Genomic DNA, 56,899 nt, shown 5'->3' with positions numbered 1-56,899 from the left:
ATCGTGATCGGCTTCCTGGTCAGCCAGGCGCTGCCGCTTCAGCAGAATTTCCTGGCGATCGCGGTGCCGGGCCTGATCGCGATGGTCGCCGTCGGCCTGATGCGTCCGCTCAAGCCGGTGCACGCGCAACGAAGCGTCGAAGCGGTGGAGGCCGATCCCGCGTAAGGCGGTTGTCGGGCGGGGCCGCGCGTCGATGCCGTTGCGGCGGGCGGCCCGCCTGCGAAGCGTTTCCGCCGTACCCGGGGGAAAAGGGACATATGCCCGCGAGCCGGTCCGCCACGCGCGGATCCCGGCGCGCGGACGGGGCGCCGGGTCGATCCGGCGGGGCCCGCCATCGGCGCGCCGCCCTGCCGGTTCGCCTTTTTTCCCGTCCGCTGTTGTAATATCGGGCGTTTTGTCCAATACAACCCGTCACGCATGCTCGATTTCTTCCGTAATCACCAGCGCCTGATGATGGCGCTCCTGCTCCTGATCGTATTGCCGGGGCTGGGCTTCGTCGGGATCCAAGGTTTCCGCGGCTTTTTCGACGATAGCGCGAACGTCGCGGCGGTCAACGGGCACAAGATCACGCGGGTCGAATTCGACGGCGCGTTCCGCCAGCAGATCGACCAGGCGCGCCAGGCGCTTGGCGGGCAGTTCGACATCAAGGCGTTCGATACGCCCGACCACCGCAAGCAAGTGCTCGACGGCCTGATCCAGCAACGCGTGCTGGCCGACGAAACGCAGCGGCTGCACCTGACCGCGTCCGACAACGCGGTGCGCGAAGCGCTGCTGAGCGACCCGATGATCGCGTCGCTGAAGAAGCCGGACGGCACGATCGACGTCGAGCGCTATGCACAGCTGCTGTCGTTCCAAGGCATGACGCCCGAGCAGTACCAGGAGCGCGTACGCTACAGCCTCGCGCTGCAGCAGATCCCGGCCAGCATCGTGTCGAGCGCGTTTACGCCGAAGAGCCTCGCGCAGCATCTGTCGGAACTGGCCGCGCAGCAGCGCGAAGTGCAGGCGCTCGTGCTGAAGACCAGCGACTACGCGGCGAAGGTGCAACCGACCGACGCGCAGCTCGCCGCGTACTACGACGCGCACAAGCAGAGCTTCGCGACGCCCGAGACGGCGACGATCCAGTACCTCGTCTATTCGCCGGCCGCGGCTGCTGCCAGCGCACAGCCGACCGACGCGGACATCAAGAAGTTCTACGACGACAACCCGACGCACTTCCGCACCGAAGCGCAGGTGCGCGTGAGCCACATCTTCATCGCGGCCGCGAGCGACGCGAGCGCGGCGGACAAGGCGGCCGCGAAGGCGAAGGCCGAGCAGCTGCTGGCCGACGTGAAGGCGCATCCCGACCAGTTCGCGCAGATCGCGCAGAAGAACTCGCAGGACGCGCCGTCGGCAGCGAAGGGCGGCGACCTGGGCTTCATCACGCGCGGCTCGACGGCGGGCGGCAAGGCGTTCGACGATGCGGCGTTCGCGCTGAAGCAGGGCGACGTGAGCGGCGTCGTGCAGTCGGACCTCGGCTTCCACATCCTGAAGGCGACCGAGGTGAAGCCGTCGGTGGTCAAGCCGTTCGCGGAAGTGAAGGACGAGATCGCCGCGAGCCTGAAGCAGCAGTACGCATCGAAGGCGTTCTCGGACAACGCGGAAGGCTTCACGTCGACCGTGTATGAAAAGGCGAAGAGCCTGCAGCCGGCCGCCGACAAGTACAAGCTGACGATCCAGACCGCGACCGTCACGCCGACGCCGAACCCGCAGCTGCCGCCGACGAGCCCGCTGAACAACCCGAAGTTCCTGGCCGCGGTGTTCTCGAACGACTCGGTGAAGAACCAGAACAACACGCAGGCGATCGACGTCGGCAACAACACGCTGATCTCGGCGCGCGTGACCGACTACAAGCCGGCCACCGTGCCCGCGCTCGACGCGATCAAGGATGCGGTGCGCCAGAAGGTCGTCGCCGAGCAGGCGGCCGAACTCGCGAAGAAGGACGGCACGGCGAAGCTCGCGGAGCTGCGGAAGTCGAAGTCGACCGAAGGCTTCGCGGCCGCGCAGAAGGTCTCGCGCACGCAATCGCAGGGCCTGACGCCGGCCGCGCTGAGCGCCGTCTACAAGGTCGATGCGAAGACGCTGCCGGCCTACGTCGGCGTCGATCTCGGCGCGGACGGCTACGCGATCTACCGCGTGAACGCGGTGGTTCCCGGTTCGGCCGTCGATCCGCAGCAGCTCGCGGGCGCGCAGCAGCAGATGGCGCAGGTCGAAGCGCAGAGCGAAGGCGAAGCGTATCTCGCCGCGCTGCGCGACCGGTCGAAGGTCAAGCTGTACGGTTCGACCGCCAGCCAGTCGAAGGACGGCGAGGACTGAACGCGCCGAGCACCGTTTCCCGCGCAACCATCGAAAAACCCCGCTCGAAGCGGGGTTTTTTCTTTCCCGCGCGTGGCGATCAGCCGCGCGGCCTGGTCAACAGCGGTTTCAGCGTCGGCCACACGTTGTCGAGCAGCACGCCCTGCGCCTGTTGCGCCGGATGGATCTGGTCGGACTGGAACATGTCCGGCTTGTTCTCGATGCCGGCCAGCAGGAACGGCACGAGCGGCACGCCGAGATCCTTCGACAACCGCGTATAGACGGCATGGAACTTCTGCGTGTAGTCGGGCCCGTAGTTGGGCGGCACGTACATGCCGACCAGCACGACCTTTGCCTGCGCGCGCCGCGCATCGGCGACGATGTCGCGCAGGTTGCGCTCGGTCGTCGCGAGCGGCACGCCGCGCAGCGCATCGTTCGCGCCGAGCTCGACGACGACGATCGACGGCTTGAGCCGCTGCAGCACCGCGGGCAGCCGCGCGCGGCCGCCGCTTGTGGTGTCGCCACTGACGCTCGCGTTCGCGACGCTATAATCGATCCGCTCGGCCGCGAGCCGCTGCCGCAGCAGCGCGACCCAGCCGGTGTCGCGCGGCAACCCGTATTCGGCCGACAGGCTGTCGCCGAGCACGACGATCACGGGCTGCGCCGAGGGCGCGGCCGGCGCCGGTGCGGCGCGTGCGAATCCGGTCGCGGCCAGCATGCCGCCCAGCAGCGCGGCGAGTGTCGCGCGCCTTTTCCAGCGAAGTGTCCTGTCCATGTTCAAGATTACCGATCCGATCATCGAAGTCCATGACGTGTGCAAGCGGGTCGCCGACGCGACGGGCGAGCTGACGATCCTCGACGGCATCACGCTCGCCGTGCGGCCCGGCAGCAGCCTGGCGATCGTCGGCGCGTCGGGGTCGGGCAAATCGACGCTGCTCGGCCTGCTTGCGGGGTTGGACAGCGCGACGAGCGGCACGGTTCGCCTGCTCGGCCGCGCGCTCGACCAGCTCGACGAGGATGCGCGCGCCGCGCTGCGCAATGGCGCGGTCGGCTTCGTGTTCCAGTCGTTCCAGCTGATGCCGCACTTGACCGCGCTCGAGAACGTGATGCTGCCGCTCGAACTGCAGGGCGGCGTCAGTGCGCGCGAAGCCGCCGACCGTGCGCGCGCGCTGCTGGTGCAGGTGGGCCTCGCCGAGCGCACCGCGCATTACCCGAAGCTGCTGTCCGGCGGCGAGCAGCAGCGCGTCGCGCTGGCGCGCGCGTTCGTCACGCGTCCGGCGATCCTGTTTGCCGACGAGCCGACCGGCAGCCTCGATGCGGCGACGGGTCACGCGGTCATCGACCTGATGTTCGAGCTGAACCGGACGCACGGCGCGACGCTGGTGCTCGTCACGCACGATCCCGAACTCGCGCGCCGCTGCGCGACCACGGTCACGCTCGACGCGGGACGCATCGTCGCGCCGCACGCGGCATAACGCCGCGCTTTCCTGCTTTTCTGCCTGCCGGCTTGCGCGCACATTGCCCCGTGCGCAAGCCGGCGCGGACCGTCGCGTCAGCGCTTGAGCGCCGCGCGGGCGCGCGCGATCAGCGCGGTCGTCGACGAGTCGTGCTTCGCGGCATCGAGCGTTTCGGCCGACAGGTCAGCCTCGACGACCTTGCCGAGGATCTTGCCGAGTTCGACGCCCCACTGGTCGAACGGATTGATGTCCCACACGGTCGCCTGCACCAGCACCTTGTGCTCGTAGAGCGCGATCAGCGCGCCGAGCGTGCGCGGCGTCAGCGCGTCGACCAGCAGCGTCGTCGTCGGGCGGTTGCCGGGGAACGTCAGGTGCGGCGCGAGCGCCTCCTTGCCGGGGCCGGCGACCTTGCGCGCCTCGTCGAGCGTGCGGCCGAGCATCAGCGCCTCGCTCTGCGCGAAGCAGTTCGCGAGCAGCTTCGGGTGATGGCTCGCGAGCGGATGCTCGGGCGTCAGCACCGCGATGAAGTCGATCGGCACGATCGTCGGCCCCTGGTGCAGCATCTGGAAGAACGCGTGCTGGCCGTTGGTGCCCGGTTCGCCCCAGGTCACGGCCGAGGTCGGGTAGTCGACGAACGTGCCGTCCAGGCGCGCGGACTTGCCGTTGCTCTCCATCTCGAGCTGCTGCAGGTATGACGGCAGGAAGTGCAGCGCCTCCGAATATGGCGCGACGAGATAGCTCTGCGAACCGAAGAAGTTCCGGTACCAGATGCCGATCAGGCCGAGCAGCACCGGCAGGTTGCGCTCGAGCGGCGCTTCGCGGAAGTGGCGGTCCATGTCGTTCGCGCCGGCGAGCAGTTCGTCGAACTGCTCGGGGCCGACCGCGATCATGATCGACAGGCCGACCGCCGACCACAGCGAGTAGCGGCCGCCGACCCAGTCCCACATTTCGAACACGTTGTCCGCGGCGATGCCGAATTTCACGACTTCGGCCGGGTTCGCCGACACGCCGACGAAATGCTTCGCGAGCGCGTCCTCGGGGCAGCCCTTCGCGACGAACCAGTCGCGCAGCGATCGCGCGTTCGTCATCGTCTCGAGCGTCGTGAAGGTCTTCGACACGATGATCGCGAGCGTTTCCTCGGGATCGACCTGCTCGAGCACGCGCGCGAGGTCGGCGCCGTCGACGTTCGACACGAAGTGCGTCGCGATCTCGGGCGTCGCGACGTGGTGCAGCGCATGCACGACCATCTTCGGCCCGAGGTCGGAGCCGCCGATGCCGATGTTGATCACGTGACGGATGCGCTTGCCGGTATAGCCGGTCCAGGTGCCGCTGCGCACCGCGCGCGCGAAGGCGGCCATCTTCGCGCGTTCGGCGCTCACCTGCGCATGGAACGGCGCGTTCGGGTCGGTCGCGCGCAGCGCGGTGTGCAGCGCGGCGCGGTCTTCGGTCGGATTGACGATCTCGCCGGCGAACATCGCGTCGCGGCGCGCCTCGACGCGCACGTCGCGCGCGAGCTGCACGAGCAGGCGGAGCGTTTCGTCGGTGATGCGGTTCTTCGAGAAGTCGGCGGCGAGGCCGCCGCCCGCGAACGTGAAGCGTTCGGCGCGGGTCGGTGCGGGATCGTTCGCCGGGGCGAACCAGTCGCGCAGACGCGCGTGACGGATCTGTTCGAAGTGGGATTGAAGGGCAGTCCAGGCGGGGAGCGAATTCAGCGTCATGGCGGTTCGAGTGAAGCGTGAATCGTGAGGAATGCCGCGCCGGCGCATCGGGATCGGACGGCCGGCGGACGAGGGGAGCCGCCGTGCGGCGGGGCAGTCAGTATAGCGGCGTTATGTGTCGGCGCGCGGCGACGGGTAAAAAAGGCGGTTGAGCAGCGTGCGCACCATCGGCGCGAGTTCGCCCGCCGCGAGCCCGGCCGGGCCGGCGCCGTTCGCGCTCAGCGTGTCGGCGGCCAGCCCGTGCAGGTAGACGCCCGCGAGCGCCGCCTCGTACGGCGCGACGCGCTGCGCGAGCAGCGCGCCGATCAGGCCGCCGAGCACGTCGCCGGTGCCGCCGGTGGCGAGCGCGGCATTGCCGGTCGGATTGACGGTCAGGCGTCCGTCCGGCGCCGCAATCACCGTGCCCGAGCCCTTCAGCACGACGATCGCCGCGTAGCGCGCGGCCAGCGCCTGCGCGGCCGCGAGGCGGTCGCGCTGTACGCTCGCGGTGTCGCTGCCGAGCAGCCGGGCCGCTTCGAGCGGGTGCGGGGTCAGCACGCACGCGCAGCCGCGTGCGCCGCGCGCGGCCACGGCGGCGGCCAGGTCGGCATGCGCGGCGACGAGGTTCAGCGCGTCGGCGTCGAGCAGCGTCGCGGCGTCGTGCGCGAGCGCGTCGCGCACGAGCGTGGCCGCCGCGTCGCGCGTGCCGAGGCCGCAGCCGGCCGCGATCGCGGTCATCGCGCCGAGGTCGAAGCGGTCGGCCGGATGCAGCATCAGTTCGGGGAACGGCGGGTCGTACGGCGGCGCGCCGGCGCCGAGGAAGCCGACGTGTACCTTGCCGGCGCCCGCGAACAGCGCGGCGCGCGCGGCGAGGATCGGCGCGCCGCACATGCCGGTGTCGCCGCCGAGCACCGCGATGCTGCCGAACGTGCCCTTGTGGGACGCAGCCGCGCGCGCGGGCAGCGCGGCCGCGAACCGCGCGGGCGCATTCAGCACGGCCGCGGGCGCGGCGGGCGGCGCGACTTCGAGCGACGCGATCTCGATCGTGCCGGCGAGATCGCGGCCCTCGCCCATGTAGAGGCCGGGCTTCGCGCCGATGAAGCTCAGCGTGTGCGTCGCGGCAACGGCCGCGCCCGCGCCGACGATCTGTCCGGTATCGCTGTCGAGGCCGCTCGGCACGTCGAGCGCGAGCACGCGGCCGCCGCGGCGGGCGTGTGCGGCGATGCGCGCGGCCTGTTCGGCGAACACGCCGTCCAGCGCGCGGCCCAGGCCGATGCCGAACAGGCCGTCGACGACCCACGCGTAGTCGTCCAGCGACGCGGGCGGGTCGGCCGACAGCGGCACGCCGGCCGCGCGTGCGATGCCGAGCGCCCATTGCGCGTCGTCCGGCTTGACCGGCACCGGCATCCACGCCTGCGTCGCGACGCCGAGCTGCTGAAGCCGCGCGGCCGCGACGAGCGCGTCGCCGCCGTTGTTGCCGGGTCCGACCGCGAACCAGACGGGGCGTTCGTCGCGGGCGACGCGCGCGGACAGCCAGCGCGCGGCGGCGTCGCCGGCACGGCCCATCAGCGTGTGCGGCGGCAGCGTGGCGGCGGCGTCGCGTTCCGCGGCGCGCAGCTCGGCCACGCGCAGCAGCGCGATCGGATCGGAGTCGGGAGAAAGAAGGGCAGCGGTCATGGCGGCGAAGGAGGCGGCCGCCCGGGACACGGGCCCGTGGCGGTCAGGTCGTGAAGCGCCCGGCGCGCAGCGCGGCGAGCGTGTCGGCGGGCCAGTGCTGCAGGTCGCCGCCAACGTAGTCGGTCACCACTTTAGCAGACCCGCACGCGAGCCCCCAACCGGCCGGGCCGTGGCCGAAATTGACGAATACGCGCGGATGCGGGGTCGGACCGACGACGGGCAGGCCGTCCGGCGACAGCAGCTGCGTGCCTTGCCACGACAGCGCGGCCGAGATCTTCGCGGCGCCGGGCACCCAGTCGTGAACGGCCTGGCCGAGCAGCGCGAGCGCGGCTTCCGACAGCGGTTCGGCGAGCGGCTTCGCGGTATCGGCCGCGCTTTGCAGCACGGCGCCGCCGCCGATGCGCAGCCGCTGCTGGGTGCGCGTGATCGCGATCCGCTTGATCGAATCGACGACGCTCAGGTGCGGCGCGTGTTCCTCGTACGCGACCGGCGCGGTCAGCGTATGGACCCGCATCGGGTGCAGCGGCACGCGCCAGCCGAGCCGTTCGAGCAGCGGCAGGCTGCCGGCGCCGGCAGCGACCACGATCGCGTCGGCGGACATCACGTCGACTTCGTGCGCACGCGCCGCGCGCCCGTCGGCGGCCGACGGCGCAAGTTCGACCGCGACGCGGCCCGAATCGAGGCGAAGCGCGGCGACTTCCGCGCCGAAGCGGAACTGCACGCCCTGTCCGTCGAGCGTCTGCTTGACCAGTTTCGCGAACAGCGGGCAGTTGCCGGTGCGCTCGGTCTCGAGCAGCACGCCGCCGGCGAAGCCGGGTTCGGCCGGCACCGACGGTTCGAGCGCCGCGCAGGCGGCGGCGTCCAGCGTGCGGTGCGGCAGGTCGAGCGCGCGCAGCAGTTCGAGCGCGGGCTGCATCGCTTCCCAGTCGCGCGGATCGCGCACCACGTGCAGGACGCCGGTTTTCTGCTCGAATTCGAGTTCGAGGCGCGCCTCGAGGTCGGCAATCGCGTCGCGCGACGCGTCGATCAGCGGGCGCAGCCGCGCGTACTGCGCGGCGAACGCACCGGGTTCGCGCAGCACGCCGAGCTGCTTGACGAAACGGCGAACGCCGCCGTTGAAGCCCGGCTTGTAGACGATGCCGCTGTCGCGCGGCTGGCGCTGGCGCATGAAGGTCGGCCCGAACCAGACGTCGAGCGGGCTCGGCAGCAGCGTGCCGCCGTCGCCGTAGGTCGCGCCCTGCGCGACGGTCGCATGGCGTTCGACGACGCACACGCGGTGGCCGGCTGCGCGCAGCTGGTAGGCGGTGGCGACGCCGCTGATTCCGCCGCCGATGACGATGACATCCATGGATTGCTTCGATGACGGGCGGCGCGCGCTGCCCGATGAGAATTCGCGTGACGGGCCCGCGGCCCGGTGAACCGCGAATGATAGCGCCAAAATCGCGGGAACCGGCGCCGCGCGGTTGCGCCGGCGCCGGGCGCGGCGCGGTTGCACCGCGCGATCCGGTGTGGCCGGCGCGTGGTGCGCCGGCTGGCGGGCGATACCGCGCGGCCGGCGTCGCGGTACGCGCGGGCCGCCGATCGGCCGGTCTTGGGCGACCGACTTCCGGGTATAATTACGGCCTTCCTTTCGCCCCACGTCGCCCAGTTGCGCGACTCATCGACGTCAGTCCAGCCCATGGCTCACTTCTCGTGTTTTCCCGGCGCTTCGGCCCTCTCCGATTTCCGTCAAACCCGTCTGCTCGACACGCTCAGGCAAATCGACGCCAACATCGTCGCGGTGCGCGGCCAGTTCCTGCATTTCGTCAATGCGGCCGAGCCGCTGTCGGCCGACGACAGCGCGCGTATCGATGCGCTGATGCACTACGGCGCGCCGTTCGAGCCGGCGTCCGAGAAGGGCACGACCGAAACCTTCGTCGTGCTGCCGCGCTTCGGCACGGTTTCGCCGTGGGCGAGCAAGGCGACCGACATCGCGCAGCATTGCGGCCTCACGCACGTGCGCCGCATCGAGCGCGGCGTCGAATTCACGGTCACGCTGAAGTCGGGCCTGCTCGGCGGCAAGAAGGCGCTGTCCGACGAGGCGCGCGCAGCCGTGGCAGCCGCGCTGCATGACCGCATGACCGAAAGCGTGGTCGCCGCGCGCGACGACGCGAAGCACCTGTTCGACGAACTGCCGGCCAAGCCGCTGACGACCGTCGACGTGCTCGGCGCCGGCCGCGGCGCGCTCGAACGCGCGAACGTCGAACTGGGCCTCGCGCTGGCCGACGACGAGATCGACTATCTGGTCGATGCGTTCCGGAAGCTCGAACGCAACCCGACCGACGTCGAGCTGATGATGTTCGCGCAGGCGAACAGCGAACACTGCCGCCACAAGATCTTCAACGCGCAATGGACGATCGACGGCGAAGCGCAGGACATGTCGCTGTTCGCGATGATCCGCAACACCGAGAAGCTGAGCCCGCAGGGCACCATCGTCGCGTATTCGGACAACTCGTCGATCATGGTCGGCGCCGAGGCCGAGCGCTGGTTCCCGCGCGGCGGCGCGGGCGAGGCCGGTGCGCCGGGCGAGCGCTACGGCCGCCATACCGAGCTCACGCACACGCTGATGAAGGTCGAGACGCACAACCATCCGACCGCGATCTCGCCGTTCCCCGGCGCAGCGACCGGCGCGGGCGGCGAGATCCGCGACGAAGGTGCGACCGGCCGCGGCGCGCGTCCGAAGGCCGGCCTGACGGGCTTCACCGTGTCGAACCTCGACCTGCCCGACGCCCGCCAGCCGTGGGAAAACGCGCGCGACGCCGCGCAGCCGGTCGGCGAGCGCAACCCCGACGAGCAGCACGGCCCGTACGGCCGTCCGGACCGCATCGCGTCGCCGCTGCAGATCATGATCGACGGCCCGCTCGGCGGCGCCGCGTTCAACAACGAATTCGGCCGGCCGAACCTCGGCGGCTACTTCCGCGTGTACGAGCAGAACGTCGGCGGCACCGTGCGCGGCTATCACAAGCCGATCATGATCGCGGGCGGGCTCGGCAACATCGCGGACCAGCATACGCACAAGCACGACGTGCCGGCCGGCTCGCTGCTGATCCAGATCGGCGGCCCCGGCATGCGGATCGGGATGGGCGGCGGCGCCGCGAGCTCGATGGCGACTGGCGCGAACACGGCCGAGCTCGATTTCGACTCGGTGCAGCGCGGCAACCCGGAAATCGAGCGCCGCGCGCAGGAAGTGATCAACGGCTGCTGGCAGCTCGGCGCGGACAACCCGATCCTGAGCATCCACGATGTCGGCGCGGGCGGCCTGTCGAACGCATTCCCCGAAATCGTCGACGGCGCGGGCAAGGGCGCGCGCTTCGAGCTGCGCAAGGTCGCGCTCGAGGAGTCGGGCCTGTCGCCGCGCGAAATCTGGTCGAACGAGGCGCAGGAGCGCTACGTGCTGGCGATCGCACCGGCCGACCTGCCGCGCTTCGAGGCGATCTGCGCGCGCGAGCGCTGCCCGTTCTCGGTGGTCGGCGTCGCGACCGACGAACTCCAGCTGCAACTCGTCGACGACCAGGCGAGCGGCGCGGATGCGTACCCGGTCGACATGCCGATGGACGTGCTGCTCGGCAAGCCGCCGCGCATGCACCGCGACGTCGCGCGCGTGACGACCGAGCGCGCGCCGGTCGACGTGACCGGCATCGCGCTGTCCGAAGTTGCGGTCGACGTGCTGAAGCACCCGACGGTCGCGAGCAAGTCGTTCCTGATCACGATCGGCGACCGCTCGGTCGGCGGCACGTCGGTGCGCGACCAGATGGTTGGCCCGTGGCAGGTGCCGGTGGCCGACTGCGCGATCACCGCGCTCGACTATGCGGGCTTCAAGGGCGAGGCGATGACGATGGCCGAGCGCACGCCGCTCGCGGTGATCGATGCGCCGGCCTCGGGCCGGATGGCCGTCGGCGAGGCGATCACCAACATCGCGAGCGCGCCGATCGCGTCGCTCGACAAGCTGAAGCTGTCGGCGAACTGGATGGCCGCGTGCGGCACGGCCGGCGAGGACGCCGCGCTGTTCGACACCGTGAAGGCGATCGGCATGGAGCTGTGCCCGGCGCTCGGCATCGGCATCCCGGTCGGCAAGGACTCGCTGTCGATGAAGACCAAGTGGGACGAGCAGGGCGTCGCGAAGGAAGTGGTCGCGCCGGTGTCGCTGATCATCTCCGCGTTCGCGTCGGTCGAAGACGTGCGCCGCCACCTGACGCCGCAACTGCGCCGCGTCGCGGACGCCGGCGACAGCGTGCTGATCGCGATCGATCTCGGCCGCGGCAAGAACCGGATGGGCGGCAGCATCTTCGCGCAGGTCACGCAGCAGGTCGGCGACACGACGCCCGACGTCGACGATCCGGAAGACCTGAAGCGCTTCTTCGCCGCGATCCAGTCGCTGAACGCGCAGGGCAAGCTGCTCGCGTATCACGACCGCTCGGACGGCGGCCTGTGGGCGACGGTGTGCGAAATGGCGTTCGCGGGCCACGCCGGCGTGTCGCTGAACGTCGACATGCTGACGCTCGACGCGAACCACGAATCGGACTACGGCGACGCGAAGGACTGGGCGAAGCAGACGAGCGGCCGTCGCGACGACCGCACGCTGCGCGCGCTGTTCTCCGAAGAACTCGGCGCGGTCGTGCAGGTGCGTGCGGCCGATCGCGACGCGGTGCTCGGCGCGCTGCGCGAATTCGGCCTGTCGACCTGTTCGCACGTGATCGGTACGGTCAACGAGCGCGACGTGATCGAGGTGTACCGCGACGCGAAGAAGATCTTCGACGCGCCGCGTGTCGAACTCCATCGCGCGTGGAGCGAAGTAAGCTGGCGCATCGCGCGCCTGCGCGACAACCCCGCGTGCGCGGATGCCGAATACGACGCGCTGCTCGACGCGGCCGATCCGGGCCTCTCGCCGGTGCTGAGCTTCGATCCGGCCGACGACGTCGCCGCGCCGTTCATCGCGACGGGCGCACGGCCGCGCGTCGCGATCCTGCGCGAGCAGGGCGTGAACTCGCATCTTGAGACGGCCTATGCGTTCGACCGCGCGGGCTTCGACGCGCACGACGTGCACATGAGCGACCTGCTCGCGGGCCGCGCGTCGCTCGCCGATTTCGCGGGCGCGGTCGCGTGCGGCGGCTTCTCGTACGGCGACGTGCTGGGTGCGGGCGAAGGCTGGGCGAAGACGATCCGCTTCAACGCGAACCTCGCCGACATGTTCTCGGCCTTCTTCGCGCGTCCCGACACGTTCGCGCTCGGCATCTGCAACGGTTGCCAGATGCTGTCGAGCATCGCGTCGATGATCCCGGGCGCGGAAGCCTGGCCGAAGTTCACGCGCAACAAGTCGGAGCAGTTCGAGGCACGCTTCTCGTTCGTCGAGGTGCAGTCGTCGCCGTCGATCTTCTTCGCGGGGATGGAAGGCTCGCGGATTCCGGTCGCGGTCGCGCACGGCGAAGGCTATGCGGATTTCTCGCAGCAGGGCGACATCGAGCGCGTCGCGGTCGCGATGCGCTACGTCGACCACCGCGGCGAGGCGACCGAGCGCTATCCGTTCAACCCGAACGGTTCGCCGGCCGGCATCACGTCGGTGACGACGGCCGACGGCCGCTTCACCGTGCTGATGCCGCACATGGAGCGCGTGCACCGCACGGTCACGATGAGCTGGCACCCGGAAAGCTGGGGCGAAGCGAGCCCGTGGATGCGCGTGTTCCGCAACGCGCGCCGCTGGATCGGCTGATCGTCGTGTGGTTCGACCCGAACGCGCCGGTCGACGTCGTCACGCTGCGCGACGAGCGCCCGCGCGACGTCGACGCGATCGCCCGCGTGATCGTCGCGGCGTTCGCGGACGAACCGCAGCACGGGCAGTTCGAGCGGCGGATCGTCGATACGCTGCGTGCGGACGGCGCATTGAGCGTGTCGCTCGTCGCGGAACGCGACGGGCGCGTGATCGGACACGCTGCGTTCTCGCCGGTGTCGATCGGCGGCGAGCCGGCCGGCGCACAGCGCTGGTACGGGCTCGCGCCGCTTGCGGTGTCGCCCGATTGCCAGCGGCGCAGCGTCGGCGCGGGGCTCGTGCGCACGGGGCTCGACGCGTTGCGCCGGCTCGGCGCGCGCGGCTGCGTCGTGCTCGGCGAGCCCGCGTACTATGTGCGCTTCGGGTTCGCGCCGTTCGGCGACATCGTGTTTCCGGGCGCGCCGGCCGGGTATTTCCTCGCTCAGCCGCTCGACGAGGCCGCGCCGCGGCCGTCGGGCGAGGTCCGTTATCACGACGCGTTCTATCCGGTGTAGCGCATCGGCGCGCCGGTCGCGCATGCACGCGCCGCGCCGAATATCGCAAGCCGCTCTTCGGGGCGGCTTTTTTACATCCGCGTCGTTGCGTTCGTTTGCCGATGCCTGCCGCCGGGACTGTCCGATCGCGTTTCGGTGACCCGGCACACGGAATCGGCGGTCCGCCCTTGCTACGCTGCTCGCTTGAACGGAGGCAACCGGATGGAATCGGACAGCAACGGCGGCAGTTCGCGCGGCACGCATGCGCACCTGCACTCGATCCAGATCCTGCGGGCCGTCGCGGCGTTGCTGGTCGCGTTCTGGCATTTCGCGGCGGCGATGGCGATCTATCATCACGCGCCCGCGTGGATCAATACGCGCAATTTCGCCGCGATCGGCAACGCGGGCGTCGATCTGTTCTTCGTGATCAGCGGGTTCATCATCTTCCATACGCACCGGCGCGACACGGCGGGCTGCGCGGCCGCCGGCCGCTTCCTGCGGCGGCGGGCGCTGCGGATCTACCCGCTGTACTGGCTGTGGACCACGGCACTCGTCGCGATGTGGGGCATGCACGCCGTGCTGAAGACGCACCATCCGACGCTGCATTACCTGATCTGCTCGTACCTCCTGTGGCCCGCGCCGAACCAGGACGGCGTCTGGCGGCCGTTTCTCGAACAGGGCTGGACGCTCGGCTACGAGTTCTACTTTTATCTCGCATTCGCCGCCGCCATCATGCTGGGGCTGCGCCGCCTGTTGCTGCCGTTTCTCGCGGGCGTGTTCCTGACGATCGGCCTGGCCAGCTATCTGCTCGACGCGCCGACTTCCGTCACGACGCTGACCTGCGCGCAACTGATCGTCGAATTCCTGCTCGGCATCGTCGCGTCGATTGCGTATGCGTACGCTCGCGCGGGCTGGACATCGGCCGCGACGTGGCGCGCCGGCGTGTTGCTGGCGAGCGTCGGTGTGCTGGGCCTGTTCGGCGCGGCACTGGCCGGTGCGGACGGGGTCGGCAATCCGCCGATGGAACTGTTCGTCGGCCATGCGCCGCGCGCGCTGCTTTACGGCGGCCCCGCGTTCATGCTGGTGCTGGGCGCGGTGCTGATCGACAGCGTGCGGCCGGTTGGCTTGCGCGGCCTCGTGTTTCTCGGCGACGCGTCGTATTCGATCTACCTGACACACGGTTTCGTCGTGGCAGGCATAGCGACGGCGCTCAAGCACGGTGCGGGGCAGCAGATCGGCGCGGACTGGATCGTCGCGGGCGGGATTGCGCTGGCCGCCGCGATCGGCGCCGGCGCTTACCGGCTGGTCGAGCGGCCGGTGCTGGCGTTTTTCGCGAAGATGTTCGCGACGGGGCGGCCGAGGCGGGCGGGCGCGGTGGAGGCGTAGCGGGGCGTCGCGCGCGGCGATGCCTCGGGACGGAAGGGCGATGCAAGCGCAGCCGGCAGCCGGAACAGCGCCGGCGCGCGCGAAATGAAAAAGGCCGCTCCGAGGGGCGGCCTTTGCACCGGCGAAGTTCGCCGTCAGCGTTACTGGATCTTCGCCTGCTGGCGCAGGCCTTCCTCGAACGCTTGCAGCTTCTGCTGCACGAGCTGCTGCGCGATCTGCGCCTTCACCTGGTCGAACGGCGGCGGGGCGACGTCGCGAATGTCGTCGACGCGGATGATGTGCCAGCCGAACTGCGTTTTCACCGGCTCGTCGGTCATCTGGCCCTTCTGCAGCTTCTGCGCGGCCGCCGCGAATTCCGGCACGTAGGCCTTCGGATCCGACCAGTCGAGGTCGCCGCCGTTCTTGCCCGAACCCGGATCCTTCGAGTACTGCTTGGCCAGGTCCTCGAACTTCGCACCGGCCTTGATCTTCGCGATCAGGTCCTTCGCCTGCTGCTCGTTGTCGACGAGGATGTGGTGCAGGTGATATTCGCGGTTGCCGCCGACGCCCTTCACGAGATCGTCGTAGCGCGCCTTCACTTCGGCGTCGGTCGGCTGGTTCTTCTTCAGGAAGTCCTCGATCATCGCGCGCAGCACGACGGTCTGCTGCGCGACGGCGACCTGCGCCTTCACGTCGGCCCGGTTCGGGATGCCGCGGCGGACCGCTTCCTGCATCAGGATTTCGCGGTTCACGAGTTCCTGACGCACGGCCTGCTGCAGTTGCGGGCTGTCGGTCTGGCCTTGTTGGACGAGCTGCGCGACCATCGCGTCGGCGCGCGACTTCGGAATCGGCGTGCCGTTGACGACGGCGATGTTCTGGGCGAAGGCCGGCGCGGCGGCAAACGCGGCCGCTGCGACCCACAGGCGGGGGGATTTCAGGATCATCGGGAATTCCTAATGAGACTTGATGGAAGATTCGTTGAATTCTTCGGGCGTGTAAGCCACGATCGCGAGCGCGTGAATGCCGCGCTGCATCGCATCGGCGAGCGCATCATACACCAGCCGGTGCCGCGCGACGCGCGGCTTGCCGGCGAACGCGGCCGACACGATCGTGACCGTATAGTGGCCGCCCGCCGCGGCGCCGGCGTGGCCCGCGTGCTGCGCGCTGTCGTCGCGCACCGCGAGCGAGGCAGGCGACAGCGCGGCGGTCAGGCGCGCCTCGATCAGCGCGATGCGCGCGTCGGGCGACGCATCGAGAAAAGCGTCCGTCATGTCATTCGTCCTTCAGGTACTTCGTGAGCCACAGGCTCTGCAGGATGATGAACACCACCATCGCGCCCGTCGTGCCGAACAGCTTGAAGTTCACCCATTGCGATTCGGTGAAGTTGTGCACCACGTACAGGTTCGCCACGCCGAGCACGGCGAAGAACAGCGCCCACGCAACGTTGAGCTTGTCCCACACGGGATGCGGCAGCGTCAGCTGCTTGCCCATCATCTTCTCGATCAGGTTGTTGCCGAACGCATAGCGCGCGGCGAGCAGCCCGATCGCAAACAGCCAGTACAGCACAGTCGGTTTCCATTGAATGAATTTCTCGTCGTGCAGGACGAGGGTGGCGCCACCGAAGACGACGATCACGCCGAGGCTGACCCACAGCATCGTGTCGACCTTCCGGTGCCGGAAGGCGACCCAGGCGACCTGGGCCAGTGTCGCGGCGATCGCGACGGCGGTGGCGGTGAAGATGCCCCAGACCTTGAAGGCGGCGAAAAACAGGATGATCGGAAACAGATCGAACAGGAATTTCATGGCGCTCGCAGCTGCGTGAAAGGCCGGCCTTTCACCGTTGTAGGGACCCGCCGGGCGCCGCCGGGGCGGATCGCGGCAAGCCGCGGGGGCCGCGCCGCGAAGGTCGCCCCGCGAGGGTCGCCCCATCGATCCGCCCGGCGCCGCTCATTCGTTTTCGGGTCGGGACTCGAAGTTTAACGCAGCCGAATTGATGCAGTACCGCAAACCGGTCTTGTCGCGCGGGCCGTCCTCGAACACGTGGCCGAGATGCGCGCCGCAATGGTTGCAGCGGACCTCGACGCGCACCATCCCGTGCGAGCGGTCGAGCCGCTCGTCGATCACCTCGCCGTTCAGCGGCTTGAAGTAGCTGGGCCAGCCGCAGCCCGAGTGGAATTTCGCGCCGGACTCGAACAGCGGCGTGCTGCAGACGACGCAGCGGTAGATGCCGGCGTCTTCGGTGTCGGTGTATTCGCCGGTGAACGCGCGCTCGGTCGCCGCATGCTGCGTGACCTCGTACTGCAGCGGCGTGAGGCGGCGGCGCAGCTCGGCGTCGTCCTTCCGGTACGGGAAGGTCTTGTCGTCGGAATCGTGGGACATGTGGGGTTCTCCTGATCGGTCGGTCGAGATGCGCGGGTTACGACGAGCAGCTCACTTCGAGCGAGCCGGCCCAGTCGGGCGGCAGCGCCGCGTACGATTCGTGCTCCGGCTGTTCGTCGAACGGGCGGCGCAGCACCTGCGCGAGCCGCTCGACTTCGGAAAAATCCTTTTCCTTCGCGCGCCGGATCGCGACTTCGGCCAGATGGTTGCGCAGCACGTATTTCGGGTTCACGCGATTCATCGCGGCGGCGCGCGCGGCGTCGTCGCGCGTTTCGTCGGACAGTCGCGCGCGGTAGAGGTTCGCCCAGGCATCGAACGCGTCGCGATCGACGAACAGGTCGCGCACCGGCGCGTCGCGGCTCGCGTCGTGCTTCGACAATTGCGCGAGGCGGCGGAACGTCAGCGTGAAGTCCGCGTGGCTCGCATGCATCGTCTCGAGCAGCTGGTTCGCGAGCGCCGCATCGTTGTCGCGTTCGAGTTCGAGGCCGAGCTTCGCGCGCATCGCGCGTTCGAGCGCGGGGCCGAAGCGTTCCGGGAATTTCGCGAGCACGGCCTGCGCATCCTCGACCGCGCGTTCGGCGCGCGCATCGTCGTCGGCGATGCCGTGCTGCAGCCCGATCAGCGGCAGCAGCGCCTGCGCGAGGCAGTAGCAGTTCCAGTGCGCGATGCGCGGCTGCATCCGGTACGCGTAGCGGCCGCTCGTGTCCGAGTGGTTGCAGATGTGGTTCGCGTCGAATGCGTCGACGAAGCCGAACGGGCCGTAGTCGATCGTCAGGCCGAGGATCGACATGTTGTCGGTGTTCATCACGCCGTGGCAGAAGCCGACGGCCTGCCATTGCGCGACGAGGTCGGCCGTGCGCAGCGTCGCGGTTTCGAGCAGCGCGAGATACGGATCGTCGGCGTCGCGGCACTCGGGATAGAAGCGCTCGATCACGTGATCGGCGAGCTGGCGCAGCAGGTCGGGGCGATCGTTCGAGAAGAAGTGCTCGAAGTGACCGAAGCGCACGAAGCTCTCGGACACGCGCGTGACGACGGCCGACGTCTCGATTTCCTCGCGGATCACCGGCTGGTCGGAGCCGATCACCGTCAGCGCGCGCGTGGTCGGGATGCCGAGGTGATGCATCGCTTCCGAGCACAGGAATTCGCGGATCGACGAGCGCAGCACCGCGCGGCCGTCGCCCATGCGCGAGTACGGCGTGCGGCCGCCGCCCTTCAACTGCAGCTCGTAGCGGCGGCCGTCGACGCCGGCCAACTCGCCGACCGTCAGCGCGCGGCCGTCGCCGAGCTGGCCGGCCCACACGCCGAACTGGTGGCCCGAGTACACCGACGCGTACGGCAGCGCGTGAGCGGGCCAGTCGCGCGTCGGATTGCCGGCGAACAGCTCGGCGAAGCCGGGCTGCGCGGCGAGCGACGCGGGCAGGCCGAGCAGCCGTGCGACTTCGTCGGAAAAGCCGACCACGTACGGCGCGGGCAGCGGCGCGGCCGGCAGGCGCGTATGGAACGCGTCGCCGAGCCGGACGAACGCGCCGTCGGCGGGCGCGCCGAGCGTGGCGGCGAGGTCGGGGAGAGTGTCAGCCGGGTCGGCTGCGCTTCGGGAAAACGACATGTTGAGCGCCTCTGGGTAAGCCGATATTGTAAGGCGGCGCCGCGCCGCCCGCATGGCGGCTCGCGCGCGCTGCGCCACGCCCGTCCGGGCCGTCGACGGGCGCCGCCGGTTCGAGGCTGTGCACCGATTCGCGTCCTTCAGGGAGAACAAGACGATGGGTAAGCCGTTGCTGGGCCAGATGATGGATATGCCGCTGCTGGTGTCCTCGCTGATCGCGCATGCCGCGCGTCACGCAGGCGATACGGAGATCGTGTCGAGGCGCGTGGAAGGCGACCTGCATCGCTACACGTATCGCGATTGCGAACGCCGCGCGAAGCAGCTCGCCCAGGCGCTCGCGCGGCTCGGCGTCGAATCGGGCGACCGCGTCGGCACGCTGGCCTGGAACGGCTATCGCCATCTGGAAGCGTATTACGCGATCGGCGGGATGGGCGCCGTGTGCCACACGATCAATCCGCGGCTGTTTCCCGAGCAAATCGCGTTCATCGTCAATCACGCGGAAGACCGCTATGTGCTGTTCGACCTCAATTTCGCGCCGCTGGTCGACCTGATCGCGCCGCAGTGCCCACAGGTGAAGGGCTGGATCGCGATGACCGACGCCGCGCACCTGCCGTCCGGCGCGACGCCGACCCTGTGCTACGAGACGCTCGTCGACGCCGAGGACGGCCGCTACGACTGGCCGCGCCTCGACGAGCAGCAGGCGTCGGGGCTCTGCTATACGTCGGGCACGACCGGCAATCCGAAGGGCGTGCTGTACTCGCATCGCTCGACGGTGCTGCACGCTTACGGCGCCGCGCTGCCCGACGCGATGAACCTGTCCGCGATGGATGCGGTGCTGCCGGTCGTGCCGATGTTCCACGTCAACGCGTGGGGGCTGCCGTATGCGGTGCCGCTCACCGGCGGCAAGCTCGTGCTGCCCGGCAAGGATCTCGACGGGAAATCGCTGTACGAACTGATGGAGGCCGAACGCGTGACGTTCTCCGCGGGCGTGCCGACCGTGTGGCTCGGGCTGCTGAACTACATGCGCGAGGCCGGCGTGCGCTTCTCGACGCTGAACCGCACGGTGATCGGCGGCTCCGCGTGCCCGCCCGCGATGCTGCGCACGTTCGAGGACGAATACGGCGTGCGCGTGATCCATGCGTGGGGAATGACCGAGCTGTCGCCCCTCGGCACGCTCGCGAAGCTCAACTGGGCGCAGTCGCAGCGTCCGCTCGACGCGCAGCGCCGGCTGCTCGAGAAACAGGGGCGCGTGATCTGCGGCGTCGACATGCGGATCGTCGGCGAGGACGGGCACGAGCTGCCGTGGGACGGCGTCGCGTTCGGCGAACTGCAGGTGCGCGGGCCGTGGGTGATCGACCACTACTTCCGCAGCGACGAATCGCCGCTCGCGGACGGCTGGTTCCCGACCGGCGACGTCGCGACGATCGATCCCGACGGCTTCCTGCAGATCACCGACCGCAGCAAGGACGTGATCAAGTCGGGCGGCGAATGGATCAGCTCGATCGATATCGAGAACGTCGCGATCGCGCATCCGGGCGTCGCCGAGGCCGCCTGCATCGCGTGCGCGCACCCGAAATGGACCGAACGCCCGCTGCTCGTCGTGGTGCCGCGCGACGGCGCGAACCTGAGCCGCGACGCGTTGCTCGCGTTCTACGAAGGCAAGGTCGCGAAATGGTGGATTCCGGACGACGTCGTGTTCGTCGAATCGCTGCCGCACACCGCGACCGGCAAGCTGCAGAAGCTGAAGCTGCGCGAGACCTTCCGCGACTACGTGCTGCCGACCGCGGTCTGCGAGTCGTAGCGCCGGTTTCCGCTGCGCGCGGTCGCCCGATCCGGCCCCCGGATCGGGAAAAAATCAAATTGAACGACCGTGCTTTTTCGTTGTATGCTGCCTCCGTTCGATCCGGACATGCGGCCGTTCGACCGCGCACAATGAAGCGCAGCCACCCCGGCGCGCGATGCATGGAGGCAGGCAGATGGCAGTGGATTACTCGACTCGCGACGGCGTGGCCGTCATCACGCTCAACAATCCGCCCGTCAACGGGCTCGGCCTGTCGACCCGGCTCGGCGTCATGGACGCGCTCGAGCGCGCCGCGCAGGATCCGTCGGTCACGGCGATCGTGCTGACGGGCGCGGGCCGCGCGTTCTCGGGCGGCGCCGACATCACCGAATTCAATACGCCGAAGGCGCTGCAGGAGCCGACGCTGCATACCGTGATCCGCGCGGTGGAAGCCAGCGCGAAGCCGGTCGTCGCGGCGCTGCACAGCGTCGTGATGGGCGGCGGCCTCGAACTCGCGCTCGGCGCGCACTATCGCGTCGCGGCGCCCGGCGCGCAGGTCGCGCTGCCCGAGGTGAAGCTCGGGCTGCTGCCGGGGGCGGGCGGCACGCAGCGCCTGCCGCGCGCGGTCGGGCTCGAAACGGCCCTGAACATGATCGTGTCGGGCGCGCCGGTGCAATCGGAGCAGCTCGCGAAAAGCGGGCTGTTCGACGAGATGGCCGACGGCGACCTGCTCGACGCGGCCGTCGCGTTCGCGCGCAAGGTCGGTGCGCAGCCGGGGCCGCATCCGCGCGTGCGCGACCGCAAGATCGTGCACGAGAACGCCGCGGGCTTCATCCAGTTCGCGCGCAATTCCGCGAAGGCCGCCGCGCCGAATTTCCCCGCGCCGCACAAGTGCATCGACGCGATCGAGGCGGGCGTGCTGCACGGCTTCGACAAGGGCAGCATCGCGGAGCGCGACGGCTTCGTCGCGCTGATGATGACGCCGGAAAGCCGCGCGCTGCGGCACGCGTTCTTCGGCGAGCGCGCGGCGAGCAAGATTCCCGACGTGCCGGCCGATACGCCGCTGCGCGAGATCCGCCGCATCGCGGTGATCGGCGCGGGCACGATGGGCGGCGGGATCGCGATGAACTTCGTCAACGCGGGGCTGCCCGTCACGCTGCTCGAAACGAAGCAGGACGCGCTCGACCGCGGGCTGGCGACGATCCGCAAGAACTACGACGCGCAGGTGAAGAAGGGCAAGCTCACGCAGGAGAAGCTCGATGCGCGCATGGCGCTGATCGCGCCGACGCTGTCCTACGACGACCTGAAGGACGCGGACCTGATCATCGAGGCCGTGTTCGAGGAGCTCGGCGTGAAGGAACAGGTGTTCCGCAAGCTCGACGAAGTTGCGAAGCCCGGCGCGATCCTCGCGTCGAACACGTCGACGCTCGACGTCGACAAGATCGCCGCGTTCACGAAGCGTCCGCAGGACGTGGTCGGCATGCATTTCTTCAGCCCGGCGAACGTGATGAAGCTGCTCGAGGTCGTGCGCGGCGCGCAGACCGCGAAGGACGTGCTCGCGACGGTGATGGCGGTCGCGAAGAAGATCCGCAAGACGGCGGTCGTGTCCGGCGTGTGCGACGGCTTCATCGGCAACCGGATGATCGAGCAGTACATCCGCCAGGCGCTGTTCATGCTGGAGGAAGGCGCGCTGCCCGCGCAGGTCGATCGCGCGATCGAGAAGTTCGGCTTCGCGATGGGCCCGTTCCGGATGAGCGACCTCGCGGGCAACGACATCGGCTGGGCGATCCGCAAGCGCCGCTATGTCGAGAAGCCCGATCTCCATTATTCGAAGATCGCCGACCGGCTGTGCGAGCAGGGCCGCTTCGGCCAGAAGACGGGCGCCGGCTGGTACGACTACGTGCCGGGCGATCGCAAGGCCAGGCCCTCGGCGCTGGTGGACGAAATGGTCGTCGCGTATTCGAAGGAGCGCGGCATCGAGCGGCGCAGGATCGGCGACGACGAAATCGTCGAGCGGCTCGTGTTCGCGCTCGTCAACGAAGGCGCGAAGATCCTCGAGGAGAAGATCGCGTCGAAGGCGTCCGACATCGACATGGTCTATCTGACCGGCTATGGCTTCCCGCTGTGGCGCGGCGGCCCGATGCTGTACGCGGACACGGTCGGCCTGTACAACGTCGAGCGCGCGATTCGCCGCTATGCGGCTGCGCGGAACGGCGACGCGTGGCAGCTCGCGCCGTCGATCGCCGAGCTCGCGAAGGCCGGGCGCGGGTTCAACGGCTGACGCCGGGCCGCGCGATCGCGCGACCGGCCTTGCAAGGAGACACGCAATGAAACGCACCGACGACGTGCTGCTCGTGATCGACGTGCAGTACGACTTCATGCCGGGCGGCGCGCTCGCGGTGGCGGACGGCGACGCGGTCGTGCCCGTGATCAACGCGCTCGCGCAGCGCTTCGACCGGGTCGTGGTGACGCAGGACTGGCATCCGCGCGACCACGTGTCGTTCGCCGCGAACCATCCGGGGCGCGAGCCGTTCTCGACGCTCGCACTGCCGTACGGCGAACAGGTGCTGTGGCCCGTGCACTGCGTGCAGGACACCGACGGCGCGGCGCTGCATCGCGACCTCGACATCCCGCATGCGCAGCTCGTGATCCGCAAGGGCTGCGACGCGCAGGTCGACAGCTATTCCGCGTTCGTCGAAGCCGACCGCACGACGCGCACCGGGCTCGCCGGCTATCTGCGCGAGATCGGCGCGAAGCGCGTGTGGTGCTGCGGGCTCGCGACCGACTATTGCGTCGCATGGTCGGCGCTCGACGCGCGCGCGGCGGGCTTCGAAGCCGCGGTAATCAACGATGCGTGCCGGGCGATCGACCTCAACGGGTCGCTCGCGCACGCATGGCAGCAGATGCAGGCGGCGGGCGTCGCGCATGTGACGTCCGCGGGCGCGCGCCCGACGGCGTAGCGCATTCCCGTTCGATTCAGGACATGAAGCAGGACCGAAGGAGACTCGCATGACCGAAGCCGTAATCGTTTCGACCGCACGCACGCCGCTCGCGAAATCGTGGCGCGGCGCATTCAACATGACGCATGGCGCGACGCTCGGCGGCCACGTGGTCGCGGCCGCGCTCGAACGCGCGAAGCTCGATCCGGCCCGCGCCGAGGACGTGATCATGGGCTGCGCGAATCCCGAAGGCGCGACCGGCGCCAACATCGCGCGGCAGATCGCGCTGCGCGCGGGGCTGCCGGTGACCGTGCCGGGAATGACGGTGAACCGTTTCTGTTCGTCGGGGTTGCAGACGATCGCGCTGGCCGCGCAGCGGATCGTCGCGGGCGAGGGCGACGTGTATGTCGCCGGCGGCGTCGAATCGATCTCGTGCGTGCAGAACGAGATGAACCGGCACATGGTGCACGAAGGCTGGCTGCTCGAACACAAGCCCGAGATCTACTGGAACATGCTGCAGACCGCCGAGAACGTCGCGAAGCGCTACGGCATCTCGAAGGAGCGGCAGGACGAGTATGGCGTGAGTTCGCAACTGAAGGCCGCGGCTGCACAGGAGGCCGGGCTGTTCCGCGACGAGATCGTGCCGATTACCGTGCGCGCCGGCATCGCCGACAAGGCGACCGGCCGCCTGTTTACGAAGGAAGTGACGGTATCGGCCGACGAGGGCATCCGGCCCGACACGACGCTCGAAGGCGTGTCGAAGATCCGTTCGGCCGTGCCGGGCGGCGTGATCACCGCGGGCAACGCGAGCCAGTTCTCCGACGGCGCCGCCGCGTGCGTGGTGATGAACGCGGATCTCGCGCAGCGCGAAGGGCTGCAGCCGCTCGGCGTGTTCCGCGGCTTCGCGGTGGCCGGCTGCGAACCGGACGAGATGGGGATCGGCCCGGTGTTCGCGGTGCCGAAGCTGCTGAAGCGGGCCGGCCTGAAAGTCGACGACATCGGTCTGTGGGAGCTGAACGAAGCGTTCGCGGTGCAGGTGCTGTACTGCCGCGACACGCTGGGGATTCCTGAGGATCGCCTGAACGTGAACGGCGGCGCGATTGCGGTCGGCCATCCCTACGGCGTGTCGGGCGCGCGCCTGACCGGCCACGCGCTGATCGAAGGCAAGCGGCGCGGCGTCAAATACGCGGTCGTCACGATGTGCATCGGCGGCGGGCAGGGCGCGGCCGGGCTGTTCGAAATCGTCTGATATTTGCCGGGCGGCGGCCGCGGCTTCGGGTCGGCGAAGCCTGCGGCCGCGATGCGCATGCGAACGACCGATGGGGCTGTCATTCGAGACGGTCGGTAGGCAATCGGCGTCCATTCGGCCATGCCGTTTCCCCTGACTTGTCAAACGAGTTGCCGCACCTATACTTGCTCTGACGTTTGCCTTTCGGCGGGACGGCCGGCGCGCATCGCGCCGGCGCGCGCGATGCGTATCCGCTCGCCGGCACCGGCGACGCGTCGCGCGTCCCGGCACCGGAACCACGCAGCAGATCGATCGGGGACCGAATTGAGCACGACTTATGCAGCCGGGGAACCGCCGCGCGTCGTCAGCGCAGCCGCGCGGCTTTACGCAAAATGCCTGCTGGTCGGATTCGCGCTGCTGCCGGCCTATCTGATCGCCTATCTGTGGTTCTTCGGCGACCCGCGCCTGACTTTCGAGAGTCACGCCTTCCATGAAATCGCGATCGCGGCCGCGACGCTCGAGGGCGCGTTCGTCACGTACGTGACGTGGATCTGCTACCGGTCGTCCGGCGAGCCGCTGCTGCGCTGGCTGACGCTCGGCTTTCTCGGCTTCGCGATGATCTATGCGCTGCACGGCATGTTCACCGGGATGGCGCATCACAACATCTGGCTGTTCCTGCTGTACGGGCCCGCGTCGCGGCTCGTGATGTCGATCCTGCTGCTGATCGGGTTGATGTCGTATTCGCGGCCGTCGGATCGTGTCGAGAAACGCACGAGTGCCCGCACGTGGCTGCCGTGGATCGTGTTCTTCGCGCTCGTCGATGTCGCGGTCGCGTACCTCGCGTATTCGCCGGTGGCGGGCGCGCTGGGCACGCGGCTGTCGATGGAGGGCGGCGCGCTGGTGTTCTCGCTGCTGAACGTCGGCGTGCTGCTCGCGCGCCGGATCCGTTCGCCGCTGATGGTGATCTACGGCGTGTCGATCATGGCGTTCGCGCTGTCGTCGCTCGCGTTCATTCTCGGCAAGCCGTGGAATCACATGTGGTGGCTCGCGCATGCGATCTTCGCGGGCGGCTTCTTCCTGCTCAGCTATGGCGTCGTGCAGGCGCTGCAGACGACGCGCTCGTTCTCCGCGATCTACAGCCAGGAAGACCTGATGAGCCGGCTGTCGGAATCGATGGCGCGCACCGAGAGCGCGCTGCATGAACTGCGCCGCACGAACCAGAAGCTCGAATACATGGCCGCGACCGACCCGATGACGGGCGCATCGAACCGGCGTCAGTTCATCGCACAGGTCGAGCGCGAGATCGTGCGCGCGGAACGCGACGGCACGCCGTTCTGCCTGCTCGCGCTCGATCTCGACAACTTCAAGAACATCAACGATGCGTACGGGCATCAGATCGGCGACGAGGTGTTGCGCGGCGTCGTGCGCCAGTGCCTCGACGCGATCCGGCCCGCGGGCGGGCTCGCGCGGGTCGGCGGCGAGGAGTTCATGGCGCTGTTGCCGGAGATGCCGCTCGAAGGCGCGCGGATGACGGCCGAACGGGTGCGTTCGTCGATCGCGAGTTCGCCGTTCGGGCTCGATTTCAAGCGCGTGCAGGTGACGGTCAGCGTCGGCGTTGCGCAGTATGGCGTCGACGGGAGTACGGTCGATGCGTTGCTGCGGGCGGTCGACGAGCGGCTGTATCAGGCGAAGCGGGAGGGGCGGAATCGGGTGGTGGCGCGGTGAGGAACCGGTCGGGAAACCGTGACGAGCCGGGAGCGAATCGTTCGCGCGAGTTCGCTTGACAGGCAACGCGCCACGGTTTGCGGGGGGCAAGCGCGGCGGACGGTATCATGTCGCCCGAGAGAGGCTTCACGGAGCGACAGCGTGGCGAGAGCCGGTTTGACAAGAAGAAAAGTACGGGTATCGGTTCGGAACGGCGCGAATCGCTGGCTGATCGGCGGTGCACTGCTTTTGTCGTCTGCCGCGATGGCGGCGACCGACACGAATGAGCCGCCGGACAAGGCGCGGCTGATCCGCGAGATCACGACGCCGTCGCCGCCGAAGGCGGTGTGGTGGCACATCAGCGAGGTCGTCCAGTGGACGTTTGGCAAGGTGCATGACGACACCATCGCGATCCTCCAGGATTACTTCCGGTCGCTGCCGGCACCGAGCGAAACCGAACTCGCCGAGTTTCGCCGCCACATCGCAGCGGAATGGGTGCCCGTCAAGGGCGGCACGTTCCTGATGGGCGATTTCGGTCCGGAGAAATCCGCCGACAAGCTGCCGTATTCGGCCAACGAAGGCGCGGCGCCGGCGCACGACGTGACGCTCGACGGTTATTCGATCCTCAAGCATCGCGTCACGTACGCGGAGTACGACATCTACACGCGCGCCAATCGCTTGCCGCCGATCCTTACCGACTCCGGTTTCAAATTCCAGTTTCGATTCCCCGATTTTCCAGCCGGCGACGTGACGTGGCAGCAGGCCCGCGATTTCTGCACGTGGCTTGGCAAGGAGCTGAACGCACCGGTGGATCTGCCGACCGAGGCGCAGTGGGAGTACGCGGCGCGGTCGCGCGGGGAGTTCCGGGTCATTCCGAGCAGCGCGATTCCGATCGTCGACGGCAAGTACGGCCTGTCGGACCTCGACGACACCATCGTGCGCATGGGGCAGGACAAGAGCCCGATGCCGTCGGTCAGCCGTCCGGTCGGCACCTATGGCGACAACGGCATCGGCATGTCGGACGTGTTCGGCTACGGGCGCGAGTGGACGCACGACTGGTTCGACAAGGACTATTACAGCCACAGCCCGAAAGCGAATCCGCGCGGGCCTGCGACGGGCACGTTGCGCAGTGTGCGCAACGGAACGGACAGCCGCGTGCGGCTCGTGATCGATCGTCGCGGCGAGCAGCCGGACAAGAGGGGCGTCGACCTGGGCTTTCGTTGCGCGTTGAACCAGGCCGGGCCTGCGGGGCAGTAATGCCGAAGCATGCGGCCGAGGCGGAACGCGCTGCCACGCGCCGGCGCGTGAACGTGTTCCTGCTGATCGGCGTCGTTTCCACCGGGATCGGCACGCTGTTTGCGCGGGACGGGCCGTCCTCGTCGTCCGGGCAGGCCCAGGTTGCCGAGGCCGATGCCGGGCGTCGAGCTGCGGCCGGGCCCGAACCGCGGGTCGAAGAGATGGGCATCTGGGCCGGGCTCGCGGTCGCGCTCGGCTTCGGCGGGTATGCCGCGCTGGACGCACTGCGCGACCTGATGCGTCATCGCAAGTGAGCGGCGACAACGCGTGACGCCGTGACACCACCGCGCGCCGACACTGGCCGCCTATCGCGCGAGCAGCGGCGGAAGCGCCGCCAGTACCGCATCGATCGCCACTCGCAGCTTGTAGGGCAGAAACCGCGTCGCGGGCCACACCACATGCATCGGCGTGCCGGCCGATGCCATGTGGTCCAGCACGCGCACCAGCGCGCCCGTACGCAGCGCATCGCGCACCAGCCATTCGGGGACGTGCACCAGCCCCGCACCGCGCATCGCGGCTGCAATCAGGCTGTCGATGTCGTCGAAGCCGAGCCGATAGGGCAGCGCGGGCTGCACGACGCGACCATCCGGCTCCGTCAACGTCCACGGATTTGCGCGGCCGCCGTGCAGATAGACGATGCAGCGGTGCGAGGCGAGATCGGCCGTGCCGCGCGGCGCGGCATGTGTGCGCAGGTATGCCGGCGACGCGCATACGACCATCGCCTGCATGCCGAGCGGGCGCGCGATCAGCGTATCGCTGTCGGGCAGCGCGCCGCTGCGGATGGCGAGATCGACGCCTTCGTCCGCGAAGTCGATCACGCGATCGGTGAAATGTCCTTCGACCTGCAGCCGCGGATGCCTGTCGGCGAGATCGAGCAGCAGCGGCGTCACATGGTGGCGCCCGAACACGACGGGCGCGCTGACACGCAGCCGCCCGGCCGCTTCGCGACGACCGGCTTCCAGCATGTGTTGCGCGGCGTCGAGTTCCTCCAGCGCCTGCGCGCACCGTTCGTAGAACGCGTGGCCGTCGTCGGTCAAGGCGAGCCGGCGCGTGGTGCGCACGAACAGCCGCGTGCCGAGCCGCGCCTCGAGCCGGCCGATCGCCTTGCCGACCGCCGAGCGCGTCTGTCCGAGCCGCGCGGCCGCCTGCGCGAAGCTGCCGGCGTCGACCGCCGCGACGAATGCGCTGATGCCGGCCAGCCGGTCGTGCGAGATTGGTTCCATTTTGTCTACTTTGGGTCGAGAAAACCGCGCCACATGATGAATCGAGGAATCATTATCCTGCCGATTCCCCTGTGCTCGTTATCGGAGTCGCCATGTCGTCCCTCATGCAGCGCTGGCAATCGCCGGCTTTCGGTCGTCAACATCTGCAACTCGCGAGCGCGCCCGTGCCGGCGCCGGGCCCGCGCGACGTGCTGGTCCGCGTCGACGCGGTCGCGCTCAACTACCGCGACCTGCTGATCCTGCGCGACGGCATGGGGATGGCGGTGCCGTTTCCGCTGGTGCCGGGCTCGGACATGCGCGGCGAAGTCGTCGCGACCGGCGCGGACGTCGGCGGCTTTGCGCCCGGCGACGCGGTGATCAGCACCTTCTTCACCGGCTGGCAGGACGGGCTGCAGCCGCGCGGCAGCGTGCCGCTCGGCGTGCCGGGGCCCGGCATGCTGTCCGAATACGTGGTGCTCGGCGAAGATTCGCTGGTGGCTGCGCCGCGCACGCTCGACGCCGCGCAGGCGAGCACGCTGACCTGCGCGGGGCTGACCGCCTGGTATGCGCTCGCGGAAGCGTCGAAGACGCGGCCCGGCGATACGGTGGTGGTGATCGGCACGGGCGGCGTCGCGTTGTTCGCGGTGCAGATCGCGTATGCGCAGGGCGCGCGCGTGATCGTCGTGTCGGGCAGCGACGCGAAGCTCGAGCGCGCGAAACGGCTCGGCGCGAACGACGGGATCAACCGCACCCGCACGCCCGACTGGGCGGCCGAGGTGCGCGCGCTTACCGGCGGACGCGGCGCCGATCACGTGCTCGAACTCGCGGGCGCGGACAATTTCGGGCGCTCGCTGGCGTCGCTGGTGCAGGGCGGCCGCGTGTCGGTGATCGGTAATCTCGGCGGCGATGCGCTGACGACCTCCGTGTATCCGCTGCTGACGGGGCGCGCGACCGTGCAGGGGATCGGCGTCGCGCACCGGCGCGCGCTCGAGGATCTGGTGCGCGCGGTGGACTGGCTGAAGCTGACGCCGGTGATCGAACGCGAATATGCGTTCAGTGAGTTGCCGGCCGCGCTCGATCATCTCGAGCGCGGCGCGTTCGGCAAGGTGGTGGTGCGGGTGCGCTGAGCGGCGTCACGCCGGTGCGACGCGGGCGCGCTATCGCGCCGCAAGCGCGCTGCCGGCTGTCATGCCGTCGTCCCGAATGCCTTGCGACGCCTGCCACCAGTACTTGCCGGTACGCAGTTGCGGATCGCGGATCGCGAGATACGTGGTGCTCCACAGTTGCGCGGCGTTGGCTTCGGTCGCGTCCGCGCTGCGCGTGCCGAATGCGTCGGTCTGGTATCGGCCGTTGGCGTACGACCAGGTCCACATCTCGGACGTGCGCATGTCGCGTCCGTTCGAGATCACCTGCCAGATCGTCTGCCGCGCCTGCGTGAGCAGCGCGCGCGTCGCGTCGGACAGGTCCTGGCGTCCCAGCTGGCGGTCGAGCCCGGCCACCCACATCGCCTGCTGCCACGACCAGATCACCGTGCCGTGATACGCGGAGCTCGTGAACTTCGGCCACAGCGTCTGGCTCGCATACGCGGGGTTCGCGATCAGCATCCCGACGTCGGTCACGAGCCCGGTCGGGAACGGCCGCGTGACGTCGGCGACGATGCGCTGAAGCTGGTCGTCGGGCGGCGTGCCGAACAGCAGCGCGAAGCCGCCGTCGGAATTCATCACCGGGATCGGCTGGCCCTGCTGGTCGAGCGACAGCGCGTAGAAGCTCAGCGGTGCGCCGGGCGCCGTGCCGGCCGGCACGCCGGCGGTCGGCGCATAGGCCGAGACGTCGGCCGCCGCCTGTGCGGCCGGCACGCTGACCTGGAACAACGGCGGCGCCTGCTGTTCCCAGACTGCGGCCTCGTTCGCCGTGTCGGCGAGCGCGGCGCGCTGCGCGGCATCCAGATACGGATCGAGCAGGCCGTGCGCGAGGAACGCGTTCGCCGCGCGCAGCGCGGCCGGCACCAGCACCGCATTCACGTCGTACGGGTAGACGCCGCCGCCGAGCCCGTCGGTGCTGTCGCGCCAGTTGCCGACGATCTCGCCGGGCCGCAGATGGATCAGGTTCGCGACCGACGGCTGCTGCGCGAACGGTTTCGCGGTGCTCGCGACATGCAGCAGGTTCACGACGAGGCGGCTGCCGTTGGTCTGCCCGTCGCTGCCGCGCTGCGCGAGATATGCGGCGGCGCGCGCCTGGCCGCGCGGGTCGTCGATCAGCCACGCTGCGGCGATCGGCGCGAGCAGGTAGTCGCCGTCGATCATCTTGTAGTCGTAGGTCGGCGACGGATCGTTCGGCCGCCCGTTCTTCCGGTTGTCGATCAGCGCGAATTCGCCGATGCCTTCCTCGTGCGCGACCTTGCCGTCGTCCGACAGGCGGCCCAGCACCGACGACAGGCCGGCCTCGATCGCCGCGGGTTCGAGCACGGGCAGCAGCATGCGCACCGAGATCAGCGTGTCGCGGCCGAAGTAGGTGTCGTACTGCCACGAGCCGGCCAGCAGCTTGTCGTGGAAGCTCAGGAATTCGAGCACGTTCTGGCTGACCGGATCGGGGTTCACCGACGGCGCGAGCAGGTCGGCGCGCGTGATCGGCGACAGCGGCGTTTCGCCCGACAGCGCGTCGACGTGCAGCTTCAGCGTATGCGCGCCGGCCGGCGCGCGCAGCACGAGCTTGCCGCCCGCGGCCGGCGCGATGCTGCCGCCGTCGCGCAGCGTGATGCGCAGCGCATAGCCGGGCGCGCCGTCGATGCGGTCGCGCTGCCATTGCGCGGTGCTGCCCTGCAGTGTCGGCACGGTGACGATGTCCGGCGGAATCGTCGCGCCGCCGTTGAAGTCGCGCAGGAAGCGCACGCTGCTGAGCAGGCTCTGGCGGATCGTCAGCGTGTCGGTGTCCACCGACACGTCGGCGCCGATGCCGTACAGCGGCCGGCCGTGCGTGTCGGGCGCCGACAGCGCGGAGGGCGGCGTGTCGAGGCTCCAGTTCACCGGCTGGGCGGTGTCGTCGAACCACAGTCCCGTGCCGCTGTTGCCGGCGGGGAACACGACGAGCAGGCGCGGCTTCGTCGACGAGCGCACCAGCAGGTGGGCGGCGACCTTGTCCTGGCGGTAGAACGCGTTGATCTGGCCGCCGGTGTCCATGCGGAACGACAGCGCGGCCTGGTTCGACGGCGGGTTGGACGGTGCGATGTCGTCGTCGTTGCAGGCCGCGAGCAGGCCGGCGCAGACGATTCCCGCACACAGTGATTTCGCAAGGCGATGCATGTCACGTCCCTCCTGATGACTGGCGATTTTTATGAGAATTCTCGAATGAGCGGAGGCTCGGTCTGCTTGTTCCGGTGTCGCGGCATTCGGATGAATTCGGAATTAATCCGGACGTCATGCGGGGCGAATTCGACGGGAAATAACCGGCGAGCGATTAAATTGCCGAAATTTAAAACAAAAGGAAATGCCGCCCCGATGAGGCATCAAAGACTGCTCTGCAGGCATCCCGGCGCAGTGCCGGCGAGCGGGCGGCATGGAAAATGAAACGTAAGCCGCCGTAGGGGATTCTAAAGTTCTGATAAAGTCGAAGTCAATAATCGATTGAATAGGTTTGCGATAATTTAGTTAAATCGACTTGTAATTATTTCTGGATTGATCGGTAAAAGATGCAAAATTGTCCGGGGGGAGTGGCTTTAATCGACGGGTTTGAAAACAATCGAGGCGCGTATTGTCGATTGATGTCGAACCGGAATCGAATCGTTGTGGTCGGATTGTCGTCGTCTTCTCGATGAGGATTCGACTAAAAACACCAGGCATGGGATTTTGCGAGCAATTGTCGTTCCTCTTGTCCGAGCGGCTGGCGATTCCCGTTCTCGATTCGCGCGGTCGTGCCATCGGGCGTCGGCAACTTTGGTAGGCTGGAGCCTGCTTTCGTCAATCAGGAGAATGCGCTGTGCTGCACGTGTCCGACGATTCGGTACTCGTATTGGTCGATTTTCAGACGCGGCTGATGCCGGTGATTCACGAAGGGCCGTCCGTCGTCGCACAGGCCGTTCGACTGGCCCGGATTGCGCAGCTGGTCGGGGTGCCGGTCGTCGGTACCGAGCAGAGCCCGCTCCAGCTCGGCAGGAACGTGCCGGACATCAAGGATCTGTGCTCGGACACCGTCGTCAAGGACCATTTCGACGCGTGTGCGGACGGTCTGGTCGATGCGTTGCCGGCCGCGCGCAACACGGTCGTCGTCGCCGGCTGCGAGGCGCACGTGTGCGTATTGCAGACTGCGTTCGGCCTGTTGCGCAGCGGCCGCAAGGTCACGGTGGTCAGCGATGCCGTCGGGTCGCGCCGGACCTTCGACCGCGACGCGGGGATCGCCCGGCTCGGGGCCGCCGGCGTGCAGATCGCGACGGTCGAGATGCTCGGATTCGAATGGCTGGAGTCCAGCCGGCATCCGCGTTTTCGCGATGTGCTGGGCCTGATCAAGTGAATCGCGGCGGCGGTGTGCTGCCGCGCGCGTGAATCTCCGGGATATCGTCGTGGAGCCGGCAAGTTTGGTACGCTTGCCGCCGACGTTCGCAAACGGCGCGGAGAAAAATGCGGGCATCGTCGCCGCAGCTGTGGAATGATGTCCGTTTCGATTCCTGCTTGCCGAGCGCGTCTGCGTTTGCTGTGTGCGCGAGCGAACGGCGGGGCGGCGGAACATGCATGACCGGCAGCGGTTTCAGCCGGAACGACGAATCAACACGAACTGGAGCACACGAAGTGATCAGACATATCGTCATGTGGAAACTGAAGGAGTCGGCAGAAGGCGCGACGCGCGCCCAGAACGCACTCCGCCTGAAGGAAAAGCTCGAAGGCTGCCGCGACATCGTGCCGGGCATCCTGCAGCTCGACGTCGGCATCGCGACGCCGGGCCTCGAAGCGACCTGCGACGTCGTGCTCGTGTCCGATTTCACGGACCAGGCCGCGCTCGACGCGTACCAGGTGCACCCGGTTCACCAGGAAGTGAAGAAGTTCGTCGTGGCCGTGGTCGAAGGGCGCCAGTGCCTCGACTATCTCGTCGACAGCGCACGATGAGCGACGCGGCATCCGGGACGGACATCCCGTCGATCGAAAGCCCGTTCGTCGACCTGCTCGGCGTGCGGCTCGTATCCGCGAAGGACGGCGCGAGCGAGATCGCGCTGTCGCTCGACCAGCGGCACATGAACACGTGGAGCATCGCGCACGGCGGCGTGACGATGACGCTGTCGGACATCGCGCTCGCGATGGCCGCGCGCAGCCTGACCGACGACGGCGTCGGCGTTGTCACGGTCGAGATGAAGGTGAACTTCATGCAGCCGGGGCGCGGCGAACTGCGCGCATACGGCCGCGTGATGCACCGCTCGACGACGATGGCCTATTGCGAGGGCGAGGTGCGCGACAGCGACGGCAACTTCGTCGCGAAGGCGCTCGGCACGTTCAAGTACATGCGGCGCATCGCAGTCGGCCGCGACATCAAGCGGCAGCGCACGCGCACCGCGCCGGACGCACAGCCCGGCCCGAGCGACGCGTAGGCGCGCGCATCCACGGCCCCGTCTCGATCCGAGCGGGGCCGTTTCCACCGTGGCATCATGTTGCGCTTGTCCTTTCACGGCGTCGCGCAGGCGCCGTTTTGATCGATGCCGCTGAATCCGAAGATCGCCCAGGTGCTCGACATGGTCGAGCGCGCGAAACGCCCGTCCTATCATCATCAGACGCCGCAGCAGGCCCGCGCCGCGTACGAACGGAGCGCGCCGATCCTCGACGTACCGCCCGCGCCGATGCATTCGGTCGAGGCATGCGTCGTGCCGACGCGCGACGGCAGCTCGATCGGTGCGCGCCTGTACGTCCCGGTCGAACCGAGCCTCGCCGAACCGCTGCCGGCGCTGGTGTACTACCACGGCGGCGGCTTCACGGTCGGCAGCATCGACACGCACGACGCGCTGTGCCGGATGTTCGCGCGCGACGCGCAGTGCGCGGTGCTGTCGGTCGGCTACCGGCTCGCGCCCGAGCACCGGTTCCCGACCGCGGTCAACGATGCCGACGATGCATTGCGCTGGCTGCACCGCGAAGCGGCCGCGTTCGGCATCGACGCGGCGCGGCTCGCGGTCGGCGGCGACAGCGCGGGCGGCACGCTCGCGACGGTGTGCGCGGTGCTCGCGCGCGACGCGGGCATCGATCTTGCGCTGCAGATGCTGATCTATCCGGGCGTGACGGGCTACCAGGACACCGAATCGCATGCGCGGCTCGCGAACGGCTACCTGCTGTCGCAGGACACGATCCAGTGGTTTTTCTCGCAATACGTGCGCGATCCGGCGGACCGCGACGACTGGCGCTTCGCGCCGCTCGACGGCACGCGCGGCGCGCCGTCGTTCGCGGGCGTCGCGCCCGCGTGGATCGCGACGGCCGAGTACGATCCGCTGAGCGACGAGGGCGCCGCCTACGCGGACAAACTGCGCGCGGCCGGCAATGCGGTCACGCTGGTCCGCTATCCGGGCATGATTCACGAATTCTTCAAGATGGGCGGCTACGTGCCCGAAGTGCGGGCCGCGCATGCCGATGCGGTGGCGGCGCTGAAGGCCGCGTTCGACGACGACGCGTGACGGCGGGCGGCCGCGGTGCCGCGTGGAGGCAGCGATGACGGACGGCATGGTGGAAACGGGCGACTGGGCGACGCTGGGCGGCGATGCCGCGCGCATCCGCGACGCGGTGTTCGTGCGCGAGCAGCGCATTCCGCCCGAATGGGAACTTGACGACGACGATCTGCTGGCGTTCCACGCGGTTGCTTACCGGATCGATGCGGCGACCGGCGCGCGCCGCGCAGTCGCGACGGGCCGGCTGCTGCCGTCGGGGACGATCGGCCGCGTCGCGGTGCTGGCCGATGCGCGCGGGCAGGGCGTCGGGTCGGCGGTGCTGAGTGCGCTGCTGGACGCCGCGCGGCGTCGCGGCGAGCCGCTCGTGCGGCTCTATGCGCAGGAATCGGCCGTGCCGTTCTATCTGCGGCACGGCTTCGCGGCGGCCGGCGCGCCGTTCGTCGAAGCGGGCGTGCGGCACGTCGAGATGACGCGCGCGCCGTGACGCCATGAGCGGGCGCCGCGCGTGTCAGCGCGGCGCGGTCGCGTCGATGTCGAACGTGAACGCGCGCTCGAACGTGCCGGGGCGCACGGTGCGGTGCGAGCCGTCGTCGTCGCAGCGCTCCTTGATTTCGACCGTCAGCCGCACGCCTTCCTTCATCGTGACGCGCAGCGCGGTCGTGCCGCGCGTGCCGTATTCGGGCGTCTCGATGAACGCGGCCGACAGCGCGCGTTCGCGCTCGATCGGAATGCCGGTGTGCGGCAGCGCATCGTCGTCGGCGACGTGCGGGTCGCGCATCAGCGCGATCAGGTCGTCGAGCGGCGGCAGCGGATTGTCGGTCAGCAGCGTGCCGAGTTCCGCGCGCTTGCGCACCACCTTCGGCCAGGGCGTGTCGAGCCGCGCATTCGACAGCGCATGCACGCCGGCCGGGACCGCGACGGGTGCGGCCGTGCCGCTTTCGCCTTCGGCCGCACGGTTGCAGAACCACGCAAGCTCGCGCCGCTTCCAGTCGCCGACGAGCAGGTTGAAGCCGTTGTACACGGCCGCGTGCTCGGCGAGCTGTGCGAGGTAGTCGAGCGGCGCGACGGACGGGCCGCCGAGGAAATCGGACACGAGCTTGCCGCGGGTCGGCGCACCCGCGCGGATGTCGAACGGCGCGCGATAATTGGTCAGCGCCGCGAAGCGGCCGTCGCGCGATACGCCGAGCCAGGTGCCGCCCGCTTCGAGGTCGCGGCCGGCCAGTACGCCCGGCACGTCCTCCCACCACGAAAGCGGCGCGCTCGTGCGGCGAAAGAACTCGTCGCGATTGGCGGTCAGCGTAAAGACGGGACCGGCGGCGGCATCGGGCTGCCAGTCGAAGGCAATCAGACACATCGGGCGAATCTCTCGCAGGAAACGTCGGACGGCGGCCGCTCGCGGGCCGTCGCCCGAACAGGTTGTCAGTGCGTCAGGCTTCGGTCGGCCATGCGTACGGCAGCGCGTCGAACGCGAGCGCCGGGCCGTCGGCCGAGCCGACGTGCACGCTGCCGCTGTCGAGCGCGGCCAGCTTGATCTCGACGAGCGCATCGACGCCGCCGGCGGGCGCGGCCGCCGCATTGACGATCATCCCGCACGGCTGGCCCGGGTCGTCGCTGTGGAACAGCTCGACGCCGGCATGTACGGCATCGGTGTCGCCCGCGACGTGCGCGAGCGCGGTGCGACGCTTGATCGTGCCGCGGTACTGGCTGCGCGCGACCACTTCCTGGCCCGGGTAGCAGCCCTTGCGGAAGTTGACGGCGCCGATCACGTCGAAGTTGACCATCTGCGGCACGAACTGCTCGACGGCCGGCTGCGTGATGCGCGGTTCGCCCGCGCGCACGTCGAGCCAGTCCCAGACGGCCGGCGATACGACCGGCAGCTTGCCGGCGAGCGCGGCCATGCGCGCATCGACTGCGTCGCGCGGGCCGATCCACAGATAGCGCTTGCGGCCGGCGGCGTCCGGCACGCGGATCAGCGCGCCGGCGGGGCCGTCGACCTTCACGTGCACGCCATCCGGCAGCGCGTCGAAAATGCCCGACAATGCGTCGCGCACGTCGCCCGCGAAACCGACCACCGCGAGCGCGTCGCTCGCGTCCGTCAGTTTCGCCTTGGCGCGCAGCACGAACATCGACAGCCGCTTCTGCACGGCGGCCTGCACGTCCTTCGACACCAGCAGGCGCACGCCGTGGCCGGCGCGCCATGCGAGGAACGACGCGAGCAGGCGGCCCTTCGGCGAGCAGTAGCCGCTCAGGCGCGCGCTCGCGGCGTCGAGATGCTCGATGTCGTTGGTCAGCTGGCTGTGCAGGAACGTCGCGGCATCGTCGCCGGCCACGTCGATCACGCCGAACTGCGCAAGCGGCATGCAGGCGCCCGGCGCATCGAAATCGGCGGCGGACGGACGGGGGAAAACGGGGAGCGAGGCGGATGCGGCGGCCTGGGCAGCCGGTGAAGCGAACGGTGTGCTCATGGAATGAGGGAACAGTCAACCCTGACTTTGACGAAGGCGAGCAAGTATTATATGGGTCTTACCTGAGTCACGTTCCATGTCCCTACTGAAGAAATGCGCCGCGACGGTCGCGGTGCTGGCCGTCGTTGTGGCCGCTGCCGGCGCGGGCGGCGCGTATTACTGGGCGACCCGGCCGCTGCTGCTCGGCGCCGCGTCGCTCGACGTCACGATCAAGCCGCGCAGCAGCGTCAAGAGCGTCGCGCTGCAACTGAAGCGCGGCGGCGTGCCGGTCGAGCCGTTCGGCTTCGTCGCGATGACGCGCCTGCTCGGGCTGTCGAGCCGGCTCAAGTCCGGCAACTACGAGTTCAAGACCGGCATCACGCCTTACGACGTGCTGCAGAAGATCGCGCGCGGCGACGTCAACGAATACGTCGCGACGGTGATCGAAGGCTGGACCTTCAAGCGGATGCGCGCGGAACTCGACGCGAATCCCGATCTTGTGCATACGACGGCCGGCATGAGCGACGCCGAACTGCTGCGCGCGATCGGCGCGTCGGACAGCGCGATCCAGCGCGGCAGCGGCGAGGGGCTGTTCTTTCCCGATACCTACCTGTTCGACAAGGGCACCAGCGACCTGAACATCTACCGGCGCGCGTACCGCCTGATGCAGACGCGCCTCGACGAAGCCTGGGCCGCGCGCGCGCCGGGGCTGCCGTACAAGACGCCTTACGAAGCGCTGACGATCGCGTCGATCGTCGAGAAGGAAACCGGCCATGCAGCCGATCGCTCGTTCGTCGCGGCGGTGTTCGCGAACCGGCTGCGCATCGGCATGCCGCTGCAGACCGACCCGTCGGTGATCTACGGGCTCGGCGACGCCTACGACGGCCGCCTGCGCAAGCGCGACCTGCAGGCCGACACTCCTTACAATACCTACACGCGACGCGGGCTGCCGCCGACGCCGATTGCGCTGCCGGGCGTCGCGTCGCTGCAGGCCGCGATCAATCCGGCCCCGACCAGCGCGCTCTATTTCGTCGCGAAGGGCGACGGCACGAGCGTGTTCTCCGATACGCTCGGCGATCACAACAAGGCCGTGGACAAGTACATACGAGGGCAATAATGGCGAGCGGTAAATTCATCACGTTCGAGGGCATCGACGGGGCGGGGAAGACCACCCACCTGCAATGGTTCTGCGAACGCCTGCAGAACAAGCTGGCGTCGGCCGGCAAGCAGGTCGTCGTTACCCGCGAGCCGGGCGGCACGCAGCTCGGCGAGAAGCTGCGCGAGATCCTGCTGAATCAGCCGATGGACCTCGAGACCGAAGCGCTGCTGATGTTCGCTGCGCGCCGCGAGCATCTCGCGCTGGTGATCGAGCCCGCGCTCGCACGCGGCGACTGGGTCGTGTCCGACCGCTTCACCGACGCGACCTTCGCGTACCAGGGCGGCGGCCGCGGGCTGCCGCGCGACAAGCTCGAGGCGCTCGAGCGCTGGGTGCAGGGCGGCTTCCAGCCGGACCTGACGGTGCTGTTCGACGTTGCGCCGCAGGTCGCGAGCGAGCGCCGCGGCGCCGCGCGCATGCCCGACAAGTTCGAGAGCGAATCGGACGCGTTCTTCACGCGCACGCGCGGCGAGTACCTGCGACGCGCGGAAGAGGCGCCGCACCGCTTCGCGATCGTCGATGCGACGCAGTCGATTCCCGAGATCCGCCAGCAGCTCGAACGCGTGCTCGCCGCGCTGTAACCCGCAAGGAACGCATTTCATGATCTACCCGTGGCAGACCGACGACTGGAACCGACTGCAGCAGCTGCGCGCGCAATGGCCGCATGCGCTGCTGCTGCACGGCCAGGCCGGAATCGGCAAGCTGCAGTTCGCGCAGCATCTCGCGCAGGGCTTCCTGTGCGAAGCGCCGCAGCCGAACGGCGAGCCGTGCGGCACCTGTGCGGCCTGCACGTGGTTCGCGCAGGGCAATCATCCGGACTACCGGATCGTGTTGCCCGAGGCGCTGGCCGGCGAGGCGCCGGGCGCCGCGGACGACGCGAAGCCGGCCGATGCCGACGAAGGCGGCAAGAAGACCCGCGCGCCGAGCAAGGAAATCAAGATCGAGCAGGTGCGCGCGCTGCTCGATTTCTGCGGGGTCGGCTCGCACCGCGGCGGCGCGCGCGTGGTCGTGCTGTATCCGGCCGAGGCGCTGAACGTCGCCGCGTCGAACGCGCTGCTGAAAACGCTCGAGGAACCGCCGTCCGGCGTCGTGTTCGTGCTCGTGTCGGCGCGCATCGACCGCCTGCTGCCGACCATCATCAGCCGCTGCCGGCAGTGGCCGATGAGCGTGCCGGCGCCCGACGCGGCCGCCGCATGGCTCGCGGCGCAGGGCGTCGACGACGCGCCCGCGCTGCTCGCCGAGGCCGGCGGCGCGCCGCTCGCGGCATTGGCGCTCGCGAGCGACGAGAACCGGCCGCTGCGCGATTTCACGCTCGGCCAGCTCGCGGCCGGCGCGGGGTGCGACCCGTTCGCGTGCGGCGAGACGCTGCAGAAGCTGCCGGTGCCGCTGGTGCTCGGCTGGCTGCAGCGCTGGCTGTACGATCTGCTGGCGCAGCGGATGGCGGGTGCGCCGCGCTACTTCCCGACGCATGCGGCGGCGCTCGCGCGCTGCGCGCAGACGGTCGATGCGAACGCGTTCGCGCGCTTCATGAAGGCCGTCACGCGGCAGCGCACCGTCGAAAACCATCCGCTCAACGCGCGGCTCGTGTTCGAGGAATTGTTTCTCGGCTATCGGGAAATATTTGCTTGAGCGGGCATTGTTTCTCGCACGTTGCGAAACGATGACCGATGCGCGCCGCGACGCGTGGCGGCCGCCTTACGTATTCAGGAAACACGATGTTCGTCGACTCTCACTGCCACATCAATTTCAAGGGCCTCGCCGACCGCCTGCCGGTCGTGCTCGAGAACATGCGCGAGCATGACGTCACGCACGCGCTGTGCGTCTCGGTCGATCTCGAGACGCTGCCGGAGGTGCTGGCGATCGCGCAGGCGCACGACAACGTCTACGCGTCGGTCGGCGTGCATCCGGATCACGAGGACGCGAAGGAGCCGACGCTCGCCGAGCTCGTCGAGCTGGCTGCGCACCCGAAGGTCGTCGCGATCGGCGAGACGGGCCTCGACTACTACCGGCTCGAAGGCCGCTCGATCGCCGACATGGAGTGGCAGCGCGAGCGCTTCCGCACGCACATCCGCGCGGCAACCGCGACGATGAAGCCGCTGATCGTCCATACGCGCGCGTCGTCGGAGGACACGCTGCGGATCATGGCCGAGGAGCGCGCAGACGTGCCGGGCGGCGTGATGCACTGCTTCACCGAGCCGTGGCCGGTCGCCGAGCAGGCGCTCGCGCAGAACTTCCACATCTCGCTGTCGGGCATCGTCACGTTCAAGAACGCGACCGACGTGCAGGACGTCGCGCGGCGCGTGCCGCTCGACCGGCTGCTGATCGAAACCGACTCGCCGTACCTTGCGCCGGTGCCGTACCGGGGCAAGCCGAATGAACCTGCGTACGTCAGCCATGTCGGACGCTTTATCGCATCCGAGCGCGGGATTGCCGTCGAGGCGCTCGCCGACGCGACGACACAGAACTTTTTCCGGCTGTTCAAGATCGCCCGTTAAGCGCGCGGCGCAGCCGACAACCCAGGGAAGGAGCCCACAACAATGACGAAGCCGACCAACTCTCTGCCGAAACGCGCACTCGTCGCCGCCGCGCTCGTCGCGAGCGGCCTGTTCGCCGCCGCCGGCGCGCATGCCGAGTCGCTCGACGCGATCGTCAAGGCCGTCAAGTTCGACGACATCGACGACATCGGCAAGCAGCTCAAGAGCGGCAAGCTCGATCCGAACACCGTTGCGCCGAACGGCGATCCGCTGCTGGTGATCGCCGCGCGCGAGAAATCCGACAAGGTCGCGGCGGCGCTCGCGACGACGCCGAACGTCGACCTCGAGAAGGAAGACAAGGCCGGCGAGAACGCGCTGATGCTCGCGTCGCTGAACGGCGACGTCGGGCTCGTCAAGCTGCTGATCGACAAGGGCGCCGAAGTCAGCAAGAAGGGCTGGGCGCCGCTGCACTACGCGGCCACCAACGGCCAGGACGCGGTCGTCAGGATCCTGCTCGACCACGACGCGTATATCGACACAGCGTCGCCGAACGGCACGACGCCGCTGATGATGGCCGCGCGCGGCAACCATGCGTCGACGGTCAACCTGCTGCTCGACCAGGGCGCCGATCCGCAGGTGAAGAACCAGCTCGGCATCACCGCGCTCGAGTTCGCGAAGCACTACAAGGCGCCGGACGCGATCGACATCCTCAGCAAGCGCACGGTGCGGATCGGTGCATCGGCGCCGGCAGATGCGCAAAAGAGTGCAAAATGACGGTTTTCGGCGCGGCCGGGTGCGTTGCGCCGCCCCTCGGCGGGGCGGCGAAGGGCGCCCGGCGCCGCGCCGGTCAAGGCAGTGAGCGGTCTCGGGCCGCATTGACATAAGGAACACCATGTTGCGGGCTATGTTTTGTGCCGCGGCGTTTGCCGTGCCGCTGTCGGCGGCGGCGTTCACGGGCGCGGATCTCGACCGGCTGTGCGCGAAGACGGACGTCAAGTCGCGGGCGTCGTGCGCAGCCTACATCGAAGGCGCCGCCGACGGCGTCTACAACACCATCGACGCGATCGGCGGCACGACCGGGCCGCGCGTCGGTCAGTATTTCTGTCTGCCGCCCGACATCCGCGCGCAGCAGATGACCGACGCGGTGCGCAAGTACATCGCGGAAAATCCGAAGCTGGCCGACTACAACGCGAGCACCGCGGTGTCGCTCGGTCTCGGCAAGGCGTTCCCGTGCAGGGGCGGCAACTGATCTGAAGCCGTGTCCGGGTGGGCGTGTGCCGCGCCTGCGCCGGACCTCGCCGACGCATCCAGGACGAGGCCTGCGCGCCTCATAACCGAAGCATCCCGGGCGCCGATGATTTCAATCGAGGAGTTGCAGCGCATCGCCGATGCGCCGCTGCATTCATGGCTCGGCACGCTGTTCGTGTCGGTCGTCGTCGTGCTGGTCGTCACGGTCGTGCATCGTCTCGGTGCGCGCATCGTCAAGCGGGTCGCGCAACCGTATCCGCTGATGAGCGTGATGCTGCGCTACATCGACAAGCCGTCGCTCGTCGTCCTTGCGCTGCTTGCGCTCGAATTCCTGTGGCTGCAGGCCGACGACGGCATGTCGTTCGTGCGCGGGATGCGCACGGCCGCGGCGGTCGGCTCGATCGTCTCGCTGACCTGGCTGCTGGTGCGGCTTGCGGCCGGCGTCGGCGACGCGATCATCCAGGCGCATCCGATCGATACCGCCGACAACCTGCACGCGCGGCGCATCCATACGCAGGCGAAGGTGCTGGTGCGGACCGTGATGGTGCTGATCGTGATCATCGGCACCGGCGCCGCGCTGATGACGTTTCCGAACGTGCGGCAGGTCGGCGCGAGCCTGCTCGCGTCGGCCGGCGTCGCGGGCCTGGTCGCCGGTATCGCCGCGCGGCCGGTGCTCGGCAATCTGATCGCCGGGCTGCAGATCGCGCTGACGCAGCCGATCCGGCTCGACGACGTGGTCGTGATCCAGGGCGAGTGGGGCCGCATCGAGGAAATCACCGGCTCGTTCGTATCGGTGCGGCTGTGGGACCAGCGGCGCCTCGTCGTGCCGCTGCAGTGGATCATCGAAAACCCGTTTACGAACTGGACGCGCAGCAGTTCCGAGATCATCGGCACGGTGTATCTGTCGGTCGACTACCGGACCCCGCTCGCGCCGCTGCGCGAGGAGCTTGCGCGGCTCGTCCACGCCGCGCCCGAATGGGACGGCCGCGTGCAGGTGCTGCAAGTCACCGACGCCACCGAGCGCACGATGCAGTTGCGCGCGCTGGTCAGCGCGGCCGATTCGTCGCTGTGCTGGGACCTGCGCTGCCGCGTACGCGAAGGGCTGATCGCGCACCTGCAGCGGCATTACCCGCAATGCCTGCCGCGCAGCCGGATGGAGCTGTATCCGCACGAATCGGCGCCCGACGAACCGAATCCCGAACGGCCGCACGCGCGGCCGCCGGCCGCGAGCACGGCGGCCAATACGGCGGCCGATCCGAAGGCCGCCGACGGCCGCTGACGGCGGCCGTCTCGTTATCGTTATCTCTATCGCCATGACCGCGCTGAAGACGCTTGCCGTTGCCCATTACCGCTCGCTGCGCGAGCTGATCGTGCCGCTGGCGGCGCTGAACGTCGTCACCGGGCCGAACGGCAGCGGCAAGTCGAGCGTGTACCGCGCGCTGCGGCTGCTCGCCGATACCGCGCAGGGTCGCGTGATCCCGTCGCTCGCGCGCGAGGGCGGTCTGCCGTCGACGCTGTGGGCCGGGCCCGAGCGCTTTTCCCGCGCGATGCTGGCCGGCGACGTGCCGGTGACCGGCACGGTACGCAACGGGCCCGTGAGCCTGAAGCTCGGCTTCGCGTGCGACGACTTCGGCTACGCGATCGATCTCGGGCTGCCGGTGAAGAACGACGCGTCGATGTTCGCGCTCGATCCGGTGATCAAGCGCGAATGCATCTGGGGCGGCCCGCTGCTGCGTCCGTCGACGCTGCTGGTCGACCGGCAGGGCGCGCAGATCCGGGCGCGCGCCGGGTCCGGCGACTGGCGCACGATCCCGCAGCCCGTCGCGAGCTTCGACAGCATGATGACGGAGTTCGCGGACCCGACCGGCGCGCCGGAGATGATCGCGGTGCGCGAGCGGATCCGCTCGTGGCGCTTCTACGACCATTTCCGCACGGACGCGCAGGCGCCCGCGCGGCAATCGCAGATCGGCACGCACACGCCGGTGCTGGCCGACGACGGCGCGGACCTGGCCGCCGCGCTGCAGACGATCCGCGAGATCGGCGACGGCGCGGCGCTCGACGCGGCGATCGACGACGCGTTTCCTGGCGCCTCGATCGACATCGACAATCCGGGCGGGCGCGGCCGCTTCGACGTGCTGATGCGCCAGCCGGGGCTGCTGCGGCCGCTGGGGGCGGCCGAACTGTCGGACGGCACGCTGCGCTACCTGCTGCTCGCGGCGGCGCTGCTGACGCCGCGGCCGCCCGCGCTGATGGTGCTGAACGAACCGGAAACGAGCCTGCATCCCGATCTGCTGCCGGCGCTCGGCCGCCTGATCGCGCAGGCCGCGCGGCATTCGCAGGTGATCGTCGTGTCGCACGCGGCGCGGCTGATCGCGACGCTCGAGCGCGAGCCCGCTTGCGAGTCGCTGGTGCTCGACAAGCAACTCGGCGCGACTACGCTGGTCGACGCGGACACGCGCGACCTGCCGCCGTGGAAATGGCCGTCGCGTTGAACCGATGCGACCCGGCTCGTCCGGACGAATGTATCCGGTCTGTAACAACGCCCATAAAATGCAAGACGGTCGACGCCCCGTATCGGGATCGCGAATAATAACGGGATAGTCGACCGGCACTGTGCCGGTCGGCTTTGCGAGTCCGGGGGCCGGCGCCGGGCGCGGGAATTGCGCGGCGAGCCGGCGCGGGCCCGCCGGGCGCCGGTCGCTGAACAAGCAGGGACGGACGCGCCCGCGCCGGTCCTGCCGCCGGCCGGTCCCGGCAGATATCGGGCCGGAGCACGCGCCAACGCGCCGACACAGGAGACGTGGACCATGAGAATTGCCCAGATCGCCCCGCTGACCGAATCCGTGCCGCCGAAGCTGTACGGCGGCACGGAGCGCGTCGTGTCCTACATCACCGAGGCGCTCGTCGATCTCGGCCACGATGTGACGCTGTTCGCGAGCGGCGATTCGACGACGCGGGCGACGCTCGAGCCGGTCTGGCCGCGCGCGCTGCGGCTCGACTCGTCGATCCGCGACCGGATTGCGCCTCACATGCTGCTGATGGAGACGGTCGCGCGCCGTGCGAAGGACTTCGACGTGCTCCATTTCCACATGGACTACTACTCGTTCTCGGTCTTCAACCGCCAGGAAACGCCGTACCTGACCACGCTGCACGGCCGGCTCGACCTGCCCGAGCAGCAGCCGGTGTTCGACACCTTCAACACGGCACCGGTGATCTCGATCTCGAACGCGCAGCGCCAGCCGCTGCCGCAGGCGAAATGGCTGACGACCGTCTACCACGGGCTGCCGGACACGCTTTACATGCCGCAGCCGGTCGAGCCGCGCTATCTCGCGTTCCTCGGCCGCATCTCGCCCGAGAAGCGCGTCGATACCGCGATCCGGATCGCCGCCCAGTGCGGGCTGCCGATCCGGATCGCCGCGAAGATCGACTCGGCCGACCAGGAGTACTTCGATCGCGAAATCAAGCCGCTGTTCGCGCTGCCGCATGTCGAGTACATCGGCGAAATCGCCGATCACCAGAAGGCCGAATTCCTGTCCGGCGCGCATGCGCTGCTGTTTCCGATCGACTGGCCGGAGCCGTTCGGGCTGGTGATGATCGAGGCGATGTCGTGCGGCACGCCGGTGATCGCGTTCAATCGCGGCGCGGTGCCGGAAGTGATCGACGAGGGCGTGTCGGGCTTCATCGTCGAGGACGAGATCAGCGCGGTGGCCGCCGTGAACCGGCTGCACCTGCTGCCGCGTGCGCGCGTGCGGCAGCGCTTCGAGGAGCGCTTCACGTCGCGCCGGATGGCGCAGCAGTACGTCGAGGTCTACCAGTCGGTGATTCGCGCGCAGAAGCGCTCGCGCTTCAAGGTGATCGATTCGACGACCTGACGCAGGCCGTACGCGCATAAAAAAACGGCGATGTCCGCGAGGACATCGCCGTTCGCGCATCGTCCGCGCGCGGCGCGGACGAGCGGGGACGCCGCGGCGTCAGATCTTGAGCTTCGTGACCTTCGTGCCGTTGATCGACACGTCGCCCATCAGGCCCGCGTTGGTCAGCACGATGACCTGGACCGGCGCGGTGGCCGTGGTCGTGTCGACTGCGCCGTTCGCGCCCATCTTCACGAGCGCGACCGATGCGCCGGCGCCGGCGGCCCAGCCGTCCGAGCCGCGGAATTCGTCGAGCGCCTGCTGCGTCATGAACAGGAACACGATCGCCTTCGACTGCGCACCGGCCTGCAGGCCGACCGACAGCGACGACGTGTTGTAGTAGCCGACCGTGCTGCCGCCGACGCGCAGCGCGCCGTTGCCCGACTGGCCGCCGACGATGAAGCCGGCCTGGATCACGTCGGGGAAGACCAGCACGCCGCGCGACTTCGCGACGAGTTCGCGCGAACCCTTGACCGTCGAATACATGCGCGACAGCGTGGCGTCGACGCTTGAGTCGATCGCCTGACGCTTCGACGCGTTGGTCGCGGCGTTGTCGGGCTTGTCGGGGGTGGTGGTACAACCGGTGAGCGCGAGGCTACCGACGATGAGCGCAGCGGCGGCTTTCAGCACAAGATTCCGTTTTTGCATCGTTCTTCTCCATCGGATGATGTTCGGAGTGAGTCTCGCTCAGGGAGCGGACCCCGTCGGCAGTTATATCACAGCGGATTACAGCCGCTTTTCATTCCGGCGTGAAAAAGCGTCAAATCGCGCGCGGTGTCGCGGCGCGCCAACGGACGCACCGGCGCGCGGGCGTCGACACGCCGCGCGCCCCGCTGGGAGGGCGAGGAAAGCGAGCGACGCAGACGAGCCGCGTCAGTGCGTAACCGGCGGGACGGGCGGCTTGATCGGCGGGCGCCGCAGCGCGCGGCGGATCAGCGCGATCACGACGCCGCACGCGAACAGGAACGCCGCCGGCACGACCCAGTAGCCGACGAACGCGTGCCACAGATAGCTCGCGAGCGTATTGCGGCGCACCACGTATTCGTCGCGGGCGGCCTGCTGGCGCGGCGCGTTGGCGGCCAGCACGTCGGCCGGGCAGCCGGCCGCGCGCGCCTCGTCGGGCTCGCCGTGACACTTCGCGGCGGCGCCTGCCGCCTGCTGCGCGTCGGTGAGCTGCCAGGTGGTCAGCGCGAGCTGCAGGTCGGCCTTGTTGTAGGCCATCTCCTCGCGGATCTCGCGCACGGCGACGATCGCGACGGGCACGGCCCAGAACACGATCACGATCACCCAGCGGCGGAACCAGCGGTGTTGTCTCCATGCCATCCAAGCCTCCGTTTGACGCGGCGTGCGCGTCCGTCTCGAGGGCGGCCCGATGGCGCTTCTTGTACTTGGATGGGCCGCGTTGCAGCCATCATAGAAGAAAACGCGGCGAATTGCCGCACCATGTTGGAGCGGACGCACGCCGTGCGCCGGAGCGTGCGGTGCGGATCGCGGCATCGCGCGTCGATGCGCGTGCAACCAAAACAAAAATGCCGCGCCCGCCGAAGCGGTGCGCGGCATCCGAGGCGGGAGCGCCGGGACTCAGGCGGCCGGCTGGTTGCTCAGGCAGCTCTTCATGAACGCCTTGCGGTCGTCGCCCTTCTTGTCGGCTGCCTGCATGTTGCAGGCCTTCATCTTTTCCTGCTGGCTCATCTTCTTCGCAGGCTTCGCCGACAGGCAGTCCTTCATGAACGCCTTGCGTTCATCGCCCGTCTTGCCGGCTGCCTGCGTGTTGCAGGCCTTCATCTTGTCCTGCTGGCTGTTCGCCGCGAAGGCGGGGGAAGCCAGCATGCCGCCGAGAAGCACTGCGGCTACGAGCGATTGGATTTTCATTTCGACACTCCCATGGGGTGAATTGCGTGTTATCGACGCCGTCACGAAGCGCAAGCCGTGCGACACAGGGTAGGGTCGCATCGCATTGCGCGTTCCGATTATGGCAAATCAATGTGAAAACACCAAAACGGCACTTCCTATAACGCCGCCGGCCGCGCGAGCGTTGACGTCCCGCGTGGCACAGCGATCGGGATAAACCATGAGCGCGCGGCGCGGCGGCATCGCCGATTCCGCCGGAATCCGGCCGCCAGCCATTACAATCGCGGCCATGAATACTCCGAATTCCGCTTCCCCTTCGTCCGCGGCGCTCCTGCCGCGCATCGTTGTGCTCGCCACCGGCGGCACCATCGCCGGCGCCGCGCCGGACGCGGCCAGCACGGCCGGCTACCAGGCCGGCGCGCTCGGCGTCAATTTCCTGCTCGACGCGGTGCCCGCGCTCGCGACGGTCGCGCGCGTCGACGCCGAACAGGTCGCCAGCATCGACAGCAAGGATCTCGCGCTGCCGCTATGGAACACGCTGGCCGCGCGCGTCGCCGCGCTGAGCGCCGATCCGGCGGTCGACGGCATCGTGATCACGCACGGCACCGATACGCTCGAGGAAACCGCATACGCACTGCACCTGGTCGCGAGCGGCGACAAGCCCGTCGTGCTGACGGCCGCGATGCGCCCGGCGACCGCGCTGTCGTCCGACGGCCCGCTGAACCTGCTGAACGCGGTGACGGTCGCCGCCGATCCGGCCGCGCGCGGGCAGGGCGTGCTGGTCGCGTTCAACAACCGCATCCACGGCGCGCGCGACGTCGTGAAGACGAGCACCTACGCGGTCGATGCGTTCCATTCGCCGGAGCTCGGCGCGCTCGGCTGGGTGCAGGACGGCCGCGTCGAATTCGCGCGCCGCGTCACGCGTTCGCGCGATGCGCGGCTGGCGATCGCCGATGCATGGCCGCCGGTCGACGTCGTCGCGAGCTACGCGGGCGCGACGCGCACGGCCGTCGATGCGTTCGTTGCGGCCGGCGTGCGCGGGCTCGTCGTCGCAGGCACCGGCAACGGCTCGATCCACGCCACGCTGCAGGCGGCGCTGGCCGATGCGGTGAAGGCGGGGGTTGCCGTGGTGCGTGCCTCGCGCGTCGGCTCGGGGCACGTGATGCGCAACGGCGCCGCGAACGACGATGCGCTCGGCTTCGTGAGCGCGGGGTCGCTGAGCCCGTTCAAGGCGCGCGTGCTGCTGATGCTCGCGCTCGCGAACGGCATCGGCGCGCGCGACGAACTGCAGCGCCTGTTCGATACCTGCTGAGCGACCGCTGACCGACGGCCGCCGATCGGGCGGTTCGGCGGCGCCAATAGAAAAAGCAGGCCGCGGCCTGCTTTTTTCGTACGTCGATTCCGCGCGAATGATCAGGACTGCGGCGGAATCACGAGCTTCTGGCCCGGGTAGATCCGGTCCGGGCTCGACAGCATCGGCTTGTTCGCTTCGAAGATCGCCGGATACTTGTTCGCGTCGCCGTACACTTCCTTCGCGATCGCCGACAGCGTGTCGCCCGGCTTCACGTCGTGGTACTGGACTTCCGGATCGTCCGGCTGCAGGCCGTCGTCGTTGACGCCCGCGACGCCCTGCACGTTGCCGGCCGCGACCTTGACCTTGGCCTTCGTATCGAGATCGGGCACGCTGCCCGACAGCGACACGGTGCGCGACGCGCCGTCGAATGCGACGGTCAGGTTCGACGTGTCGAGACCCTGCGTGCCGATGTAGTTCTTGATTGCGTCGGCCGCGGTCTGGTTCGCGGCATTCGGATCTTCCGCCGCTTGCGCGTCGGCGTGACCGAGCAGTTTTTCACCCGCCTCTTTAATAAACGAAAGAAGACCCATCGTTGCACTCCTTAGGTGGTTGAAAAGAAAACGCGCCGTGAAGTGGCGAAAAAAACACCGCGCTGGGTGCGGCCACCGAAGGTGAACGCAGGCGCGGCGGTTTTCTCGAAAGGCGTGGCGAAAGTGTAGGCGTTCATGACGACGATTGCATGAAAAATCGCACGCCCGAACGTAAAGAAATGTAATACGCGAAATCCGACAGGCGGACACCCGACGACGACGTCTGACCGACCAAGGCTTCCCCGGCGCCGCCGGGTGCCGCTGCGGACCCCACCACGCCGCTCTCAGCCCAGAGCGGCGTTTTTCGCCCCGCCGCGCACGCGATCAGCGATACGCGGCGGGGCGCCCCACCGTGATGCGCAGTGCGCATCGATGCGACCGGCCGCGGCCCGTCGCGCTGTGTTTCCCGCGCGTCCGTCATCGCGACGGACCGCGCGTCATGGCATCCGCGTTACGCGGCCTGCGTTCAGCCTGCAGTCTTCTCGATCTCGAAGTTCGACATGATCTCGAGCGCGCGCACGAGCGCCGAGTGATCCCATGCCTTGCCGCCGTGCGATGCGCACACGCTGAACAGCTGCTGCGCGCTCGCGGTGTGCGGCAGCGCGAGGCCGAGCTTGCGTGCGCCGTCGAGCGCGAGGTTCAGGTCCTTCTGGTGCAGCTCGATGCGGAAGCCCGGATCGAACGTGCGCTTGGTCATCCGCGCGCCGTGCACCTCGAGGATGCGCGATGCCGCGAAGCCGCCCATCAGCGCCTGGCGCACGCGCTCCGGATCGGCGCCCGAGCGGGCGGCGAACAGCAGCGCTTCGCCGACGGCCTCGATGTTCAGCGCGACGATGATCTGGTTCGCGACCTTGCAGGTCTGGCCCGCGCCGTTGTCGCCGACGAGCGTGATGTTCTTGCCCATCTTCTCGAACAGCGGCTTCGCGCGCTCGAACGCCTTCTCCGGGCCGCCGACCATGATCGTCAGCGACGCTTCGCGCGCGCCGACTTCGCCGCCGGACACCGGCGCGTCGAGGTAGTCGCAGCCGAGCGCGTTGATCTGCTTCGCGAACTCCTGCGTGTCGAGCGGCGAGATCGAGCTCATGTCGATCACGAGCTTGCCGGCCGTCAGACCCTTCGCGACGCCGTCGTCGGCGAACAGCACGTTACGCACGTCGGGCGTATCGGGCACCATCGAGATGATGATGTCCGCGTTCTGCGCGACTTCGGTCGAGTTCGCGACGACCTTCGCGCTCGCACGCAGGTCGTCGGGGATCGGGAACGCGCCGTTCACGACGAGCTGGTGGTCGCCCTTGAGCAGGTTGCGCGCCATGTGCGCGCCCATGATGCCGAGGCCGATGAAACCGATGGTTGCCATGTGAAAGTCTCCTATAGGGGCGAAAACGGGAAGGGCGGGGCTCAGGCGGCGCGGCGCGCGGAACCCGCTGCGCAGCCGGCGACGCTTTGCAGCCAGCCGAGTCCTTCCGTCGTGGTGGTGCGGGGCTTGTATTCGCAGCCGACGTAACCGTTATAGCCGAGCCGGTCGAGCAGCGCGAACAGGAACGCGTAGTTGATCTCGCCGGTGCCCGGCTCGTTGCGGCCCGGGTTGTCCGCGAGCTGCACGTGGCCGATCGACGCGAGGTTGCGTTCGATCGTCGCGGCCAGTTCGCCTTCCATGCGCTGCATGTGATAGATGTCGTACTGCAGGAACAGGTTGTCCGAGCCGACCGCGCGGATCACGTCGAGCCCTTCGGCCGAACGGTTCAGCGCGAAGCCCGGGATGTCGAAGCTGTTGCACGGCTCGACCAGCAGGCGGATGCCTTCGCGCTTCAGCGCATCGGCGGCGAAGCGCAGGTTGTCGACGATCGTCACGAAGGTCTTGTCGCGCGCGGTGCTCGCCGACGGAATGCCGACGAGACAGTTCAGCTGCGGCACCTTCAGCGCCTTCGCGTACTCGATCGCGCGGCCGACGCCTTCCTGGAATTCGCCGATGCGATCGGGCAGGCACGCGATCCCGCGCTCGCCCTGATCCCAGTTGCCGGCCGGCAGGTTGTGCAGCACGAGGCGCAGGCGGTGCGTCTCGAGCCGTTCGGCGAGTTCCTCCTTCGCGTACGGATACGGGAACAGGAACTCGACGGCGTCGAAGCCCGCGTCCGCGGCCGCCTTGAAGCGGTCGAGGAACGGTACTTCGTTGAACAGCATGGTCAGGTTTGCAGCAAACTTCGGCATGAGCTAAGCCTCTTCGGTCGGTCAGTCAAAAAATGTCCTGCGGGTCAGTCGAGCATCGAGATCGCGGTCGGTGCGTGCTCGGCCTTCTCGGCAAGTTCCTCGAACTCGTTGATCGCGTCGATTTCGGTGCCCATCGAGATGTTCGTCACGCGCTCGAGGATCACCTCGACGACCACCGGCACGCTGAACTCTTCCGCAAGCGACTGCGCCTGCTTCAGCGCGGGTTCGATCTCTTCCGGCTTGAACACGCGCAGCGCCTTGCAGCCGAGGCCTTCGGCCACTGCCACATGGTCGACGCCATAGCCGTTGAGCTCCGGCGCATTCACGTTGTCGAACGCGAGCTGCACGCAGTAGTCCATGTCGAACGCGCGCTGCGCCTGGCGGATCAGCCCGAGGTACGAGTTGTTCACGACCACGTGCACGTAGGGCAGCTTGAACTGCGCGCCGGCCGCCAGCTCCTCGATCATGAACTGGAAGTCGTAGTCGCCGGACAGCGCGACGATCGGGCGGCTCGGATCGGCCGCACGCACGCCGAGCGCGGCGGGAATCGTCCAGCCGAGCGGGCCGGCCTGGCCGCAGTTGATCCAGTTGCGCGCCTTGAACACGTGCAGGAACTGCGCGGCGGCGATCTGCGACAGGCCGATCGTGCTGACGTAGCAGGTATCGCGGCCGAACACCTTGTTCATTTCCTCGTACACGCGCTGCGGCTTGACCGGCACGTTGTCGAAGTGCGTCTTGCGCTGCAGCGTGCGCTTGCGCTCCTGGCATTCGGCGACCCACGCGCTGCGGTCCTTCAGCTTGCCGGCGGCCTTCCATTCCTGGGCCACCGCGACGAACAGCTCGAGCGCGGCCTTCGCATCGGACACGATGCCGAGATCCGGGCCGAACACGCGGCCGATCTGCGTCGGCTCGATGTCGACGTGCACGAACTTGCGCCCCTTCGTGTAGACCTCGACGCTGCCGGTGTGGCGGTTCGCCCAGCGGTTGCCGATGCCGAGCACGAAGTCGGAGGCGAGCATCGTCGCGTTGCCGTAGCGGTGCGACGTCTGCAGGCCGACCATGCCGGCCATCAGCGGATGGTCGTCCGGAATCGCGCCCCACGACATCAGCGTCGGGATCACCGGCACGCCGATCGTTTCGGCGAACTGCACGAGCAGGTCTTCGGCCGCCGCGTTGAGCACGCCGCCGCCCGACACGATCAGCGGCTTGTCCGCGTCGTTGAGCATCGCGAGCGCCTTCTCGATCTGCGCGCGGGTCGCCGCGGGCTTGTAGACCGGCAGCGGTTCGTAGGTGTCGATGTCGAATTCGATCTCGGCGAGCTGCACGTCGATCGGCAGGTCGACCAGCACCGGGCCCGGGCGGCCCGAGCGCATCAGGTGGAACGCCTGCTGGAACACGCGCGGCACCAGCGCCGGCTCGCGCACGGTGACGGCCCACTTGGTGACGGGCTTCGCGATCGACTCGATGTCGACGGCCTGGAAGTCTTCCTTGTAGAGACGCGCGCGCGGCGCCTGGCCCGTGATCGCGAGGATCGGAATCGAGTCGGCCGATGCCGAGTAGAGGCCCGTGATCATGTCGGTGCCGGCCGGGCCCGACGTGCCGATGCACACGCCGATGTTGCCCGGCGCGGCACGCGTGAAGCCTTCGGCCATGTGCGACGCGCCTTCGACGTGGCGGGCCAGCACGTGGCTGATGCCGCCCGACTTGCGCATCGCGGAATAGAACGGGTTGATTGCCGCGCCGGGCACGCCGAACGCGGTCTGGATGCCTTCCTTCTCGAGCACGAGCACGGCGGCGTCGACAGCTCTCATCTTGGCCATGAATGTCTCCTTGAACCTGAAATGGGGTGGATCTCGGTAATCGGTCTGTTGGGAACACTTTAGGGATGCAGGAAAGGTTTGATAAGATCAGCCGAAGTCGCTTATTTCGAAACTAAAAGTATCGAATGACGGGTGGACGGGGCTTTCGCCGATGCCGGATGGCAGGCGCGGGCTCCGCGCGATCGGGTGCGGTTGCGCAATCCGCGCGTCGTCGAAGCATCGGACCGGTGCGACTGCCTGCGCGCGGGCCCCGGTCGAACGGAGACAGGGATGGATCGTTTCAAGCAGATCGAGACGTTCGTGCGGGTGGCGGACGCGGGGAGCCTGGCGGCGGCGGCGCTCGAGGAGGGCGTGTCGCCGGTCGTGCTGGGGCGGCGCATCGACGCGCTCGAAAAGCGGCTCGGCGTGAAGCTGATGTATCGCTCGACGCGGCGGCTGGTCGTCAGCGAGGAGGGGGCGGCGTTCCTCGAACGCTGCCGCGGGCTGCTCACCGAGTGGGACCAGGCCGAGAACGAGCTGGCCGCCGGGCGGCGCGCGGTCAGCGGGCACCTGATCGTGTCCGCGCCGGCCGCGTTCGGCCGCAAGCACGTCGCGCCGCATGCGCCGGGCTTTCTCGTCGACAAGCCCGAGATGCAGCTGTCGTTCAACCTGACCGATCGCGTCGTCGACTTGGTGCGCGAAGGCTACGACCTGTCGATCCGGATCGGCGGCGCGGTCGATCCGAACTTCGTCGCGGTGAAGCTCGCGTCGAACCGGCGCGTCGTCTGCGGCACGCCCGAGTACTTTCGCCGGCACGGACGGCCGAAGTCGCTCGACGACCTGTTGCAGCACAACTGCCTGGCGTTCAACCTGCAGGGCGGGCAGAACCGCGGCTGGTATTTCCAGCGTCACGGCAAGATCGTGACGATGCGCGTGACGGGCAATCTCGACTGCAACGACGGCGAACTGCTGCATCGCTGGGTGGCCGAAGGCCTCGGGCTCGGCTGGCGCTCGACATGGGAAATCGCCGCCCAGCTCGAAACGGGCGAACTCGAGACCGTGCTCGACGAATACGCGCTGCCGGACTACGACATTCTTGCGGTCTATCCGCAGCAGCGCTATGTGCCCGCGCGCGTGCGCTATTTCATCGACTATCTGCGCGACGCCTATGCGCGCCCCGGTTACTGGAGCAGCACGCCGTAACGCGGGCAGTGCTTGTCTGCGCCTGTCCCGGCGTGGGTATCCGGTTATTTTCCGTTTTGCATGCATGCGGCGGGAATAAACTCGACACAGCGCCGGTATAGGTCATCGAGCGCGCGCGAAGCCGGTCTGTCCGGGCGTCGCGCAGCAGGGGCGCGGCTTCGGCCGCCGGGACCAGGGAGGCCATGTGGGGCAAGCCGGACAGGCGGTCGATGGGCGGTCGGAGCGCGACGCGGCGGCGCGCGGCGAGCGGTTTCGCGCGCTCGTGCTGCCGCATCTCGACGCCGCGTACAACCTTGCGCGCTGGCTGAGCGGCAGCGCCGGCGACGCCGACGACGTCGTGCAGGAAGCCTGCGTGCGTGCGCTGCGCTTCATCGATTCGTGCCGCGGCGACAACGCGCGGCCCTGGTTGCTGACGATCGTGCGCCACACCTGGTACACCGAGTGGCGGCGCCGTACGCATGCGCATGAAGTCGCGGCGCCCGAGGCGCTCGACGATGCCGATGTGCCCGACGACTGGCAGCCGGCGACCGAGGATCCACTCGCGCATCTGCTGCGCGGCGAGAACGTCCGGCTCGTGAACGACGCGCTCGCGAAGCTGCCCGCCGAGTACCGCGAGGTGCTGGTGCTGCGCGAGATGGAGGATTTGAGCTACCGCGAGATCGCGGCGATCGCGGACGTGCCGGTCGGCACGGTCATGTCGCGGCTCGCGCGCGGCCGGCGCCGGCTCGCCGCGCTGCTCGACGGCCCGCAAGCGCCGCGATCCGGCACCGGGCCGGGCCGGGCGGCGGCCGGCGGAACCGCATCGGAGGCGATCGATGGACTGTAACGAAGCGCGCGCGCTGCTGGATGCGGACGTCGATCGCGAGTTGTCGGCGCCCGATGCGCTGCGTGTGCAGCGGCATGTCGAAGGGTGCGACGCGTGCCGTCGCGAGCGCGAGCGGATCGTCGCGCTGGCGCGGGCCGTGCGGCAGGCGGACTATCACCGTGCGCCGGACGCGCTGCGTGCGCGCATTCTCGCGGGTTTGCCTTTGCTGGTGGCGGAGGAGGAGGAGGCCGGCAGCGCAGCGCAGCAGCCGGAACCGGCGTCCCGTCCCGGGTTCGAATCGCAGCCGCAGCCGCAGCCGCAGCCGCAGCCGCAGCCGCAGCCGCAGCCGCAGCC

At 68.8% G+C, this 56,899-nt stretch carries 53 protein-coding genes (1 of these 53 cut by a window edge); 32 read left to right on the top strand and 21 right to left on the bottom strand.

Going from position 1 to position 56,899, the window contains the following annotated elements:
- Both BST28156_RS02570 and BST28156_RS02565 read left to right on the top strand, forming a co-directional pair.
- Positions 1–165, top strand: the 3' end of a protein-coding gene (locus BST28156_RS02570) for an MFS transporter (protein ID WP_174901397.1). The gene continues 1,182 nt to the left of window position 1, outside the view; only the last 165 of its 1,347 coding nucleotides appear in the window; the start codon falls outside the window, past its left edge; the stop codon is at positions 163–165.
- Between the two features lie 252 nt (positions 166–417).
- Positions 418–2,352, top strand: coding sequence for a SurA N-terminal domain-containing protein (locus tag BST28156_RS02565; protein ID WP_174901396.1), 1,935 nt, complete (start codon positions 418–420; stop codon positions 2,350–2,352).
- 79 nt (positions 2,353–2,431) lie between these two features.
- Here BST28156_RS02565 and BST28156_RS02560 read toward each other — a convergent pair whose 3' ends face one another.
- Positions 2,432–3,106, bottom strand: a complete 675-nt coding sequence (locus tag BST28156_RS02560; RefSeq protein WP_059477806.1) for an arylesterase — start codon at positions 3,104–3,106, stop codon at positions 2,432–2,434.
- Here BST28156_RS02560 and BST28156_RS02555 point away from each other — a divergent pair.
- Positions 3,105–3,806 (top strand): ABC transporter ATP-binding protein, encoded by a 702-nt coding sequence (locus tag BST28156_RS02555; RefSeq protein ID WP_060239597.1) that lies wholly within the window; start codon positions 3,105–3,107, stop codon positions 3,804–3,806. The two genes, BST28156_RS02560 and BST28156_RS02555, sit on opposite strands and share 2 nt — an antisense overlap.
- Before the next feature lie 77 nt (positions 3,807–3,883).
- Here BST28156_RS02555 and pgi read toward each other — a convergent pair whose 3' ends face one another.
- The 3 genes from pgi to BST28156_RS02540 form a co-directional block, all read right to left on the bottom strand.
- A complete protein-coding gene (gene pgi / locus BST28156_RS02550; protein ID WP_174901395.1) occupies positions 3,884–5,506 on the bottom strand; it encodes a glucose-6-phosphate isomerase in 1,623 nt (540 codons plus the stop codon).
- A 111-nt stretch (positions 5,507–5,617) separates the two neighbouring features.
- Positions 5,618–7,162, bottom strand: a complete 1,545-nt coding sequence (locus BST28156_RS02545; RefSeq protein WP_174901394.1) for an NAD(P)H-hydrate dehydratase — start codon at positions 7,160–7,162, stop codon at positions 5,618–5,620.
- A gap of 43 nt (positions 7,163–7,205) precedes the next feature.
- Positions 7,206–8,801, bottom strand: a complete 1,596-nt coding sequence (locus BST28156_RS02540; RefSeq protein WP_437341281.1) for an FAD-dependent oxidoreductase — start codon at positions 8,799–8,801, stop codon at positions 7,206–7,208.
- Between the two features lie 39 nt (positions 8,802–8,840).
- Here BST28156_RS02540 and purL point away from each other — a divergent pair, with 39 nt between their 5' ends.
- The 3 genes from purL (at position 8,841) to BST28156_RS02525 (ending at position 14,824) form a co-directional block, all read left to right on the top strand.
- A complete protein-coding gene (gene purL / locus BST28156_RS02535; protein WP_174901393.1) occupies positions 8,841–12,908 on the top strand; it encodes a phosphoribosylformylglycinamidine synthase in 4,068 nt (1,355 codons plus the stop codon).
- Between the two features lie 5 nt (positions 12,909–12,913).
- Positions 12,914–13,459, top strand: coding sequence for a GNAT family N-acetyltransferase (locus BST28156_RS02530; RefSeq protein WP_174901494.1), 546 nt, complete (start codon positions 12,914–12,916; stop codon positions 13,457–13,459).
- Between the two features lie 201 nt (positions 13,460–13,660).
- Complete coding sequence (locus tag BST28156_RS02525; protein WP_174901392.1) at positions 13,661–14,824, top strand: acyltransferase family protein; 1,164 nt, start codon at positions 13,661–13,663, stop codon at positions 14,822–14,824.
- A gap of 140 nt (positions 14,825–14,964) precedes the next feature.
- On the opposite strand, the gene BST28156_RS02520 is transcribed toward BST28156_RS02525, so the two are convergent.
- From BST28156_RS02520 to BST28156_RS02500, 5 genes are all read right to left on the bottom strand, one after another.
- Positions 14,965–15,747: a peptidylprolyl isomerase gene (locus tag BST28156_RS02520; RefSeq protein ID WP_060239577.1), complete on the bottom strand. Its 783-nt coding sequence runs from the start codon at positions 15,745–15,747 to the stop codon at positions 14,965–14,967.
- A 9-nt stretch (positions 15,748–15,756) separates the two neighbouring features.
- Entirely contained in the window at positions 15,757–16,074 is a 318-nt protein-coding gene (locus tag BST28156_RS02515; protein WP_040127570.1) for a BolA family protein, read from the bottom strand.
- A 1-nt stretch (position 16,075) separates the two neighbouring features.
- Complete coding sequence (locus BST28156_RS02510; RefSeq protein WP_006402253.1) at positions 16,076–16,606, bottom strand: septation protein A; 531 nt, start codon at positions 16,604–16,606, stop codon at positions 16,076–16,078.
- Between the two features lie 144 nt (positions 16,607–16,750).
- A complete protein-coding gene (gene msrB, locus BST28156_RS02505; RefSeq protein WP_174901391.1) occupies positions 16,751–17,182 on the bottom strand; it encodes a peptide-methionine (R)-S-oxide reductase MsrB in 432 nt (143 codons plus the stop codon).
- 37 nt (positions 17,183–17,219) lie between these two features.
- Positions 17,220–18,788, bottom strand: coding sequence for a protein adenylyltransferase SelO (locus tag BST28156_RS02500; RefSeq protein WP_174901390.1), 1,569 nt, complete (start codon positions 18,786–18,788; stop codon positions 17,220–17,222).
- Between the two features lie 154 nt (positions 18,789–18,942).
- On the opposite strand from BST28156_RS02500, the gene BST28156_RS02495 reads away from it, so the two are divergent.
- The 7 genes from BST28156_RS02495 (at position 18,943) to BST28156_RS02465 (ending at position 27,986) form a co-directional block, all read left to right on the top strand.
- Positions 18,943–20,586 (top strand): 3-(methylthio)propionyl-CoA ligase, encoded by a 1,644-nt coding sequence (locus BST28156_RS02495; protein WP_060239572.1) that lies wholly within the window; start codon positions 18,943–18,945, stop codon positions 20,584–20,586.
- 175 nt (positions 20,587–20,761) lie between these two features.
- The gene (locus BST28156_RS02490) at positions 20,762–22,846 is read left to right on the top strand and encodes a 3-hydroxyacyl-CoA dehydrogenase NAD-binding domain-containing protein (RefSeq protein ID WP_174901389.1); all 2,085 of its coding nucleotides are present in this window, start codon (positions 20,762–20,764) and stop codon (positions 22,844–22,846) included.
- Between the two features lie 46 nt (positions 22,847–22,892).
- Positions 22,893–23,525, top strand: coding sequence for a bifunctional nicotinamidase/pyrazinamidase (gene pncA, locus BST28156_RS02485; RefSeq protein WP_060239565.1), 633 nt, complete (start codon positions 22,893–22,895; stop codon positions 23,523–23,525).
- A 49-nt stretch (positions 23,526–23,574) separates the two neighbouring features.
- The gene (locus tag BST28156_RS02480) at positions 23,575–24,753 is read left to right on the top strand and encodes an acetyl-CoA C-acyltransferase (RefSeq protein WP_174901388.1); all 1,179 of its coding nucleotides are present in this window, start codon (positions 23,575–23,577) and stop codon (positions 24,751–24,753) included.
- Between the two features lie 303 nt (positions 24,754–25,056).
- Positions 25,057–26,457, top strand: coding sequence for a GGDEF domain-containing protein (locus BST28156_RS02475; protein ID WP_174901387.1), 1,401 nt, complete (start codon positions 25,057–25,059; stop codon positions 26,455–26,457).
- A gap of 18 nt (positions 26,458–26,475) precedes the next feature.
- Entirely contained in the window at positions 26,476–27,693 is a 1,218-nt protein-coding gene (locus BST28156_RS02470; RefSeq protein ID WP_174901386.1) for a formylglycine-generating enzyme family protein, read from the top strand.
- Positions 27,693–27,986, top strand: a complete 294-nt coding sequence (locus BST28156_RS02465; protein WP_174901385.1) for a hypothetical protein — start codon at positions 27,693–27,695, stop codon at positions 27,984–27,986. Before BST28156_RS02470 ends, BST28156_RS02465 begins: the two co-directional genes overlap by 1 nt.
- A gap of 51 nt (positions 27,987–28,037) precedes the next feature.
- Here the strand turns inward: BST28156_RS02465 and BST28156_RS02460 are convergent, their stop codons facing one another.
- Positions 28,038–28,955: a LysR family transcriptional regulator gene (locus BST28156_RS02460; RefSeq protein WP_174901384.1), complete on the bottom strand. Its 918-nt coding sequence runs from the start codon at positions 28,953–28,955 to the stop codon at positions 28,038–28,040.
- 92 nt (positions 28,956–29,047) lie between these two features.
- On the opposite strand from BST28156_RS02460, the gene BST28156_RS02455 reads away from it, so the two are divergent.
- Entirely contained in the window at positions 29,048–30,061 is a 1,014-nt protein-coding gene (locus BST28156_RS02455) for a zinc-dependent alcohol dehydrogenase family protein (RefSeq protein ID WP_174901383.1), read from the top strand.
- A gap of 30 nt (positions 30,062–30,091) precedes the next feature.
- On the opposite strand, the gene BST28156_RS02450 is transcribed toward BST28156_RS02455, so the two are convergent.
- Positions 30,092–32,233 carry a glucosidase family protein gene (locus BST28156_RS02450; RefSeq protein ID WP_174901382.1) on the bottom strand — a complete coding sequence of 714 codons (2,142 nt, stop codon included), beginning with the start codon at positions 32,231–32,233 and terminating at the stop codon, positions 30,092–30,094.
- 673 nt (positions 32,234–32,906) lie between these two features.
- Here BST28156_RS02450 and BST28156_RS02445 point away from each other — a divergent pair.
- From BST28156_RS02445 to BST28156_RS02425, 5 genes are all read left to right on the top strand, one after another.
- Positions 32,907–33,437, top strand: a complete 531-nt coding sequence (locus BST28156_RS02445) for an isochorismatase family protein (RefSeq protein WP_174901381.1) — start codon at positions 32,907–32,909, stop codon at positions 33,435–33,437.
- Between the two features lie 275 nt (positions 33,438–33,712).
- The gene (locus tag BST28156_RS02440; protein ID WP_060239530.1) at positions 33,713–34,027 is read left to right on the top strand and encodes a Dabb family protein; all 315 of its coding nucleotides are present in this window, start codon (positions 33,713–33,715) and stop codon (positions 34,025–34,027) included.
- Positions 34,024–34,503, top strand: a complete 480-nt coding sequence (locus BST28156_RS02435) for a PaaI family thioesterase (protein WP_009695813.1) — start codon at positions 34,024–34,026, stop codon at positions 34,501–34,503. The genes BST28156_RS02440 and BST28156_RS02435 overlap by 4 nt, the downstream gene beginning before the upstream one ends.
- Positions 34,504–34,608: 105 nt before the next feature.
- Complete coding sequence (locus BST28156_RS02430; protein WP_060239663.1) at positions 34,609–35,571, top strand: alpha/beta hydrolase; 963 nt, start codon at positions 34,609–34,611, stop codon at positions 35,569–35,571.
- Between the two features lie 34 nt (positions 35,572–35,605).
- Positions 35,606–36,046, top strand: coding sequence for a GNAT family N-acetyltransferase (locus tag BST28156_RS02425; RefSeq protein ID WP_060239527.1), 441 nt, complete (start codon positions 35,606–35,608; stop codon positions 36,044–36,046).
- A gap of 24 nt (positions 36,047–36,070) precedes the next feature.
- Here the strand turns inward: BST28156_RS02425 and BST28156_RS02420 are convergent, their stop codons facing one another.
- Together BST28156_RS02420 and ygfZ are read right to left on the bottom strand one after the other, a co-directional pair.
- Positions 36,071–36,916 (bottom strand): NRDE family protein, encoded by an 846-nt coding sequence (locus tag BST28156_RS02420; RefSeq protein ID WP_060239524.1) that lies wholly within the window; start codon positions 36,914–36,916, stop codon positions 36,071–36,073.
- A 73-nt stretch (positions 36,917–36,989) separates the two neighbouring features.
- Positions 36,990–38,027: a CAF17-like 4Fe-4S cluster assembly/insertion protein YgfZ gene (gene ygfZ / locus BST28156_RS02415; RefSeq protein WP_174901380.1), complete on the bottom strand. Its 1,038-nt coding sequence runs from the start codon at positions 38,025–38,027 to the stop codon at positions 36,990–36,992.
- Positions 38,028–38,103: 76 nt separating this feature from the next.
- Here ygfZ and mltG point away from each other — a divergent pair, with 76 nt between their 5' ends.
- The 9 genes from mltG to BST28156_RS02370 all read left to right on the top strand — a co-directional run bounded on the left by mltG (position 38,104) and on the right by BST28156_RS02370 (position 46,756).
- Positions 38,104–39,123, top strand: coding sequence for an endolytic transglycosylase MltG (gene mltG / locus BST28156_RS02410; RefSeq protein WP_060239519.1), 1,020 nt, complete (start codon positions 38,104–38,106; stop codon positions 39,121–39,123).
- Entirely contained in the window at positions 39,123–39,743 is a 621-nt protein-coding gene (gene tmk / locus BST28156_RS02405) for a dTMP kinase (protein WP_060239517.1), read from the top strand. Before mltG ends, tmk begins: the two co-directional genes overlap by 1 nt.
- A 19-nt stretch (positions 39,744–39,762) precedes the next feature.
- Positions 39,763–40,791: a DNA polymerase III subunit delta' gene (locus BST28156_RS02400; RefSeq protein WP_174901379.1), complete on the top strand. Its 1,029-nt coding sequence runs from the start codon at positions 39,763–39,765 to the stop codon at positions 40,789–40,791.
- Between the two features lie 86 nt (positions 40,792–40,877).
- Positions 40,878–41,657, top strand: a complete 780-nt coding sequence (locus tag BST28156_RS02395) for a TatD family hydrolase (protein WP_174901378.1) — start codon at positions 40,878–40,880, stop codon at positions 41,655–41,657.
- Between the two features lie 42 nt (positions 41,658–41,699).
- Entirely contained in the window at positions 41,700–42,410 is a 711-nt protein-coding gene (locus tag BST28156_RS02390) for an ankyrin repeat domain-containing protein (protein WP_009689490.1), read from the top strand.
- Positions 42,411–42,528: 118 nt separating this feature from the next.
- The gene (locus tag BST28156_RS02385; RefSeq protein ID WP_011885036.1) at positions 42,529–42,885 is read left to right on the top strand and encodes a Rap1a/Tai family immunity protein; all 357 of its coding nucleotides are present in this window, start codon (positions 42,529–42,531) and stop codon (positions 42,883–42,885) included.
- Positions 42,886–42,990: 105 nt separating this feature from the next.
- Positions 42,991–44,163: a mechanosensitive ion channel family protein gene (locus BST28156_RS02380; protein WP_174901377.1), complete on the top strand. Its 1,173-nt coding sequence runs from the start codon at positions 42,991–42,993 to the stop codon at positions 44,161–44,163.
- 34 nt (positions 44,164–44,197) lie between these two features.
- Positions 44,198–45,376: an AAA family ATPase gene (locus tag BST28156_RS02375; RefSeq protein WP_060239510.1), complete on the top strand. Its 1,179-nt coding sequence runs from the start codon at positions 44,198–44,200 to the stop codon at positions 45,374–45,376.
- Between the two features lie 315 nt (positions 45,377–45,691).
- Positions 45,692–46,756 (top strand): glycosyltransferase family 4 protein, encoded by a 1,065-nt coding sequence (locus tag BST28156_RS02370; protein WP_060239508.1) that lies wholly within the window; start codon positions 45,692–45,694, stop codon positions 46,754–46,756.
- 99 nt (positions 46,757–46,855) lie between these two features.
- Here BST28156_RS02370 and BST28156_RS02365 read toward each other — a convergent pair whose 3' ends face one another.
- From BST28156_RS02365 to BST28156_RS02355, 3 genes are all read right to left on the bottom strand, one after another.
- Positions 46,856–47,443 (bottom strand): BPSL1445 family SYLF domain-containing lipoprotein, encoded by a 588-nt coding sequence (locus tag BST28156_RS02365; RefSeq protein ID WP_060239506.1) that lies wholly within the window; start codon positions 47,441–47,443, stop codon positions 46,856–46,858.
- 225 nt (positions 47,444–47,668) lie between these two features.
- Positions 47,669–48,118: a hypothetical protein gene (locus BST28156_RS02360; RefSeq protein WP_060239503.1), complete on the bottom strand. Its 450-nt coding sequence runs from the start codon at positions 48,116–48,118 to the stop codon at positions 47,669–47,671.
- Positions 48,119–48,376: 258 nt separating this feature from the next.
- Positions 48,377–48,667 (bottom strand): PsiF family protein, encoded by a 291-nt coding sequence (locus tag BST28156_RS02355; protein WP_060239501.1) that lies wholly within the window; start codon positions 48,665–48,667, stop codon positions 48,377–48,379.
- A 268-nt stretch (positions 48,668–48,935) separates the two neighbouring features.
- Here BST28156_RS02355 and BST28156_RS02350 point away from each other — a divergent pair, with 268 nt between their 5' ends.
- Positions 48,936–49,958, top strand: a complete 1,023-nt coding sequence (locus tag BST28156_RS02350; protein WP_174901376.1) for an asparaginase — start codon at positions 48,936–48,938, stop codon at positions 49,956–49,958.
- A 101-nt stretch (positions 49,959–50,059) separates the two neighbouring features.
- Here BST28156_RS02350 and lysM read toward each other — a convergent pair whose 3' ends face one another.
- From lysM to gcl, 5 genes are all read right to left on the bottom strand, one after another.
- Positions 50,060–50,530, bottom strand: coding sequence for a peptidoglycan-binding protein LysM (gene lysM / locus BST28156_RS02345; protein WP_174901375.1), 471 nt, complete (start codon positions 50,528–50,530; stop codon positions 50,060–50,062).
- A gap of 11 nt (positions 50,531–50,541) precedes the next feature.
- On the bottom strand, positions 50,542–50,667 hold the full coding sequence (locus tag BST28156_RS34945) for a hypothetical protein (RefSeq protein ID WP_269145855.1): 126 nt from the start codon (positions 50,665–50,667) through the stop codon (positions 50,542–50,544).
- 329 nt (positions 50,668–50,996) lie between these two features.
- Entirely contained in the window at positions 50,997–51,887 is an 891-nt protein-coding gene (locus BST28156_RS02340; RefSeq protein WP_009688288.1) for a 2-hydroxy-3-oxopropionate reductase, read from the bottom strand.
- A 41-nt stretch (positions 51,888–51,928) separates the two neighbouring features.
- A complete protein-coding gene (gene hyi, locus BST28156_RS02335; protein WP_060239492.1) occupies positions 51,929–52,738 on the bottom strand; it encodes a hydroxypyruvate isomerase in 810 nt (269 codons plus the stop codon).
- Between the two features lie 44 nt (positions 52,739–52,782).
- A complete protein-coding gene (gene gcl / locus BST28156_RS02330) occupies positions 52,783–54,558 on the bottom strand; it encodes a glyoxylate carboligase (RefSeq protein WP_060239490.1) in 1,776 nt (591 codons plus the stop codon).
- Positions 54,559–54,828: 270 nt separating this feature from the next.
- Here gcl and BST28156_RS02325 point away from each other — a divergent pair, with 270 nt between their 5' ends.
- The 3 genes from BST28156_RS02325 to BST28156_RS02315 all read left to right on the top strand — a co-directional run.
- Positions 54,829–55,740: a LysR family transcriptional regulator gene (locus tag BST28156_RS02325; protein ID WP_060239486.1), complete on the top strand. Its 912-nt coding sequence runs from the start codon at positions 54,829–54,831 to the stop codon at positions 55,738–55,740.
- A gap of 184 nt (positions 55,741–55,924) precedes the next feature.
- Positions 55,925–56,566, top strand: coding sequence for an RNA polymerase sigma factor (locus tag BST28156_RS02320; protein WP_174901374.1), 642 nt, complete (start codon positions 55,925–55,927; stop codon positions 56,564–56,566).
- The coding region (locus BST28156_RS02315) for an anti-sigma factor family protein (protein ID WP_217451805.1) at positions 56,556–56,899 on the top strand (344 nt) is incomplete at its 3' end. The genes BST28156_RS02320 and BST28156_RS02315, both read left to right, overlap by 11 nt.

Origin of the sequence: Burkholderia pseudomultivorans, assembly GCF_902499075.1 — a bacterium.
GTDB classification, from domain to species: Bacteria; Pseudomonadota; Gammaproteobacteria; order Burkholderiales; family Burkholderiaceae; genus Burkholderia; species Burkholderia pseudomultivorans.
Note: the sequence above shows the minus strand (reverse complement) of the source record. Positions and strands in the feature narration are given on the sequence as shown.

Coding starts and splice junctions, on each gene's coding strand:
- BST28156_RS02565 (WP_174901396.1), top strand. CDS start 418: ATGCTCGATTTCTTCCGTAATCACCAGCGCCTGATGATGGCGCTCCTG.
- BST28156_RS02555 (WP_060239597.1), top strand. CDS start 3,105: ATGTTCAAGATTACCGATCCGATCATCGAAGTCCATGACGTGTGCAAG.
- BST28156_RS02560 (WP_059477806.1), bottom strand. CDS start 3,106: ATGGACAGGACACTTCGCTGGAAAAGGCGCGCGACACTCGCCGCGCTG.
- pgi (WP_174901395.1), bottom strand. CDS start 5,506: ATGACGCTGAATTCGCTCCCCGCCTGGACTGCCCTTCAATCCCACTTC.
- BST28156_RS02545 (WP_174901394.1), bottom strand. CDS start 7,162: ATGACCGCTGCCCTTCTTTCTCCCGACTCCGATCCGATCGCGCTGCTG.
- purL (WP_174901393.1), top strand. CDS start 8,841: ATGGCTCACTTCTCGTGTTTTCCCGGCGCTTCGGCCCTCTCCGATTTC.
- BST28156_RS02525 (WP_174901392.1), top strand. CDS start 13,661: ATGGAATCGGACAGCAACGGCGGCAGTTCGCGCGGCACGCATGCGCAC.
- BST28156_RS02520 (WP_060239577.1), bottom strand. CDS start 15,747: ATGATCCTGAAATCCCCCCGCCTGTGGGTCGCAGCGGCCGCGTTTGCC.
- BST28156_RS02515 (WP_040127570.1), bottom strand. CDS start 16,074: ATGACGGACGCTTTTCTCGATGCGTCGCCCGACGCGCGCATCGCGCTG.
- BST28156_RS02510 (WP_006402253.1), bottom strand. CDS start 16,606: ATGAAATTCCTGTTCGATCTGTTTCCGATCATCCTGTTTTTCGCCGCC.
- msrB (WP_174901391.1), bottom strand. CDS start 17,182: ATGTCCCACGATTCCGACGACAAGACCTTCCCGTACCGGAAGGACGAC.
- BST28156_RS02500 (WP_174901390.1), bottom strand. CDS start 18,788: ATGTCGTTTTCCCGAAGCGCAGCCGACCCGGCTGACACTCTCCCCGAC.
- BST28156_RS02495 (WP_060239572.1), top strand. CDS start 18,943: ATGGGTAAGCCGTTGCTGGGCCAGATGATGGATATGCCGCTGCTGGTG.
- BST28156_RS02490 (WP_174901389.1), top strand. CDS start 20,762: ATGGCAGTGGATTACTCGACTCGCGACGGCGTGGCCGTCATCACGCTC.
- pncA (WP_060239565.1), top strand. CDS start 22,893: ATGAAACGCACCGACGACGTGCTGCTCGTGATCGACGTGCAGTACGAC.
- BST28156_RS02480 (WP_174901388.1), top strand. CDS start 23,575: ATGACCGAAGCCGTAATCGTTTCGACCGCACGCACGCCGCTCGCGAAA.
- BST28156_RS02465 (WP_174901385.1), top strand. CDS start 27,693: ATGCCGAAGCATGCGGCCGAGGCGGAACGCGCTGCCACGCGCCGGCGC.
- BST28156_RS02460 (WP_174901384.1), bottom strand. CDS start 28,955: ATGGAACCAATCTCGCACGACCGGCTGGCCGGCATCAGCGCATTCGTC.
- BST28156_RS02455 (WP_174901383.1), top strand. CDS start 29,048: ATGTCGTCCCTCATGCAGCGCTGGCAATCGCCGGCTTTCGGTCGTCAA.
- BST28156_RS02450 (WP_174901382.1), bottom strand. CDS start 32,233: ATGCATCGCCTTGCGAAATCACTGTGTGCGGGAATCGTCTGCGCCGGC.
- BST28156_RS02435 (WP_009695813.1), top strand. CDS start 34,024: ATGAGCGACGCGGCATCCGGGACGGACATCCCGTCGATCGAAAGCCCG.
- BST28156_RS02430 (WP_060239663.1), top strand. CDS start 34,609: ATGCCGCTGAATCCGAAGATCGCCCAGGTGCTCGACATGGTCGAGCGC.
- BST28156_RS02425 (WP_060239527.1), top strand. CDS start 35,606: ATGACGGACGGCATGGTGGAAACGGGCGACTGGGCGACGCTGGGCGGC.
- BST28156_RS02420 (WP_060239524.1), bottom strand. CDS start 36,916: ATGTGTCTGATTGCCTTCGACTGGCAGCCCGATGCCGCCGCCGGTCCC.
- ygfZ (WP_174901380.1), bottom strand. CDS start 38,027: ATGAGCACACCGTTCGCTTCACCGGCTGCCCAGGCCGCCGCATCCGCC.
- mltG (WP_060239519.1), top strand. CDS start 38,104: ATGTCCCTACTGAAGAAATGCGCCGCGACGGTCGCGGTGCTGGCCGTC.
- tmk (WP_060239517.1), top strand. CDS start 39,123: ATGGCGAGCGGTAAATTCATCACGTTCGAGGGCATCGACGGGGCGGGG.
- BST28156_RS02400 (WP_174901379.1), top strand. CDS start 39,763: ATGATCTACCCGTGGCAGACCGACGACTGGAACCGACTGCAGCAGCTG.
- BST28156_RS02395 (WP_174901378.1), top strand. CDS start 40,878: ATGTTCGTCGACTCTCACTGCCACATCAATTTCAAGGGCCTCGCCGAC.
- BST28156_RS02390 (WP_009689490.1), top strand. CDS start 41,700: ATGACGAAGCCGACCAACTCTCTGCCGAAACGCGCACTCGTCGCCGCC.
- BST28156_RS02385 (WP_011885036.1), top strand. CDS start 42,529: ATGTTGCGGGCTATGTTTTGTGCCGCGGCGTTTGCCGTGCCGCTGTCG.
- BST28156_RS02380 (WP_174901377.1), top strand. CDS start 42,991: ATGATTTCAATCGAGGAGTTGCAGCGCATCGCCGATGCGCCGCTGCAT.
- BST28156_RS02375 (WP_060239510.1), top strand. CDS start 44,198: ATGACCGCGCTGAAGACGCTTGCCGTTGCCCATTACCGCTCGCTGCGC.
- BST28156_RS02370 (WP_060239508.1), top strand. CDS start 45,692: ATGAGAATTGCCCAGATCGCCCCGCTGACCGAATCCGTGCCGCCGAAG.
- BST28156_RS02365 (WP_060239506.1), bottom strand. CDS start 47,443: ATGCAAAAACGGAATCTTGTGCTGAAAGCCGCCGCTGCGCTCATCGTC.
- BST28156_RS02360 (WP_060239503.1), bottom strand. CDS start 48,118: ATGGCATGGAGACAACACCGCTGGTTCCGCCGCTGGGTGATCGTGATC.
- BST28156_RS02355 (WP_060239501.1), bottom strand. CDS start 48,667: ATGAAAATCCAATCGCTCGTAGCCGCAGTGCTTCTCGGCGGCATGCTG.
- BST28156_RS02350 (WP_174901376.1), top strand. CDS start 48,936: ATGAATACTCCGAATTCCGCTTCCCCTTCGTCCGCGGCGCTCCTGCCG.
- lysM (WP_174901375.1), bottom strand. CDS start 50,530: ATGGGTCTTCTTTCGTTTATTAAAGAGGCGGGTGAAAAACTGCTCGGT.
- BST28156_RS34945 (WP_269145855.1), bottom strand. CDS start 50,667: ATGAACGCCTACACTTTCGCCACGCCTTTCGAGAAAACCGCCGCGCCT.
- BST28156_RS02340 (WP_009688288.1), bottom strand. CDS start 51,887: ATGGCAACCATCGGTTTCATCGGCCTCGGCATCATGGGCGCGCACATG.
- hyi (WP_060239492.1), bottom strand. CDS start 52,738: ATGCCGAAGTTTGCTGCAAACCTGACCATGCTGTTCAACGAAGTACCG.
- gcl (WP_060239490.1), bottom strand. CDS start 54,558: ATGGCCAAGATGAGAGCTGTCGACGCCGCCGTGCTCGTGCTCGAGAAG.
- BST28156_RS02325 (WP_060239486.1), top strand. CDS start 54,829: ATGGATCGTTTCAAGCAGATCGAGACGTTCGTGCGGGTGGCGGACGCG.